The sequence below is a fragment of the uncultured Cetobacterium sp. genome (assembly GCF_947072685.1).
Lineage (GTDB): Bacteria > Fusobacteriota > Fusobacteriia > Fusobacteriales > Fusobacteriaceae > Cetobacterium_A.
Genome location: NZ_CAMTIK010000011.1, coordinates 1 through 57671, shown reverse-complemented (window position 1 = coordinate 57671; position 57671 = coordinate 1). Strand labels below are relative to the sequence as shown.

Sequence of the window (57671 nt, the reverse complement as noted above, 5' to 3'; positions counted from 1 at the left end):
TTTTCTAATATATGATAACTTTCAATTCTATTCATATTTTTTTTTAAAATAATTGTTCCATAATATATTGGGTTTATTAAAACCAAAATTATCCCAAAAGAAACAAGTGTTTCTATAAACGTTATTCCCTTATTTTTAAACATATAGACTCCCAAACTGTTCAAATATATATGCAAAAATTAAAAATGGCCCTAGAGCAATTTCAGATATTTTTTCTTTTTTCAAAATATAATAACCAATATAAAATAATGAAGCTCCAACAAATGTTAAATTTAAATATATTAAAACTCCATAAAACCCATTATATCCTATCAATGATCCTATAGAAAAGGCTAGTTTAACATCTCCAAACCCAAGACATTCTTTTTCTAACAGATCACTTCCATATCCATAAATAAGCATGAATGGCGATGAATATACACAAGCTCCAAGCAATTGTTTTGTAAGTGTTAAATCTATTTTACCTAACAAACATCCCAAAATTAGCAGCAGTAAATTGTATTTATTTGGAATAATTTTTTCTTTTATATCTTTTTTAATTATCAAGAAAAAGCATAAGTAAATAGCTATATATATTACATTTTTGACCATTCTTCTCCTCTCATATTAAAATTTCCAACCTCACCAAAAGGTTTTAATACGATTTCTTTATTATTGTCTATATACACTTCTACTTTTCCTCCGTAGACTACACTTTCTTCACTTTCTTCCATTTTTTTACTTCCCCCAATTTCTAACAATATCTTATCACTTTCAACTTTCAAACTATCTCTCATATATTTTGATAAATTAGGTAAGGCATCTACCAATGTTTTATTTTCTCCTTCAAATGCATATTCTCCTTTTTCTAAATAATAACTCTCCGAAGCCATTCGTAAACTGTTTAAAGTATTTATAACTTTTGAATCTTTTGCCATAGCTAAATAATCTCTTGTTTTCGGAACAATAAAACTACTTAAAATTCCAATAACTCCCAGTACCAAAACAATTTCAATAACACTAAATCCTTTTTCTTTTCTCATATTTCCTCCTAGATTTGAATTATTTCTGACATATTTAAAATTGGAAGATACAATCCAATTACAAAACAACTAATAATTAATCCTATTATCAATAATAAAATTGGTTCTGCTAAATTAAGATATATTTTTATTCTTATATTCAAATTCTCCTGTCTATATTTGGCAATCTCCTCTAACATAGAAGGAACTTTTCCACTCTCTTCTCCCACTTTTATCATATTTATTTCCAATTGAGAAAACTCTTTAATATTAAGTAATATTGAGGATAGATTTTTTCCATTTTTTATATTTTTTAATGATAAAAATTTTTGATTGATATACTTATTTTCTATAGTATCCAAAACGATATCTATACTTTTGTCAATTCCGATTCCAGATTTTAATAACAATGAAATGTTTTCTAAAATATTTATTATATATTTTTCTATAAAAAAATATTTTAAAATGGGTATTTTTAGTAATGAATTATTTTTTTTGAAATATTTACAAGTTAAAATTGTTGAAAGTGTTAAAAATATTAGTATGAAGTGATAGTATTTTGATGTTATACTATATAAATTTATAATTATTTTTGTTAAAGTTGGGAGTGATTTTTGTGAGGATTCATATACCGATATAAAATTAGGAACAATCAGATAAAATATAAATATTATTATTACTGTCGATACGAATAAAATAAACATTGGATACGATAACGCTGTTTGTATCTCTTTTTTTAATTTTTGTTTTTTTTCTTTTAATTGAGATATTTTTAAAAATCCTTCACTCATTTTTCCTATATTGTTAGCTACATATGCTATTAATAATTCTGCATCATTGACCATCTCCTCCTCTTTTAATATTTTAAAAACATCTTCACCTAAATTCAATCTATCATAAATTTTTTTATATTTTGCTTTTAAGTATATATTTGTTACAGAATCATTTTGAAATTCAATTGCTTTTTTTATCGGTATTCCTGCATTTAAAAGTCGCCCTAAATTTAAATAAAAATTTTTCAAATCATTTTCTTTCAATTTTTTAAATTTTTTTATACTCACTACTTGCATTAATTTTTTATTTTCTACTTTTAAATAATTTTCAAACTCAACTTTATCTTTAGCAAGAATAGATTCTTGAAATATTTGTTTTGTTGAATCAAAGCCTCGATAGGTGTATATATTCATATCGAACACTCTTTAATTATTTCTTTTTCTGTCGTTATTTTTTTTGTTATTTTTTCTTTTCCATTTTCTAAAATGCTTTTAAAATTATTTTTTTTTAAGTATTCTTTTAATTTTTTACTACTGTTTTCTTCGATTAAAATTTTTCTAATCTCTTCATTAAAAAATATAATCTCCTCTACTGCTTCTCGGCCTTTAAAACCATCATTACATTTTTCACAATTAATATCCTTACCAAAACAAATCTTACAGATTTTTCTTACTAATCTCTGACTTTGAACTAAAGAAAGACCTGAGGCAATTGTATATTTATCAATTCCAAATCCTACCAATCTATCTATAGCAGAAATTGAATCTTTCGTATGTAGGGTACTTAAAACTAAATGACCCGTTAAAGAAGCCATTAAAGCTATTTCAGCTGTTTCAAAATCACGAATCTCTCCAATTAAAATTATATCTGGATCCTGTCGCAACACGCTTCTCAAGATTGTAGAAAAATTTAAACCAATTTCTGATTTACACTGAATTTGATTAATTCCTAATAATTGATATTCTATTGGATCCTCTATTGTCACTATATTTACCTCTTCTTTGTTTAAATAATTTATTATGGAGTAAAGAGTTGTTGTCTTTCCACTTCCTGTCGGTCCACAAAATAGTAATAAACCACTTTTTCTTTCAATTGCCTCATAAATAGTTTTTAAATTTTGGTTATTAAATCCTAAAGTATTTAAGTCTAATTTTGAAGCATTGTTAATTAAAATTCTAACTACACATTTTTCTCCAAAAATTGTTGGGATAAAAGAAACTCTAAAATCTATCTCTTCTTCTCCATATTTCCCTTTAAATCTTCCATCCTGTGGTAATCTTTTCTCCCCTATATCTAGTTCAGTTAAAATTTTTATTTTGGATAAAATCTTTATTCCAAACGATTTATTAAAAACTTGAAATTCTTTTAAAGTTCCGTCTATTCTAACTCTTACCCTCAAATCTTTTTCTCGAGATTCAAAATGAATATCTGATCCACCATTTTTTAAAGAATAGAGGACTAAATCATTTATATATTTCAAAATATGCTCTTGATATAAATTCTCTTCCTCTATATCTTTTATTTCTAAAATATCCCTTTTAAAATAAATATTCTCTTCCATCTTCACAACCTTTCTATCTTCAATACTTTAAATTGATTTTTAGAATTTTCAGTCGAAACCCTGATGTGTTTTTGAATTTTTAAATTATTATGACCAACAACTTTAATTAAAATAATACTCAACAATAATAATTTTAAATTTTTCATTTTCATCAATTTAATCCTCCTCAATCCAACCAATTCTATTTTGACCATCTGCTGAGTAGTGATAATTTAAAATGTTTTCGTAATTTATATTTTTTATATTATTATTTAAATAAGTATTTATTTTTAAAATTTTTTCTTTTTGAAAAACATAGAAAGCTATTCTATTTTGCACATCTCCTTTATATCCAAAATTATATAAAGTAAATGCCTTATTTAAATTTCCATTTTTTGTTGTCTCTATATTAAAAATTCTATGTCTCATATTCCCATATATAATTTCATATTTTATTTTTTGAGGCAACTTTATCTCTTCCAAAACATCTTTAGAGAAGGTTTTAATCACAACTTTTTTATCAACTAAATGAATGTCTATTTTAAATATTTTATTCTCATAAAAAGATTTTCTTGAGTATCTAAAAAATAGTTCTTGAAAAATTCTTCTAGATTTTTCCAAATCTTTTTTTTCATTATCCTTTGATATTTTTATAAATAAAAAAAAACTAACTCCAGATATAATTACCAATGTTATAATTGTTTCCAAAAAAGTTAGTCCTTTTGTTTTTTTTATTTTGTTCATAATCACCTTCTTTTAAGAAACTATTTTATTTTTTTAAAACTTGCTTCCATACTATCAAAGGAAGATATGTATCTTACACCTATACTCTGCAAAAAATCGTAAGCTCTTTTAAAATCTTTTCCTATATCCGATGCCTTATGTGAATCTGAACCTATCGTTATAATCTCTCCACCTAATTCAAAGTATCTTTTAATTAATTTATCTGAAGGATAAAATCTATTCTCCATATATCTAATCCCTGATGTATTTATTTCAATCCCTTTATTTTTTACAATTAATTTTTTGAATATTTCATCGATTATATCACTATATTTTATATAGTCTATAAAACCTTTTTTGTCAAGAGCACCATATCTAGTAATAAAATCAAGATGTCCTTGAACACAGAAGTTGTTGTAACTTTCTATACTTTTTAGTATTTCAAAAAAATATTTTTCGTGAGCCTCATCCCTACTCTTGTCTTCCCAAAAAGTATTTTGGTCTAATAACAGTCTATCCACACTATGTACTGAAGAAATTATAAAATCAAATGGATATTTTTCTATTATCTCTTTTGCTTTTTTTCCTAAATGTTTTTGAATACCAAACTCCATTCCTATTTTTATTTCTAACTGTTTTTTATGTCTTTCTTTTAACTCTTGTAATTTAGGAATATAAGTATCTAAATCCAATATAAAGTTTAAACCATTTTTTCCATCAATTATATCTAAATCCATATGATCTGTTATTGCAATCTCTTTTAATTCTAATTCTTTTGCTCTATTGATTATTTTTTCTAATTTTTCAACACTATCTCCCGAAAAATCACTATGTATATGGTAATCACTTATAATCATAATTTTCCTCCATTTTAAAATATAGATATATAATAACAAAAAAACTATAAATATAAATGCTTTAAACATTTTATTTATAGTTTTTATTTCTGTTCGTAGTACTATTGTTTTTTTAAGGTTGCAAGTAGTAATGCAATATCATTTCCTGTCACTCCACTTATTCTAGACGCCTCACCAATAGATAGTGGTCTTACATCATTTAATCCAGCTCTAGCAATATTTGATATTCCTGTGACCTGACAAAAATCAAATTCTTTGGGAATAGATAAAGCCTCTAATTTTTTAAATCTTTCTATTTGTTCCTTTTCTCTCTCTATAAAAATCTCATATTTTATCATAGTTTCAATCTGATTTTTTACAAATTCAGGATACTCGGGTATATGAAGCAGTTCTGCCAAATCATCGTAAGAAACTTCTTTAAATTTTAACAACTCATTTGCTTGAACACCTTTTGTTAATCTTTGAATTGCTCCTTTTTTTTCAAGAATATCATTAGCATCCTTCATAGCTACTTTTGTTTCTTTTATTTTTTCGATTTCATTATATACATTTTCTCTAGATTTTTTTAAAAATTCTATCTTTTCTTTTGAAACGATTCCTATCTCTTCGGCTTTATCTAATAATCTCATAAATCCATTATCAAATCTAAGAGTCAATCTATATTCAGATCTTGATGGTAAAACTCTATAGGGCTCCGGAGTTTTTTTATGAATGATATCATCAACTAAAACTCCAATATATCCTTCACTTCTATCAAATATAACCGGCTCTTTATCAAAAGTTTTTCTAGCAGCATTCACTCCTGCTATGAAACCTTGAGTTGCAGCTTCCTCATATCCTGAAGTTCCATTGATTTGTCCTCCAAAATAAAGCCCTTTTATTTTTTTACTTTCTAAACTTGGATACAATTGAGATGCTGGAGCATAATCATATTCTACTGCATAACCATATCTCATTATTTTTGCATTTTCAAGTCCTTTTATTGTTTTTAACATAGCTTCTTGGGCAAATGGTGGCATTGCAGTTGTCAATCCATTCACGTACAGCTCATTTGATTCACTTGACTCTAATTCTAAAAATATTTGATGATCATATTTGTCAGGAAAATTTAAAACTTTTCTATCTAATGACGGACAATGTCTTGGGCCATGTGTTTCAATAATTCCTGAAACTATAGGTGAAAATTTCAACAGCTCCTTTGTCACTTCCAATGTTTTTTCAGATGTATGTGTTAGCCACGTTGGAACAATACTATTTTTCTCTTTCTCTGTATAGATTGAAAAATATCTCGGATGTTCTTCTCCATACAATGCCTTCATAACCGAAAAATCAACGGTTCTTTTGTCTATTCTTGGAGGAGTTGCTGTTTGATATCTCTCCATTATAATTCCATGAATTTTTAAGCTTTCAGAAAGTTTTTCTGAAGAATTTTCTCCCATTCTTCCAGCAGGATATTTTACATCTCCTATAACAATTCTTCCTTGTAAAAATGTTCCTGTTGCTAAAACAACTGCTTTTGATAGATATTCAATTCCCAGTGCTGTTTTTACTCCTTTAATCTCTCCATTTTCAACTAATATTTCATCAACACTATCTTGCATTATTTCTAAATTTTCAGTTTTTTCTAATAAAGACTTCATTTTGGTTCTATACAAAAATTTATCTGCTTGTCCTCTTGTTATTCTTGCTGCAGGACCTTTACTAGTATTTAAATGTTTTAACTGAAGATTGTACTGATCTGTGTGTCTTCCCATTTCTCCACCCAATACATCTATTTCTGCTACTAGATTACTTTTTCCTGGTCCACCTATTGAAGGATTACAAGACATCATTCCAATATTATCTAAACACAAAGTAAAAAGTAAAGTTTTTCTATTTAATCTAGCACTAGCTAATGCTGCTTCCACTCCAGCATGTCCTCCACCAACTACAATTACATCATACTTAAAACTCATTTGTTCTCTCCTTTATTTTTGTCCATATACATAAAAATAAATGTCAAAAAAATATTAGCCACAGACAATAATCCGTGGCTAACATATCTTTATTTCCCTACACAGAAATTACTAAAGATGTGGTCTAGCAAATCTTCATTACTAATTTCTCCTGTTACTTCTGACAATGAATCTAACGCTTCTTTTAAATCCACAGCAATCAAGTCCATAGGTAACCCCATGTCTATTGTTTCAAATATATTTTCAACAGCCTGTTTTGTCTTTTCTAATGCTGATTTATGTCTCACATTTGTTATCACTAACTTTTCTGAACTATCTTCAACATGTCCAGATACAATATATTTGTAAATTTCATCTTCCATTGCATCTATTCCAATTTTCTCTAATGCTGATATTTTAATCCATTTTTTTATTTTTGTTAATGGTGTCGTATCAAGCTTAGATTCAACATCTGTTTTATTTATAAGACCAATAACTTTATCAGAATTAATTCTTTCATGAATTTTCATGTCTTCATCGTCTAACTCTCTAGAGTTATCTACAACAAATAAAATCAAATCAGCTTTATCTATTAACTCTTTAGATTTTTCAACTCCAATGTTTTCAACTAAGTCATCTGTATTTCTTATTCCTGCTGTATCAACTAAAACTAATGGAATTCCGTTTAAATTGATAACCTCTTCAATAATATCTCTAGTTGTTCCTGCTACATGTGTTACAATAGCTCTCTCTTCTCTAAGAACAGAGTTTAATAAACTAGATTTTCCTACATTTGGTTTTCCTACTATAGCTGTTTTTACACCCTCTTTAATCATTTTTCCTTTATTATAAGATTTGATTAAAGTATCTGTTGTGTTTATTACACTATGCAAGTTATCAACTAAATCATCTGGTAATGGGTCATCAATTCCCTCTTCAGGGTAATCTAGCACTACATTTACATGTGCTGAAACATCCAAAAGTTGTTTTTTTAAGATCTCTATTTGTTCTTTCAAATCACCTCTCAGTTGATTTAAAGATAAAGAGATACTTTTATCTGTCTTGCCGTGAATTAGGTCTATAACAGCTTCCGCTTGAGTTAGGTCCAATCTACCGTTCATGAATGCTCTTCTTGTAAATTCACCTATCTCAGCAATTCTAGCACCACTTTTTAATACCAGTTCTAATACTTTTTCTGTTATTAAAAACCCACCATGACAATTTATTTCAACTATATCCTCTTTTGTATAAGTGTTAGGCCCTTTCATTATAGATACTAAAACTTCATCAATTAAAGTTTCACCATCATATAGATGACCATAGTTTATAGTAAAGTTTTTTAATTCTTTTACTTCTTTTTTTGATATAGGTTTAAATATTTTTGTTAGTATACATAAGGCATCACTTCCTGACATTCTAACAATTCCTATTCCACCTTCTCCTCTAGGAGTTGATATGGCAGCAATAGTATCAAACATATAACTCACCCCTATTTCTTTTTTCTAATAACAATATATCTTTTAGGGTCTTTTCCTTCGCTATAAGTATCTAATTCTGAATATTTGTTAACAACTTCATGAATTATTTTTCTTTCTCTTGGTGGCATTGGATTCAATCTAATTGGCTTTGGTGTTTTCATTGCTTTTTCAGCCATTTTTCTAGCTAAATCTCTTAAAGTGACATTTCTTTTCTCTTTAAATCCTTCAACGTCAACATCTATTCTTACATCTTTGATCAATGTATTCAATAAATATTCATAACTATTTAGCGTTTTCCCTTTTTTTCCAATAATAATTCCATTATCTTCTCCAAATAGATTGATAACACAATTTTTTCCATCTAATCTTAAAACTTCAACTTGTAAGTCTAATCCCATTTTAAGTAAAAGTTCTTGAGCTAAAGAGATAATCTCTTTTTCTCTTGTTTCTTTTTTTTCTTCTATTGGTTTTGTTACAACTTGGATTGTCTCTTCTTTTTCGTTTGGAATTTCAACCTCATCTTTTTTTATATCTCTGCTAACTTCTATTTTGTATAATCCATCTTTAGCAAAGAACCCAAAAAACGATTTAGGTTTTTCTAACTCAATAATTTGAACAATCTGATCAGCAGCAACTTCCAATATTTTAATAGCTCTAGTTTTAGCTACTTCTCTACTACTTGCCTTGATTTCGATTATATTTTCCATAACTTTAATTTAATCTCCTTTTTTCATTATGAAATATTGTTGTAATACTCCTGCTAAACTTGATGTTAACCAGTATATTTGTAATCCAGCTGGCATTTTATAAGAAATAAAAATCATCATTACAGGGAAGATATACATCATTTGTTTCATTTGAGGATTACTGTCTGTTCCAGTTAACTTTTGTTGAACAAATGCTATTATACCATTTAAAACAGGTAAAATATAGTATGGATCTGGTTGTAATAAATTCATCCATAAAAATCCTTCAGCTGGAACAATTCCTCTTTCCACTCTTAAAACTCCAAATAGAGCCCACAAAATAGGCAATTGGAAAACTAGAGGTAAACATCCTCCTGCAGGATTAACATTTTTTTCTTTATATAATTCCATTGTTTTTTGATTTAGTAAATTTTTATCATGCCCATATTTTTCCTTATATTGTTCTAATATAGGTTGAAGTTGCTTCATTTTCTTCATTGATTTATCTTGTTTTAATGTCAGTGGTAATAAAATTAATTTAATTAAAATCGTTAAACCAATTATAGCTAATCCAAAATTTCCTGTTATTCCATTTAAAAAAATCAATATTTGTTCGAATATTTTGTATAAAAATTCCATCTTATTTTTTTCCTCCGCATTTTTTAGCTGGTGGCACTGGATCATATCCTCCTTGAGAATAAGGGTGACACCTCAAAATTCTTTTTATTCCTAGATAACTTCCCTTCAAAATTCCATGAATTTCAATTGCATCGTATGTATACTTTGAGCAAGTTGGTTGGAATATACAATTTTTCCCCAAAAATATTGAAATATATTTTTGATAAAATCTTATTATGACTAAGATAATTTTTTTCAAGATATGCATTAAACTATTTTTTAAATAGTTTAGAATTTTTAAGAACACGATCAAGATCTTTTTTCATCTCCTCGAAACTTAAAGTTTTAAACTTTTCTCCGGCTGTTCTTTTAGCTACAAAAATTATATCATAGCCTTCTTTTAAATTTTTTTCATTCAAACGATAATATTCTCTAAATAATCTTTTCAATCTGTTTCTACAAACAGCGTTTCCGGTTTTTTTACTAACGACAAAACCACATCTGTTAATTGGCTCATTATTTTCTTTAAAAAAAATAAGAGAGTAATAACCAAATGATTTTTGTCCTGAATTATAAATTATTTGAAACTCCCTATTTTTTTTTAAATTTATCATAATGTTTAACTCCCTAAAATAGTCCTTAAATCTTTAAAAACCCGGTGTAATAGATCACCGGGTTTTATGCTGATAATTCTTTTCTTCCTCTTGCTCTTCTTCTCTTCAATACTTTTCTTCCGTTTTTAGTTGCCATTCTAGCTCTAAACCCATGATCCTTCTTGTATTTTCTGTTATTTGGCTGGTAAGTTCTTTTCATTTTTTCACCTCCTAAAAATATCTATATTTCAGATAAATATTTTAGAAGAAAAATTGAGTTTTGTCAAGTAAATTCTATTAATAAAAAATTTCTATGTGAAATTAAAATCAAAAATATTGTTATATTAGTTGTTTTTTGTTTTTTGTATAATGTTATATGTACAGACAGAGATAAAAAAAAAACATACTTCGAAGCCTTGATTTTAAAGGATTTATTAATTTAAAAATATTATTGATGATATACAAAAGTAAAAACCTAGTATTTTCAATGCTTTTTGATAAGATGAAAGTAAATATTGTCAATAAAATCAAGGGTCTTTATACATAAAAATATATTATTGATAATATACATTAAAAAAAACCTAGTATTTTCAATGGTATTACAAACAAATAAAAATAAAAAAGCAATGAAATATATTGAAAAATAAGGGGATTATAAAAATAAAAAATATTAATGATAGTGTACATAAGAACAAAGCTTTATTTTAATGGAAAAAACAATTGTAAGAAAATTAAAAGCTCAATAAAATCAATAGGTTTATTTAAATAAAAAATATTATTGATAATGTACACATTGAAAACCTTTTATATTTCAATGGCATTATAAAAAAATAAAAGTTATATAGTCAATAAAATCAACGATGTAAAAAAAAATAAAATATTATTGTCTATATACAGAAAAAATGCTATATTATATAAGCTATAAAAAAATATTATTGTCTATATACATAAAAAAATATAAAGGAGTTTTCATGGAAAAGAAGGTGAAAAAGGAAGAAATAGAAAATTTTAACATATCTTCAACAGGTTCATTATTAACAGATATAACAAAAATAGATATTAAATTAAATCAATTGCCAGAAATTGAAGTAAGGGAAGTGATTATAAAAGAAACAGGGAATTTTTTAAATTTAAAAGATAATGTTATTAATATTCCAGTTGAAATGATTGTCTTTCCATTCTTTACTCCTCAAAAACAAAATAAAAGAGTTAATTTTCAATATTCATTTGAAGATCTTGGAGTGACTATGTTTTGTACATTAGTTGCAAAAGATTCAAAAGATAAAGTTTTTCAACCATCAATTTTTGAAGAAAAAATCTATACTTATTTGATTTCAACATATGAAGCAAAAAAAGATTTAAATGATGAGGATGAATACATAGAGTTTGAAATTTCAGATTTTATAGTAAGTTTTTTAGGAAATAAAATGAATAGAACTTATTATACAAAAGTTGAACAGGCTTTAAAAAATTTAAAAAATACAGAGTATCAATTCATAGTTTCAAATCATACAAAATTGGGGAAATATAAATTTGAAGATGAAGAATTTAAACTTCTGACTTATCAAAAATTAAAAAAAGGTAAAAAAATATATTATAGAGTAACTTTAAATAAAAACATTCGAAAAAAAATAAGTGATAAAAGATACATAAAATATAACTCAAAAGCTTTGATGGAAATTTTAGCGAAAGATCCAATAGCGGGTAGGATATATAAATATATAAGTAAAATTAGATATGAAAAAAGAGAAGATAGAATTAATTTAAGAACAATAGCAGCAATAGTTCCTTTAAAAACAGAACAAACAACAGAAAGAATAAATAAAAACGGTGATACTAAAACATATGTTTTATGTAGGATGAAACAGGTTTTAAAAAGAGTCGAAAAAGCTTATGATGTTTTAGTAGAGCTTGGATATGTGGAGTTTTATGAATCATATCAAGATAAAGCTGAAGATACGTACTATATAGTATACAAATTTAATAGAGAAAAAGATGGGGAGTGTCATGTATCATCTTTTATAGAATCTAATAAGACAAACAAAACAAAAGAAATAACATATTCGAGAGACAAAGAAAAATTTGTAGAAAAAATAGATTTTACTGATACTGAAATTGAAGATGCAGAAATTATAGAAATTACAGAGGTTCAAAAAACTGAAAAAAAGAAAACAAAAAGTGGAACAGACATTGTGAAAAAAGAAACAAAAAAAGATTCTATATATGATTATCCTGAAGAAATAATAAAAAACATTCAAAAAGCTAAAAAAAATATGTATGTTTTAAAAGCTTGGGATAAGAGAACCGATACTAAAATTAAGAAAATTTTTATAGAAGAGGGAGAAATAGTTCTTATAGAGGTTTTAAAAATTCTTTATAAAAATTTAAACTCAAACATAAAAACAACACTTGTGCAGTATATAAATGGTGTTCTGAAAAATCTACTTGCTCAAGACGATAATGTATCAAAACAAAACTTAACACTTTTTAATAATATCGTTAAAGAAAAGGGATTAATTAGTAAAAAGAAAATAAATCAAGCAAGAAAAACAGTAAAAAAACCTGTTATAAATAGTATAAAAGAATTGATTGATGACAGTGAGATTTCAACAGATATATTGAAAATATTTGATGAATATGATGAATATGAAAAATTAAAAATAGAAGAACAAGCTATAAAAATATGTTCTTTAGAGGAAAATATAGATGTCAATTTTTTATTGACAATGAAAAGGAAATCGAAAAAGATCTATTTTAATACAATAAAAAAATATATTGAAAGAGTAATAAATGAGTAAATTTAACAAAAGGATCAATATGTTAAATCAGAGTGCATAAAAAATTAGTTTTAATATAAAAAACAAAATTAAAGACTCAAAAATGAACATTTTTTGATACAAAAACAATTCAAAATAAAAATTGACAAAATTTTGAAAATTAAGTATTCTATATTAGAATTAGGAAATTGTTTATTGATTTTTTATTAATAGATTAAATCAAACTAAAGTATAGAAAGGTGAGTTGGAATATGGTAAGTAAAATAGTTCAAATTAAAAATGAAACAGGATTACACACAAGACCAGGAAATGAGTTTGTAAGCTTAGCAAAAACATTTACATCTCAAATTGAATTGGAAAATGAAGAAGGAAAAAAAGTAAAGGGAACATCTTTATTGAAGTTACTTTCTTTAGGAATTAAAAAAGGTGCAAAAATAACAGTTCATGCTGCTGGAGAAGACGAAAATGAAGCGGTAGAAAAGTTAGCTCACCTGCTTGAGAATCTAAAGGACTAATGCTTTTATATTAATAATTTAGAATGTGAGAAGGATGGGGGTAACTCTATCCTTTTTTTTGTTAAAAAATAAAATTTTAGGAGAGATAAATTATGAGAAAATTTATAAAAGGGATTGATGCATCTCCAGGAGTAGCAGTAGGAAAAGTATTTTTATACAAAGAAACAGAACTTTTTATTGATAAAGGAGAATGTTCAAATACAGAAGTTCAAAAAGAAAAATTAATTGAAGGAAGAGAAAAAACAAAAGAACAATTAATAATAATAAGAGAAAAAACAGCAAAAAAGCTGGGAGAAGATAAAGCTGCAATATTTGATGGTCACATAACACTATTAGAAGATGAGGATCTTTTTGATGAAGTGGTAGAACTTATAGAGGACGAACATATAACAGCAGAAAATGCATTGGAACAAGGAATCGGTGGATATTGTGATATGTTAGCTAATTTAGAGGATGAATACCTAAGAGAAAGGGCAGCAGATTTGAAAGATATAGCAAAAAGATGGCTATATAATATTGTTGGAATTGATATAGTAGATCTTTCATCTCTTCCAGCGAACTCTGTTGTTGTAGCAAGAGATTTAACACCATCTGATACAGCACAATTAGATTTAAAAAATGTTGTGGCTTTTATAACTGATATAGGTGGGAAAACAGCCCATTCATCAATAATGGCTAGATCTTTAGAGATACCAGCAGTTGTTGGAACAGGAAATATCACAGAGTTAGTTGAAAATGAATCGAGCATAATAGTTGATGCCTTGACAGGTGATATTATTTTAAATCCAACAGAAGAAGATTTGGAAAAATATTCAAAAAAAAGAGAATTATTTATTGCTGATAAAGAGCTTTTAAAGCAATTAAAAGATAAAACAGCCACTTCAAAAGATGGTGTTACTGTAGGTGCTTGGTCAAATATTGGTTCTCCAAAAGATGTTGCTGGAGTTTTAAGAAATGGTGGGAATGGAATAGGTCTTTACAGAACAGAGTTTCTATTTATGGCAAACGATAGATTTCCAACAGAAGACGAACAGTTTGAGGCGTATAAAACAGTTGCGGAATCAATGAAAGATGAGAATGGAAAATCATATCCAGTTACGATTAGAACAATGGATATAGGTGGAGATAAATCTTTACCATATATGGAGCTGCCACATGAGGAAAATCCCTTCTTAGGTTGGAGAGCCTTAAGAATATGTCTGGATAGACCAGAAATACTAAAAACACAATTTAGAGCCCTTTTAAGAGCATCTGCTTTTGGATATATAAAAATAATGTTACCGATGGTAATTTCTATAGAGGAATGTAGAAAATCAAAAGAGTTATTAGAAGAGTGTAAATCTGAGTTGAGAGCTGAGGGAATTAAATTTGATGAAGCTATTCAATTAGGAATTATGATTGAAACTCCAGCGACAGCATTCAGAGCTAAATGGTTTGCACAAGAGGTTGACTTTTTCTCTATTGGGACAAATGATTTAACTCAATATACATTAGCAGTGGATAGAGGAAATGAGAGAATTTCTCATCTATATGATACATATAATCCAGGAGTTTTAGCGGCAATAAAAGCGGCAATAGATGGAGCCCATGAAGGTGGAATTTCAATATCAATGTGCGGAGAGTTCGCAGGTGAGGCTAGAGCGACAGCATTATTATTTGGAATGGGATTGGATGCATTTTCGATGTCAGCTATATCGGTAGCAAGAGTTAAGAAAAACATAATGGCAATAGATAAAGTATCGGCAGAAAAACTTGTTGAAAAAGTAATGTCAATGAGTACTACAGAAGAAATTTTAGCAGAAATAGACAGATACAATCAGGAACATTTTGGATTATAAAACAAGAGGAAAGGTGAAACATTGTTTCACCTTTTTATATTTTTACAGTATACTATAAAAAAAAGGGAGGGGTGTTATGGGAGTAAATGATTTTAAAATAATTGTGAAAAAAGAAAATATTTTGCATAACTATCACTATCTACAGAAATTAAAAAACAAAAGGATAATAGCTGTTGTTAAAGCAAATGCTTATGGACACGGAATAGAGAATGTTGTAAAGCTTTTGAAAAGAGAGGGGTGTGAATACTTCGCTGTAGCAAGAGAATATGAAGCTAAAAAAATTTTAAATTTAAAATTAAAGAACATTAGAATTCTTATTTTGGAAACAATAGAAAATTTAGAGTTATTAAAAGAGAATCCAAATCTAGAGATGGTTGTTAATAGTTTGGATGATTTAAAAAATATTTTGTCTAAAGATGTTTTGTCAGAACAATTACATTTAAAAATAGATTTTGGTTTTGGAAGAAATGGAATTTTTGAAAAAGATATAGATGACTTAGAAAAAATACTAAAAGAAAAAAATTTAAAATTTAAAGGAATATTGACCCATTTGTTTGCGGCTGACTATGAAGATATGATAGAAATTGAAAAAAAATTTGAATTGATAGTAAAAAGATTAGGGAAAGAAAGGTTTGAAATAATTCATACACAGAATAGCGCAGGAATAATTTCAATAGAAGGAAAAGATACAACACATATAAGGTGTGGTACACTTCTTTTTGGACTTCAAGAAATTGGGTATTATGATCCTAAAATAAAAAGAGCATTTAAATTAAGTGGAAAAATTTTAGGAATTAAAGATTTGAAAGATTTAAAATATATAGGTTATGAAAAAAAAGAATTGATTAATTTAGAAAAAAATACCAAAATAGCTAAAATAAGAATAGGTTATGGTGATGGATTTTCAAAAAGAAGTGAAAATATTATGTCTATAATCAATAATAAAAAATTTAAAGTAGTTCATATAAGTATGGATAGTTCATTTGTAGCAGTAGATGATTCAGTAAAAATAGGAGATGAAATAGAAATTTTTCATGATCTTCAAGAGTCCATAAATCATTTAGGTGTTCCTCATTATGAATTTTTATCTGTTTTAAACGAGAGAATCGAGAGGGAATATATATAGTTCAGTATTTAATTAAATATGAAATAGGTTGGTGACCAACCTATTTCATATTTAGTTTACATACCTTTTTACATTTAATTTTTGTTTTTGTACAAAATATATCTTCAGAACTACAGTTAGGGCAGTGTTCTAAATCTTTTTTTAATGTTGGAATAAAACTTTGTCCACATGATTGACACACAAATTGGCAGTGCGGAGTTTTGAAATCTCCTCCACCTAACGAAATTCCGTGACCATTTATTAAAGCATCAGTGACTTTAGTTCTTGCTAAATTTAAAATATTTTGAAATGTTTGTCTAGAAACGTTCATTTTATCAGCACATTCCTCTTGAGAAAAATTTTCCAAATCTTTAAGTCTTAGAGCTTCAAGTTCTTCTATTTTTAAGTTATTAAAGGTTATATCGCATTCCCTTTTATTCAATGGAATAAATTTAGTTTCAACAGGAATAAATTCAACATTTCTAATTTTAATTGGTCTTGCCATTTTATTTTCCGCACTTACAATTGCAAGAATGAGTAGTATGCTCATGAGAATGTTGAGAATCGGTGCATCCACTATTTCCAGTAATTAGAATTTGTTTAAAAAACCCATCGGCAATGTCATCACAAAATCCTTCTAATCCTGTGAAGGCTTTTATATTCATATCTTTTAAATTGTTCATAGCCCCCTCACCAATTCCACCACAAGCTACAAAATGAATACCGAGTTCTTTCAATTGCTTTGGAATGGCTCCGTGGCCGTTACTATCATAGTAAGTTTTATTTGTCCCATCATAAACAAAAAATCCTTCAGCTTTACCAAAATGTTGACTAACTTTATTATTCTCTGTAACAATTGCAATTTTCATAAAAACGCCCCTTTATATTTTTGGCATACGCCATTAATAAGATAATATAATTTTTTTGTTATGAGGTCAAGATAATTTATTAAAAATTGACGAAATAAGTTATTTTTGTTAATATACATATAAAAATAGTATATTTTATATGGGAGATAATAATGACAAGTTTGTTGGTTATAAAAGATGAATTAACAAAATATGCCAAAACAATATCAAAACTATTTTCAATGGATGTTGGGATATGTGATAAGCATTTAATTAGGATTACAGGAAGTGGACCGCAAAAAATTGGAGAAAAAATAAAAGGAAGGGCCAATAAAAAAACGTTAGAAACAAAAGAGACAACAGTCATTTTAAATCCTAGAGAAGATGAGATATGTATTGGATGTTCTGAAAAAAATTCTTGCTTAGAATGTTTAGAAATATCTACACCAATTAAATATGAAGGGAAAATAATAGGTCTTATAAGTTTGATATCTTTTGATCAAAAGCAAAAAGAAAGGGTTTTAGAAAATTTAAAAAATTATTTAGATTTTGTAGAACAGATGGCAGAACTTATAAGTGTAAGATATATTGAATATAATGAAAATCTAGAAAAAACAGAGAGAGAAAATATATTGTCTACAATTTTAAATATTATTCAAAGAGGCGTATTGAGGTTCAATGAAAATAATATAATAACAAGTTCAAATAATTTTGCTTTAAAAAAAATAGACTTAGAAAAAGGAGTCATTGGAAAAAAAATAGAGATAATCTCACAAAATGATTATTTAATGGAGCAAGAAATTTTTAAGTTAAAAATAGAAAATAAAGAGTTAGATGTTTTGGGAAAAATATTACCTTTTGAATCTTTTGGAAAGAATGAAAAAATTTTTATTTTTGATGATATGAATAAAATAAACAATGGAATTAGAGAGTTGATTGAAACTTCAAATACTGTTTCTTTAAAAGATATAATAGGAGAGTCTGAATTTACAGAAAAATTAAAAGAAAGAATAAAACATGTAGCACCATCAAAATCTACAGCTTTAATAACCGGTGAAAGTGGAACAGGAAAAGAGTTGGTGGCAAGATCGTTGCACTATCATAGTGATAGAAGAACAGCACCTTTTGTTGTAATCAATTGTGCAGCAATTCCAGAATCACTTTTGGAAAGTGAACTATTTGGTTATGTAAAAGGGGCTTTTACTGGTGCTGACAAAAATGGACGTATGGGAAAATTTGAATTGGCTAACGGAGGAGTTATATTCTTAGATGAAATAGGTGATATGCCTCTTTATCTTCAAGCTAAAATTTTAAGGGTTATACAGGAGCGAAAAGTAACTAGAATAGGTTCTAATAGAGTTATTGATTTGGATATAAGAATTGTTGCTGCAACCAATGTAAATTTAGAAAGAAAAATAGAAGAAAAAGAATTTAGAGAAGATTTATATTATAGATTAAAAGTTATACCATTTGAGATGATATCTTTAAGAGATAGAAAGGATGATATTTTACCTATAGCTAAAACTTTGATAAAAAAATACAATAAAATAACTTCAAAATATATTAATTTTATAGACATTGATGTGGAGAAAATATTTTTAAATTATAATTGGCCAGGAAATATAAGAGAGCTAGAAAATGTTGTGGAATTAATGTTTAATCTATCGGATGATACAGATATTTTAAGTATTACAACAATACCGGAAAAACTATTTGAAAATAAAATACAAGAAACTAAAAAAAATATAATTAGTAAAGATATATATTTAGATGAAATTAATACTTTAAATGATTTTGAAGAAATAGAAAAAGATTACATAAAAAAGGGTTTGAAAATATTTGGAAAAAATACAGAAGGAAAGAAAAAAATTGCTGAAAAAATGAATATAGGGCTAACAACATTGTATAGAAAGTTAAAAATATATAACCTTTAATTTCCAAAATGAAAAATAAATTTTCCGTTTTGGAAAACTTTTTCAAAATGAAAATACAGTATAATCATAATGTTAAGAACTATCAAATAAATAGATAAAAACAAACAATATAACTTAAAAAAGAGCAAACAAAAATATTTTTAATATTGGAATAGAAATTGCTTATATTATATAGTGAATAGTTTATATAATTTAAGGGAGGTTTTTTTATGATGATAACAGATATTTTGAATATTTTAAATGAGGAGATTGTACCAGCAGAGGGATGTACAGAACCTATTGCTTTAGCATATATCGGGAGTAAGGTAACAGCATTATTAGGAGGAATACCAGATAAAATAGAGGTATCTCTTTCTGGAAATTTAATAAAAAATGTAAAAAGTGTTAAAATTCCTAATTCTGAAGGAATGGTAGGGATTGAAGCTGCAGTTGCTATGGGAACAGTTTTAGGAGATTCAACAAAAGAATTGATGGTAATTTCAACTATTGATAAAACAAAATTAGAAGATGTTAGAAAATATTTAGAGGATGGAAGAGTTACAACTAGAAAAATAGAAGGAGATACAAAGCTCCACATAAAAGCTACGGGAACTTTAAAAAATGATGTTGTAACAATTGAAATAAAAGATTACCATACAAACATTGTTAAAATTGAAAAAAATGGTGAGGTTATAAAAGGTGTTTCTTGTGATGAAATTACAACAGAGAATGCAATGACGGACAAGGATTTTTTAACTGTTGAATTAATTCATGATTTAGCAAAAACGATAGATTTTACTTTGATTGAACCTATTTTTAAAAAAGTTATAGAATATAACAGTGCAATTGCTGAAGAAGGATTAAAAAATGAATATGGAGTTGCTATGGGGAAAACACTTCTTGAAGGAATGCAAGAGGGCGTTTATGGAAAAGATCTGAAAAATAAAATAATAAGTTTTACAAGTGCAGGTAGTGACGCTAGAATGAATGGTTGCTCAATGCCCGTAATGACAACAAGTGGAAGTGGAAATCAAGGAATGACAGCATCTTTGCCAGTTATAAAATATTGTGAAGAAAAAAATATACCGTATGAACAAATGATAAGAGGTCTGTTTTTCTCACATTTAACAACAATTCATATAAAATCAAATGTAGGAAGATTATCTGCATATTGTGGGGTCGTTTGTGCTGGAGGAGGAGTTGCAGGAGCGCTATCGTTTTTAGATGGGATGCCTTTAGATAGAATAGAATCAGCTATTGAAACAACATTAGCAACATTATCTGGAATGCTTTGTGATGGAGCAAAAAGTTCTTGTGCTACAAAAATAGCAAGTTCAATAGGAATGGCTTTCGATTCTTATTATCTATCAAAGAAAAAGAAAAATTTTGAATATGGTGAAGGTATTGTTGGTAAGAACGTGGAGTCAACATTAGCAAATATAAAAGTTTTAGCACATGAAGGATTAGTAAAAACAGACGAAGTTGTATTAAAAATAATGTTAAATAATTAAAAAATGGAAAAGGATTAGGGTGAGAAAATGAAAATAATAATTATAGGTGGAGTTGCTGCTGGAATGTCAGCGGCAGCTAAAGCAAGTAGATTGGATAAAAAAGCTGAAATAGTAATATATGAAAAGACAGAAATTGTATCGTGGGGAGCATGTGGGCTTCCATATTATGTTGGTAACTTTTTTGAAAATCCATGCAATATGATAGCAAGACCTGTTGAAAAATTTATAGAGGCAGGAATGAATATAAAAATAAAGCATGAGGTTATAGAGATTGATATAACTAAAAAAGAAGTGACTATAAAAAATCTTGAAAACGGAGAGATTTTTACAGATTCTTATGATAAATTAATGGTAGCGACAGGAGCTCATGCGATAATGCCTCCTATAAAAAACATTAAATCAAATGGAGTTTACACATTAAAAGATTATACTGATGGGATAGTTCTAAAAGAGGAGATTTTGAAAGAGGAAAATCAAGATATTGTTATTGTTGGAGCTGGATATATAGGGTTAGAGGTTGCTGAAGCTGCTAAACACTTAGGAAAAAGAAGTGTTAGAATAATTCAATTAGGTGATAGAGTTTTATTAGAAAGTTTTGATAAAGAGATTACAGATGTAATGGAAGAAGAGATTAGAAGTCATGAAGGTGTAGACTTGCACTTAGAAGAGATAGTTGAAGAGATTATCGAAGAGAATGGGAAAGTAGTGGGAGTAAAAACAAACAAAGGGCAATATAGTGCAGATATAGTTGTTGTTTCAACAGGCGTTAGACCAAACACTGCCTTTTTAAAAGAAACAGGAATTGAGATGTTAGGAAATGGTGCTTTGATTATAGATAATCAAGGAAGAACAAGTATAGATTCTATTTATTCGGCAGGGGATTGTGCAACTGTACCACATCTTGTTAGAAATGAAAATGTATATATTCCGTTGGCAACAACAGCTAATAAAATAGGTAGAGTTGTTGGAGAAAATTTGGCAGGTATGGAAACAACGTTCCAAGGGACTTTAGGATCAGCAGCGGTAAAAGTAATGGAAGTTGAGGCTGGAAGAACTGGAATCACAGAAGCAGAAGCAATAAAAATGGAAATTGATTATAAGACAGTATTCATAAAAGATAAAAATCAAACAAATTATTATCCAGGAAGAGAGGACATTTTTGTAAAGCTTATATATGATGCCAAGACAAGAATACTTTTAGGTGGACAGATTGCAGGTAAAAAAGGAGCTGTTTTAAGAGTGGATTCTTTAGCAACAGCAATCTATGCAAAAATGACCGTAGATGAATTGGGAATGATGGATTTCTGTTATGCACCACCTTTTGCAAGAACGTGGGACGTAATGAATGTAGCAGGAAATGTAGCTAAATAATAAATTTTTTAAAAATATAAAAATAGGAGAACAAAAATGAACAATGTATTTTTTGAACAATTTTTAATGATTAGTGAATGGAAAACAGTGGCTTTTTTAGGAGCGTTATTAGTTATTTTATATCTAATAAATATGTTGCCAAAAAAGAGATTTAATTTTTCCGCAAAGGTAATGATAGCAACAATTATTGGTTTGATTTTAGGATTAGGAATACAATTTGTAGCGGGATTCCCTACAAATCCAATGGATTTAAAATTTGTAAGAGAGACAACTCTATGGTATAGCTTACTTGGTGGCGGATTTATATCATTAATTAGAATGTTAGTAATTCCATTGGTGATGGTATCTATAATTCATGTAATTATAAATATGAATGAAGATGCTAAGCTTGGAGATTTAGTTAAAAGAAGTTTAGTTATAACTTTAATAATGGTAGCAATCTCAGTAGGAGTAGGATTAGTTTTAGGAAATGTATTTGAAGTTGGAAAAATTGCGGCATCAGGAGTTCATCTTGTGACAGATCATGGAACAGGAAAGATGAGAGAAGTAAGCAATATAGTTGATACTTTAAAAGCTTTAATCCCTTCAAATCCAGTTGAGGCAATGGTTAAGCTTAATATAGTAGGACTTGTTATTTTCTCTGCAATAGTTGGAGTTGCAGCTAAAAGAATGTCTAAAAAATATATGGCTGTTGTAAAACCATTCTTTGATTTAATCAATGCTGGACAAAAGATAATCGTATCTATGGCAATGAGTATAATCAGATGGATGCCATTGGCGGTAGTACCTCTTTTGGCGAATACAATAGCTCAAAAAGGTATTGGTGCTATAGCTGAAGTAGGTAAATTTATAGCTGTTCTATATTTAGCAACTGCTATAATGTTTGTAATTCAAATGTTAGCGGTATCGTTATTTGGACTAAATCCATTAACATATGTAAAAAAATGTATATCATTAATGATTTTAGCATTTACATCTAGATCAAGTGTTGGTTGTTTACCAGTAACAATATCGACGCTTACAAACAAATTAGGTGTTAGTGAATCAACAGCAAGTTTTGTAGCAAGTTTTGGAACAACAGCAGGAATGCAAGGGTGTGCAGGAATATTCCCAGCACTAACAATAATATTTGTAACAAATATGAGTGGTCATACAGTGGATGCAACGCTTGTAGTTATGTCAATAATAGTTGTTGCAATAAGTTCTTTAGGAATAGCAGGAATTCCAGGAACAGCAACTATGGCTGCTTCAGTGGCACTATCTGGAACAGGATTAGCAGCAATGTTCCCATTAATAAATCCAATATTAGCAATAGACCCAATTATAGATATGCCAAGAACAATGTTAAATGTAATTGGATCAGTAACAAATGCATTAATGGTGGATAAGAGTTTAGGTGGACTAAATCACGATGTATATCAAGATATGAATGCAGGAAATGATGCAAACTCTTCAGACGAAGAATAATTATAGAAAAAGCGAACTCAAATAGAGTTCGCTTTTTTATTCTCTGATACCATTGTAAAGTTTATAAAATTTACCTTTAAGGTTTATAAGTTCTTCAAAAGAACCTGATTCAACAATATTGTCTTCGCCTAATACATAAATTTTATCAAAATCTTCAAGAATACTTAATCTATGAGTTATAGCAATAATTATTCTGTCGTTGTATTGCTCTTTTATATTTTTAAGAATGGATTTTTCATTGATTATGTCAAGTGCATTAGTAGCCTCATCCAAAAGAATTAAGTCTGGATTCTTTAAAAATAGTCGTGCCATAGCAATCTTCTGTTTTTGACCAGAGCTTAAATGAATACCGCCTTCACCGATCAAGGAGTTTTCTTCTTCTGGAAATTTATCAAAAATTTCATTGACATAAGATTTTGAAACGGCAAATGTCAATTGTTCTTCTGTATAGTCTTTTTTTACTATTGTTATGTTTTCAAGTAATGATGTATTTAGGATGTAGTCACTTTGATCTACAATTCCTAACTTATTTGAATAACTTTTAAATGTAATATCTTGCAGTGGGATTTCATTTATGAAAATTTGTCCAGAAGTAGGAATGAGAGCTTTTTTTAGAAGAGCTGCAGTAGTACTTTTCCCTATTCCGCTTTCACCAACCATTGCAATTTTTTCTCCACTTGTAATTTTTAAATTAAAATTATTTAAAATTATTTTATCGTCATAAGCAAATGACACATTTTTAAACTCAATATTCTCTATTTTTTTATTAAGCTCAAAAGCACCATCTTTCGGGTCATCTAAGTTTATAATTTCTGAAAATCGGTTGACACCAGAAATACCTTTTTGATAGATATCAACCAGCCCAACCATTCTCATAATTCTCAATCTAAATCTATCAACTAAAAGTAAAAATGATAGGATAATTCCCATAGTAATACCATCTTTTATATAAAGATACCCTCCAGCTAAAATAATAATGAGCTGGGTTATATTGGAGTAGAAAGTGACACCGGAAACAATTAAGCTAGAAGGAATCATATTCCTTTTTTCACTTTCAAGAAGTTTATGATTTTTTTCTATAAATTTAGTTTCAGCAAATATTTCTAAACAATTATCTTTTAGAAAAGATATTGTTCTCAAAATATCATGTAAATTAGCAGACAATATACCTGAGTTTTTACGAACACTTCTGTGCCCAGCTTTCATCTTTTTATTTTCTCTATATACAAAAAAAAGTGTTATAGGCAGAGGAAATAAAGTTATAAGAGAAAGTTTCAAATCAAAATTGACCATTATAAAGATTGAGGCAATTATTGTAATAACAGAAAATATAAAATCTTCTAATCCTCTATGACAAAGAGTTGAAACACTATCTAAATCATTGATAACTCTAGAAATTATATCTCCACTTTTATTTTTTTTAAAAAATTCTAAAGGCTGATTAGTTAATTTTTTCATTAAATCATTTCGCATACTTTCCTTAATTGTACTTCCCATTAACTTTCCATTAGATTGAGAGTTTACAGCCATTCCCAATCTAAAAATATATAAAAATATTAAAATGATAGAGTATTTTAATAGTAGATTTATATTTTTAGATGGTAAGGCATTATCAATTAAATTTTTAATTAGGAGTGGAGAATATATATCAATAGCAGTCATAAGTAATCGAATGCTTAAAAAAAGAAAAAGTAATTTTTTCTCCTTTTTTAAATAAAACATGAGAGTATGACAAGTTGTTTTTTTCATGAATGAACTCCTTATATAATTTTTACTTAATAATAACTGTTTTTATATAAAAAAGTCAATAACTTGTATTATATATAATATAAAAAATAGATGATTATGTTATATTATTTGCATAATTTGATTGAAATTTGCACGATAAAATGATAATATTAACTATATTTAAAGTGTTATGGTTCAATTCGATTAAAAGGGAATTGAGTGAAAATCTCAAACGGTCCCGCCACTGTAAGGATGACGAAAGTAGATAAACCACTGAAGTGTAATAAACTTTGGGAAGGGCTACAAGTAGGACGAAGCCGAGTCAGGAGACCTGCCATTAACAAAATTCTGCGAGGACAGAGAAGAGAATCTATATATTTTTTGCTCTTCTCTCGAATTTTTAATTTTTTTATTAAAAGTAGGGAGGTTTTTTTATGAAGAAAATATTTTTGTCATTATTTTGTTTAAGTTCAATTTTAAGCTTTTCATCTGAAAATGAAAGCTATGTGAAATCAAATTTTTATAACGGTGGGAAAAGTGCTGTAATAATGACACACTTTGGAACAACCCATGGGGATACAAGAGAAAAAACAATTAATTCAATAAATCAAAAAGCTATTAAAGCTTTTGAAGGAAAAGCGGATGTTTTCGAAGCCTACACTTCAAGAATTATTAATAAAAGATTATTTGAAAATCAAGGAATAAGTAAATATAATACAACACAGGTATTAAATTCTTTAAAAAAACAAGGTTACGAAAATATAATTATTCAGCCAACAAATATAATTGATGGTATTGAAATGGAATCGATAAAAAAAGAAGTACAAAAATTTGATAAAGATTTTAAAGAAATAAGAGTTGGTTCAGCATTATTAACAAATCCAGAACAATATAAAAATACAATACTGGCAGTGACAAAAGCTGCAGGAAAACTTAAAAAAAATGAAGCGATTGTCATGGTAGGGCATGGAACCCATGATTCAGCAACTTCAGCTTATGCAATGTTTGATTATATGGCTAAAGATATGGATAAATCATTATATGTTGGAACTGTTGAAGGATATCCAACATTTGAAACAGTAAATAAACAATTGAAAAAAGATGAGAAAAAAGAAGTGATATTAATGCCACTGATGTTTGTAGCAGGAGATCATGCTAAAAATGATATAGCTGAAGATTGGAAAGAAAATTTAGAAAAAGCAGGATATAAAGTACGTGTAAAACTGATTCCTTTAGGAGAAATAAAAGAAGTTCAAGATATATTTATAGAAAATGCGAAAATATTAGAAAAATATAAACCTGTAGATATAGTAGAAAAAAAAGAAGCATATTCAAAGGGGTAAAAATAAAAATAAAAAGAGGTAATGATGGATTTTTATAAAAATATGAAAAAAGGTGCAATTATAGTTGCACATTTTGGAACAACTCATGAAGATACGAAAGAAAAAACGATTGATATTATAAATGAAAAAATATCTAAAGAGTTCACAAAATTAGATTTTTTTCAAATTTATACATCAAGAATAATAAATAGAATATTATCAAGAAAAGGTATAGAGAATTTAAATACTTCTCAAATGCTAGAGAAGCTTAAAAAAGATAACTATAGCCATATAATAATTCAACCTACTTATATAATAAATGGGACTGAAATGGAAGCACTAAAAAGAGAAGTGGAACAGGTAGCAGAAAGTTTTGATGATATAAGGATAGGGACACCACTATTAACTTCACCTGAAGACTATTTTGAAGTTGTAAAAGTTCTTTCTCAAGAGTCAGGAAACCTATTAGATGATGAAGCTGTTGTTTTGGTGGGACATGGTACTGAGCATTCAGCAACTTCAGCTTATCCTATGTTAGATTATGTTGCAAGAGATTTAAATTTACCTCTATACGTAGGAACAGTTGAAGGGTACCCAACAGCTGAAAATGTAATAAAACAATTAAAAAGAGATGGTAAAAATAAAATTATTTTAAAACCTCTCATGTTTGTTGCAGGAGATCATGCGAAGAATGACATTGCAGAAGATTGGAAAAATACTCTAGAAAATGAGGGATATGAAGTTACTTTAGATTTAAGAGGTTTGGGAGAAATGAAAAAAATTCAGGATATATTTATAGAAAAAGCTAAAAACTTAGAAAATAATTTACCTAAAGATATTCTGAAAAAAAAAGCGGATTATGCAAAAGGGGAGAGAAGTAGTCATTAAAAAGGGGAGAATTTGTTCTCCCACTTTTTTATTGAAAGGAGAATTATGAAAAAAATAATATGTATATATATTCTAATATTTAGTACAATAATAGCCAAGGAAAGGCTAAGAGCAGTTTCGACATCTCAGTTTGCTACTGAGATACTTCTTTCTATTGGTGCTGAAGATCAAATGATAGGAACAGCTTTTTTAGATGATGAAATTTTACCAGAGTTAAAAGAAAAGTATGAAAAAATTCCAATATTATCAAATAAAGCTCCTACAAAAGAGTTGTTTTATTCTTTAAATCCCAATTTTTTAATAGGCTGGAAATCTATAGCTACTAAAAAATATTTGGGAACTTTAGAAGAATTAAATGAAAATGGAATAGAAGTTTATTTTACAAAATCCCAAGATAGTAAAAATATAGATGATATTTATAGCGATATAATGTATTTGGGTGAAAAATTTTCAGTAGAAATTAATGCAAAAAATTTGGTTGAAAGATTGAAAATGGAGATTAAAAAAATTGAAAATAAAAATATTAATAGGGCTGTAAAAGTATTTGCATATGATAGCCAAGAAAATATTCCATATACTATTGGTGGAAGTGGAATAGCAAATCAGATGATTGAGATAGCCGGTGGAAAAAATATATTTGCAGATTCAAATTTTAGTTTTGGAGCTGGAAATTGGGAAAATATTTTAGAAAAAAATCCAGATATAATAATAATCGTTGATTATGGAGATAATTCATATCAAGATAAAATAAAATTTTTAAAAGAAAGATCACCAATAAGTGAACTTAAGGCTGTAAAAGAAAATAAATTTGTTAGAGTACCATTGAGTTATCTTTCAGCAGGAGTGAGAGTAGCTGAAGGAATAAAACTTATGTCACAAAAATTTTATGAATAGAAAGGGAAAAAAGCATGAAGAACAATTATAAAAATATAATAATAATATCTATTTTTTTTATATTTCTAATTTCAACAATCGGAATAACAGTAGGAAATGTTTCGTTATCCCCCTTTCATGTTTGGAAAATATTATTAAATAATTTATTTAAAAAAGAGATATTTGAAGTGGAATGGAAAAAAACAACAGAGATGATTGTTTGGAATTTGAGATTACCAAGAGTATTACTAGCTATTTTATCTGGTGCAGGGCTTTCATTGGTAGGGATATTGATGCAGGCACTGACAAAGAACTCTTTAGCGAGTCCTTATATATTGGGTATATCCTCTGGAGCTAGTACTGGGGCAGTTATATCTATAGTTATAGGTGGATTAATGGGGTTAAAATTTTCTCCAGGAATAGGGGCTTTTATATTTGGAACGTTAACTGCATTTTTAGTATTTTATCTTTCAGGAAAGGGAAGCTATTCAAGTTCAAAATTAGTTTTGACCGGTGTTGCAGTATCTTCATTTTTTTCAGGAATAACAACATTTTTGGTTACTACAGCAAAAAATGAATCGCAATTAAGAGGGGCAATGTTTTGGATATCAGGGAGTCTGGCCGGAGCTAGATGGAGTCAAATAACCCCTTTATTTTTAACGCTTTTAATTTCAACTATTTTGGCATATATAAAATATAGAGAGTTAAATATTTTGGTTGCAGGGGATGAGCTAGCAGAGACATTGGGAGTTAATGTAAGCAGATTGAGGCTATTTATAGTTATAATATCTACATTGCTAACTGGTTTTATTGTAGCTTCAACTGGGGTAATTGGGTTTGTGGGTCTGGTTATTCCACATATTTCTAGAGGACTAATAGGAAGTAATCATAAACGATTGATTCCGTGTTCAATACTTTTAGGAGCTATATTTTTAACAGGAACAGATATAGTGACAAGAGTTTTATTTAAAACTCAAGAAATTCCTATCGGAGTAATAACCTCTATGATGGGAGCTCCATTTTTTATGAATATGTTGAGAAAAAATAGCTATAAATTTGGAGGATAAAATGATAAAAATAAAAAACTTAAATTTTGACATAGATAAAAGACAGATATTAAAAAATATTGAATTAGAGATAGAAAAATATAAATTTATAGGGATTATAGGAGAAAATGGTTGTGGGAAAAGTACACTTTTAAAAAATATATATAGAAATTTTAAACCTAAAAATGGAACAATATTATTGGATGATATAGATTTAAATAGCTATTCAGTAAAAGGGTTAGCGGAAAAATTATCTGTATTGAGTCAAAATCAAAAGATAACTTTTGATTTTACTGTAAAAGAGATTGTAGAGATGGGAAGATATACAAAAACCTCAATTTTTTCAAAAGATACTTCAGAAAATGAAATTGATGAAGCTCTAAACAAGGTTGGAATGAAAGCGTTTAAAAATCAAAATTTTTTAACATTATCTGGTGGGGAGATGCAAAGAGTTTTGATAGCTAGGTCTATAGCTCAAGAAAGTGAAGTGCTTCTTTTGGATGAACCAACAAACCACTTAGATATAAGATATCAATACCAAATAATGGATTTAGTTAAAAATTTAAATAAAACAGTGATAGCTGTAATACATGATATAAATATAGCTAGTAAATATTGTGACTATATATTTGCAATAAAAAATGGTGAAATTTTATATAAAGGGGAACCTGATAAAATTATTTGTGCTGATAATATAAAAACAATATTTGAGATAGATGTAGAGATAATAAATCATCCTAAAACAAACAAACCAGTTGTAATCTTTTTATAATAGTTAAAAATCGTATTCAAAATAAAACTAGACTTGAAAGACGGGTGTATGGTAAAATTTAAACAAATTAACAAAAAATTGAGAAGAAAGGTAAATTATGAAGAAAGAAAAAAAAATAATAATATTACTTTTGGTCTTTTTAGTAATTTCAGTCTTTTATAGAGAGATTAAGCTAAATAATGAAAAGTTAATAAAAGAGCAGGTAATACAAGAGGTTAAAACTGAGGAACAGGAAGTTGTTCAAGCAAATATAGAGAAGAAAGAGGACTCTAAAGAATCAGAATCGAATTTAGAAAATGAAGATAAAGACTTAGAGACACAAATTTCTAAAGAATGGGAAACACAAGAAGAACAAGAAAATTTAAAAACAGAAGATGAGATAAGTTTAGAAGAGAAAATAGCCTTAGAAAATATGGAATATATTATAAAAAAAGGGGATACAATTTCAGATTTATCTAAAGAATATAAAATAAAGACAGATTATATATATGCAAATAATGTGGATCAAAATTTAAGAGTTTTACAAATTGGAAAAAAAATAAAAATTCCAACAGAGGATGGTATTTTTTATTCGGTAAAAAAAGGGGATACCTTTGAGAGTCTTTCAAAAAGATTTGATGTAGAGACTAAAATCATTAAAGAGGACAACGAGGTAGATAGGCTTTTAATAGGAGCTAAAATCTTTTTAAGAGAACCAAAAGTTTCGAAATATTTAAATAATTTTAAGACTGAATATGCCAAAACAAATACATTGGGTAAATTTTCTAATCCCTTAATGGCCATGCAAATAACAAGCGGGTATGGAACAAGACAACATCCAGTTTTAAAAAAGGTTTTGAGTCACGGAGCACTGGATCTAAGAGCTAAAGTTGGAACAAAAGTTATGTCAGCAAAAGATGGGGTTGTAAGCTATGCTGGGAGAGCAAGTGGATACGGGAAATTAATTATAATAAAACATAGTGATGGCTATGAAACTAGGTACGCTCATCTAAGTCAAATAGATGTTAAAAAGGGACAGAAAATATCTCAAGATGAGTTAATAGGTCTCAGTGGTGCAACAGGTAGAGTAAGTGGACCACATTTACATTTTGAAATAAGAAAAAATGGAAAAGTAAAAAATCCATTGAGTTATTTAAAAATAAAATAGTAAAAATCCCCCAAAAATTAGGGGGATTTTATTTTTATAAAACGGGGAGAAAAAAGTGAAGCTAAATAAAAAAAATATTTTAATAATATCTTTAGTATTTCTGATATGTTTATTTATTTTTTCTTTATTCGTAGGAAATTATAAAATAAATTTTTTTAAGGGAATCAATATTCTTCTAAGAAGAGAGGATTTAAATTCAGTTGAATTCAAAATATTTTGGCAATTAAGATTACCCAGAATTTTAATGGCATTAATAATAGGGATGTTATTAGGAAGTAGTGGGGCAGTAACACAGACTCTTTTTAGAAATCCAATGGCAGACCCATATATTATAGGTATTTCAGCCAGTGGAACATTTGGAGCTGTAATAGCTTATATATTGGGTTTATCAGAAAGTTATTATGGTATTTTTGCTTCAACTTTTTCATTTATAACCTCATTTATAATATTTAAATTATCTAATGGGAAAAAAAGTACTTTAAACTTATCGACTCTTCTTATTGTAGGAATAGCAATATCAGCTTTTTTAAGAGCTTTAATATCCCTAGCCATGTATTTAATTGGAGAGGATAGTTTTAGAGTTGTTGTATGGACAATGGGGTATTTAGGAGGAGGAGACTGGAATAAAATTTTAATTTTATCAATCCCTTTAGTACTTGCTCTAATATATTTTTATTTAAATAGATATAGGTTAGACATTATTTTATTATCGGATGAAGAAGCACACAGCTTAGGGGTAGATATTAAAAAATTTAAATATAGAATTCTTATTGTATCCACTTTTATGATTGGGTTTTCAGTAGCTTTTAGTGGTATGATTGGATTTGTAGGATTAATTATTCCACATATTGTCAGAATGATTTTTGGAAGTAGTAATATTAAATTGATTCCATTTTCAATGTTTTACGGTGGGATATTTCTTTTACTTTGCGATACAATATCTAGAGGGATATCAACAACAATGGAAATTCCGATAGGGATTATAACAGCTATATTTGGAGCCCCATTTTTTATATATTTAGCATTTAAAAGCAAAAAGGCGGACTTATGAAAAGGATAGAACTGAAAAATTTGAAATATTCATATGGGAAAAACCAAATATTAAAATCTATAAATTATCAATTCTATTCAGGTGAGTTGATTGGAATATTAGGAGCCAATGGTTGTGGGAAGTCAACACTTTTAAAAATTATGATGGGATTTTTAAAAATGGAGGATGGGCAAATTTATCTGGATGAAAAAAAACAGGAAGAATTTTCTATTTTAGATTTTTCAAAAAAAGTGTCTTTTATAACTCAAAAATCGAATCAAAATATAAATTTTAATGTATTAGAACTTTTAAAATTAGGAAGAGTTCCACATATAAAAAATAACTTCAAAGGGTTAGACGAATCAGATTATAAAGTTGTGAAAGAGGTTATAGATGAACTGCAGCTTCAAAGCTATTTGGATAGAGAGGTGACTAGTTTAAGTGGTGGAGAATTTCAAAAGATTCTTTTAGGAAGAGCTTTTATTCAAAAAGGGGAGGTAATTTTTTTAGATGAACCAACCTCTGCTTTAGATATGAACCACTCTTTAGAATTGTTGGCTATTTTATCGAAAAAAATAAAAGAAGATAAATTAATTGGTGTGATTGTAATTCATGACATAAATTTAGCATCATTATTTTGTGATAAAATACTTTTTATAAAAGATGGGATTATTAAGTATTCGGGATCACCAGAAAAAGTTATAAAAGAGGATATTTTAAAAGATGTCTATGGTTTTGATCCTAAAATCTTGGAAACAAAGGACGGTATATTTGTTTTACCTAAAAAGGAGAGATTATGAAGCGATTAATTATATTTTTAGTATTAACGGTAAATATGCTTGCTTTAGATATAAAAGATAATATGATTTTGGGTGAAAAAACTGAAAAAATTCCATTAAAAGAGTACAAGAGAATAGTTGTTTATAATTTTGGTGCAGTTGAATTACTATATAAAATAGGAGCTGAAGAAAAAATTGTGGCTATTGCTAACCATAATAAAAAAATATGGCCGGAAGAAAAAACAAATAAACTTCCATTAGCAGGCGGTGTATCAAAACCTTCTTTAGAAAAAATACTTTCTTTTAATCCAGATTTAGTAATATTCAATGTTATGGGAAATCAGAATGAAGAGTTAAAAAAATTTGGTATTCCTTCTATAACTTTTGTGAATAGAAGTTTGAATGATATTTTAAAAAATATAGTAATTCTTGGAAAAATTACCAATAGAGAAAAAGAGAGTTTAGATTTAGTAAAAGAGTTAACAAATAAGTTAGATTTGATTAAAAAAAAATCTAGTATTGATGGAAAAGCTTTAATTTTATATTCAGATTCTCCGCCCACCTCTTTCTCGAAAGATTCATTACCTGTTGAAATATTAGAGATCTTAGGCTTAGAGGTAATTTTGCCTAAAAATGGGAAAAAAACAATAGTATCTTCAGAATATATTTTAAAAGAAAATCCAAAATATATAATAGGAACTAGAGGGATAGATAAAAAAGAAGAGTTAATTAAGAGCATTCCATTGATAGAGGAAACAGATGCATTTAAAAATAAAAAAATTTATTTAATAGATTCAACAGAGATAATGAGAGCTTCTCATAGAGTTTTTGATGAGATAGAAAATATTTATAAAATATTAAAAGGAGAAGTGGATGAAAGATCCTAAAAAAGGATATGATCGATGGGCAAAATTGTATAATAAAATAGAAGAAAATATGCCTATGGGGAAATTTAAAAAAGAAGCAATAGATTTGGCAGAGGGAAAAATTTTAGAAGTAGGAATAGGAAGTGGTGCAAATCTAAAGTACTACAAGAATAATCTAGATATTATAGGGATAGATTTTTCAAAAGAGATGTTAAATTTAGCAAACAAAAAAATAACAGATTTACATTTAACAAATATAAAATTAAAAGAGATGAATATTGAAGAGATGAATTTTTTAGATAATACATTCGATACAGTTGTTTCAACTTGTGTATTTTGCACAGTTCCCAATCCTAAAAAGGGCTTAAAAGAGATTTTTCGTGTATTAAAACCTGGAGGAAAAGCTATTTTTTTAGAACATATGAAAAGTAGATATTTAATAATAAATATTTTTTTATGGATATTGAATCAAATTACTACAAGAGTTATAGGTACATCTCTTCTAAGAGATACTGAAAATAATATAAAAGAAGTTGGGTTTTCTAAAGTTACATCTAAAAATTTAATGATGAAAGATGTATTAAAATTAATTGTCGCAGAAAAATAAATTATGACATAATTTAGCCACAAAACTTTGTTATTATTAGTTTATAAAGAAAAAACATAACAAGTGGAGGTATAAAAATGAAAAAATTTATTTTAGTATCGATGATGGCTATAGGACTAGGAACAACAGCAATGGCTAGAGGAAACGGAAATCATCAAAATAACGGAAGTATGATGCACAACGGGAATAAAATGATGATGAATTGTCAAACAAGTGAAGATAAAATGATGATGATGGAACAAATGAAAAATAATCCTAAATTAAAAGCAGGAAGAATTAAACTTCAAGAAAATAAATTGTCAATGTTAAAAGAAACATCTAAGGATAAACCTGATTTTTCTACAATAGAGAAATTGAACAAAGAAAAAGGAAATATTCAGGCTGAAATGAAAACAGAAAAAATGAAAATGAGATATGAAATGTTAAAAACAAATGAAAAAACGAATTAGTAAGAAAAAAAGCAAGATTTAGAAAAGATTCTAAATCTTGCTTTTTTTAATTACTGATTATTTAGTATGTACAATGTGAATAAGATAAGATATACTTTATATAGAAAAATCAATATTTTTGGAGGGAAAATGATAAGTTATATAAACGCTGGTGGACCGATATTATATGTATTAATTGGATTATCTATAGTTTCGTTAGGGATTATTTTAGAAAGGACATATTGTTTTGTCAATAATCGAAGTTATGTTAATGCAGAATTTAAGAAAAAAATAAAAATTTTATTAATAGATGGAAAATATAAAGAGGCAATAGAGTTTTCTAAAACTGAAAAAGGCGTAATAGGAAAAACTATTACTAAATTTTTAACTCGTTATTGTGAAACAAAAGATTTCAAAAATAGTGATGAGCTATTGAGGGAGATAGAACTAGAAGAAATGGATATATTGGAGAAAAATACATATCTTCTTGGAATCATTGCATACACAGCACCAATGATTGGGTTGCTTGGAACAGTGACAGGAATGATTCAAGCCTTTGGAAAAATAGCTATTTCAGGAACAGGAGATCCAAATGCAATTGCGGGTGGAATATCCCAAGCTCTATTGACAACAGCAGGCGGATTAATAATTGCGATTCCTTCAATAATAACTTATAATATTTTTAATAAAAAAATAGAAAAAATGGGGCTAGAGGTAGAAAAAATAGCAACATTTATAGTAAATATAGTGAAGAGGTAGCTAAATGAAAAGAAGAACAAAAAGAAGAAGTTTAGCAACACCAGATTTAACCCCTTTAATAGATGTAGTTTTTTTACTTCTAATATTTTTTATGCTAGTAACGACCTTTGATAGATATAGTGGTTTTAATCTAGAACTTCCTAATGGAAATATTTCGTCTGAAACTAAAGAGAATAACTATGAGTTGGTAATAGATCAAAATAAACGTTACTATATTTTAAAAGATAAAGAAAAAATAGAAGTGACTTTAGAGGAGTTACCTATAAGAGTAAAAACAGTGAAGGAGATCACGATAAGTGCAGATAAAAATTTAAAATATGAAGTTATAGTAAAAACTATAGGGATTTTAAAAAATTCAGGTGTCAATAAAGTGGAGTTGAATTTTTATGACTAAATTTTATCTGTTTTCAATTGTAATTCATTTTATTATAATTGGAATTGGAATAAAGAACTTAACTCCTCAAGAGTTAAAGTTTGTAGAAAAAAAAAATATCATAGTTTCTGTGCAAAATCAAAGAGCAATTAGTTCTTCTCAGAAGGTAAATACAAATAAAAAATTAAATGAAGAAGTAGAAAAAAAAGAGGTAGAAAAAAAAGAAACAAAAAAAGAAAAAGTATTTAAAAAAGTTAAAACTGAAGAATTGAAAACAAAAAAAAATATAAAGAAACAGGAGATAATTAAAGAAGTTAAAAAAGAGAGTAAAGTCTATAATGAATTTGAAGATAAAAATCGTTTTATTCGAGGGAGAGATGGAGTATTCACAGCTGTTTCATCTGAAGGAGTAGAGTTTGAAATAATTAAAGAGATAGATCCAAATTATCCAATTAGAGCTAAAAAAATAGGCTATAAAGGATCTGGAAATATAAAAGTGAAATTTTTAGTAGATTTAAACGGAGAAGTATCAGAAATAGTTTTTTTAGCCGGAGAAATGGGGTATGGATTTAAAGAAGAGGTTGAAAAGGCTCTTAAATATTGGAAGTTTAAGCCTATAAAATATAAAGGAAAAGGAATAAAAGTTTATTTTGAGAAAGAATTTAAATTTAGAGTTAGATAAAAAATATTAGCGGAGGATTTAAAGATTGTAACTCTGCTATTTTTTTATTATAGAAGTGGGGGATATATTTATGGATTTTAGATTAGATTTAAGTCAAAATTTAAAACTTGCGATGACTACAGAAATGAAGTTATCGATAAAGATATTAAAAATGAGTTCAATAGAGTTGAAAGAATTTGTAGAAAAAGAAGCGATAAAAAATCCAGCGATTGAAATTGTTTATTCCAATAAAAATTATTCAAAAAATAAAGAAAGTGAAAATTTTTTAGAAAATATAACAAGTGAAGAAGAAAGTTTAATAGATTATTTAGAAGAGCAGATCGGATATTTAAAAATAGAAAAAGATATTAGAGAAGCTATGGTCTATTTAATAAATAATTTAGATGAAAGAGGTTATATTTTAGGAGATTTAAATAGTTTAAGAAAATCAAGCAAAATAAAGGTGGATGTTTTCAATATTGCTTTTAAAAATTTAAGAAAACTAGATCCTCTTGGTGTTGGAGCAGTTGATTTAAAAGATTGTTTAAAGATCCAAATTTTGGAAAAAAAAATTGAAAAATCAAATATTTTTTCAATAATAGATGAGGATTTAGAAGATGTCGCATCTGGAAATTTAAATAAAATATCTTTAAAATATTCGATTTCGTTAGAGGATGTAAAAAAAGAGATCTCAATAATAAGAGGATTAAATCCTAAACCAGCAAGAGGATATTATGTAAATGATAATACAAAATATGTTGTTCCAGATTTTCTAGTCGAAATAATTGAAAAAAATATAGTAATAAAGCCAAATGAAGATTATTTACCAAAAATAAAATTAAATGAAAAATTTAAGGGAACTCCAAATTTTTCATTTGCAATAGCGATAGAAAAAAGTGTGGTGAAAAGACAGCAGACACTTTTGAATATAGTTAGCTATATAATGGAGTATCAAAAAGAGAGTGTCGTTGAAAATAAAGAGTTGAAAACATTAAAAATAAAAGATATCGCTTTTGAATTAAATCTGCATGAGTCAACAGTTTCAAGAGCAATAAAAGATAAATATATAAAAATAGATACAAAAATAATATCTTTAAAAAAATATATTATTTTGAACTCAGGAACAGAGATAATCAAAAAAAAAATAATAGAAATAGTAGAAAAAGAGAATATAAAATCTCCCTTTTCAGATGAAAAAATTGCAAAAATTTTAGAGGGAGAAAATTTTTATATACAGAGAAGAACAATTGCTAAATATCGAGAAGAATTGGGTATTTTATCAAGCAGAAAAAGAAAAAGTAGGTAAGGCAAAAAAAATCATGCTATAATAGGCATCAAAGATTATTTTTATTTAATATAATTTTTAAGAAAGGAGTAATCTAAATGGAAAAATTGAGCGATTTACAAAAAAAAGATTTAGAACATATATTTCATCCTTGTTCTCAAATGAAGGATTATGAAAATCTTCCACCAATAATAATAACTAAGGGAGATGGGCTTTATGTAGAGGACGAATTTGGAAACAGATATATGGATTGTGTTTCAAGTTGGTGGGTAAATTTATTTGGGCACTGTAATCCAAGAATAAATAAAGTTATAAAAGAACAAGTGGACAAACTTGAACATATAATTTTTGCGAATTTTTCGCATGAAGCTGCAGTTGAATTAGGAGAAAGGTTAACTAAAGTAGCTCCCGAAGGATTGAATAAACTTATATTTACAGACAACGGATCTTCAAGTACAGAGGTTTCGATAAAGTTAAGTTTTCAATATCATGCACAAACAGGCAATCCTCAAAAGAAAAAATTCGTTTCAATAGATGGCGCATACCATGGAGAAACAATAGGAGCATTAGGGGTTGGAAATATGGATAGATTTACTGATATCTATAAGCCGTTAATAAGAGAAGGAATTAAAGTTAAGGGACCTGATTGCTTTGAATGTGAATATGGAAAAAAAAGAGAGAGTTGTGAAGCAGAGTGCTTTGAACATATGGAAAAACAATTAAGAGAAAATAGCAATGAAATAGCTGGAGTTATAGTTGAATCTATGGTTCAAGGTGTTGCAGGTATGAGGATATATTCACCTGAATATTTAAAAAAACTTAGAGTGCTAACTTTAGAATTGAATATTCATTTAATAGCTGACGAAATAGCGATGGGATTTGGAAGGACAGGAAAAATGTTTGCTATTGAGCATGCTGGAGTTAGTCCAGATATAATGTGCGTAGGAAAAGGGTTAACAGCTGGTTATTTTCCGATGTCTATAGTATTGATAACAGATAAGTTATATAATGCTTTTTATGCCGATTATTCAGAGGGGAAATCATTTTTACACTCTCACAGTTACTCTGGAAATCCAATAGGATGTAGAATAGCGGTTGAAACATTAAAAATATTTGAAGAGGAAAATATATTAGAGGTTATTAAAAAGAAAGGTGAGTATTTAAGAAAATCATCGAACGAAAAATTAAAAGATATACCAAATATAGGAGAATATAGACAGATAGGACTTATTGGAGCTATAGAGTTGATTGGAATTCCAGGAGAAAGAGCGGGATACGAGATATATAAAATAGCTTTAAAAAAAGGGGCAATTTTAAGACCTTTAGGAAATATAGTTTATTTTATGCCACCATACATAATAAAAGAAGAAGAGATTGATAAAATGCTAGATATTTTTAAAGAAGCATTAGAGGAGTATCTAAGTAGATTTAAATAAAGGGGAAAAAAATGGTGATAAAAAAGAAAAAATCAATACGTGAACAGGTATATGATTACTTAAAAGGTGAAATTGTAACTGGAAATATTAAAGAGGAAACAAGAATAGTGGAAGAGGAGTATGCCGAAAAATTGAATATAAGCAGAACGCCTCTGAGAGAAGCATTGAGAATGTTGGAGTTAGAAGGACTTGTTGAAGCTAGAGAAAAGGGTGGGGTAACAGTACCAAAAACTACAAAAAAAGATGTAGAAGAGGTTGTTAAAATTAGAATGGCTCTAGAAACAGTTATTTTTGAAGAGCTATTTATAAAAGTTACAAAAAATGATATAAAAAAATTAGAAGAAAATATAAAATTGGTAGATGAAATTGTTAACGATGAAAAAAAATCACAAGAAGTGTTTAAATATTTTTCAGAATTTAACAAGATTCTTTATAAAATTTCAGATTTGCCAAGAGTAATAGCATTGATAAATAATTTGAATTTATATTTGAAAAAATTTAGAAAAATTTCAGCAGAGAGCAAAGATAGAAGGTTAAATGCTCATAGAGATCATTTGGAGATTGTTTCTCTAATAAAAGAAGGTAAAAAAGAGGAAGCGATAATAGTTAATAGAAGACATTTGCTGGAAGCAAAGGAGTTTCTTATTAAACAAGTGCATGGTTAAAAAGTGGAAAACTAGAGTTAAAAAACTCTAGTTTTTTTATTCCGAACAGAACAGTATCAAAATGTACTAAAACAGAATTTTTTATACGATAAAATAAACAAAAAGTATTTGACATTTATAAAAAATGTTGTATACTTTATTGTAGATAAAAAATTGTATACAGAATACGGAACACTGAATACCGAGGAGGATATATTGAAAAATAAAGTTAAAATAACAGAAACTTGTCTAAGAGATGGACATCAGTCTCTTATAGCAACAAGATTAACAACTGAAGAGATCCTTCCAATTGTAGAAAAAATGGATAGCGTTGGATATCACGCGTTAGAAGTTTGGGGTGGAGCTACTTTTGATGCTTGTATTAGATTCTTAAACGAGGATCCTTGGGAGAGATTAAGAGAGATTAAAAAAAGAGCAAAAAAAACAAAACTACAAATGCTTTTAAGAGGACAAAATCTTTTAGGATACAGACATTATGCGGATGATATTGTAGAAGAGTTTGTAAAAAAATCCATTGAAAACGGAATAGATATAATCAGAATATTTGATGCTCTTAATGACACAAGAAATTTAAAGGTTGCTGCGGAAGCGACTAAGAAATATGGTGGGCATTGCCAATTATCAATAGCTTATACAATAAGTCCAGTTCACACAACTGAATATTATAAGGAATTAGCTAAAGAGATGGAAGAAATGGGTGCTGACTCAATCGTTATAAAAGATATGGCGGGAATTTTATTGCCAGAAACGGGTTACACGTTAATAAAAGAATTAAAATCTGTAATTAATGTACCGTTAGAACTACATACTCATGCAACAAGTGGAATAGCAAGTATGTTATATCTAAGAGCGATAGATGCAGGGATTGATATTATAGATACGGCAATATCAACATTTGCGGGTGGAACTGCACAACCAGCTACCGAATCTATGGTAAGAACGTTAGAGGGTGGAGAAAGAGATCCAGAGTTAGATTTGACTCTTTTAAAAGAGATTGCTGAATATTTTAAACCGATTAGAAAAAAATATGTAGATGAAAAGGTTTTGAATATGCAAGCATATTTTGTAGAGCCAAGTATACTTGAATATCAACTTCCGGGAGGAATGTTATCAAACTTAGTTTCTCAATTGACGGCACAAAAAGCTGCTGATAAATATGAAGATGTTTTAAAAGAGATTCCAAGAGTGAGAGAAGATTTAGGATATCCACCACTAGTGACTCCTTTGAGTCAAATGGTTGGAACACAAGCAGTATTTAATGTTTTAACAGGTGAAAGATATAAGATGGTACCTAAAGAGATAAAAGATTATGTAAAAGGACTTTATGGAAAATCACCTGCACCAGTTTTAGAAAGTGTAAAAACTAAAATAATAGGTGATGAAAAAGTATTTACTGGAAGACCTGCAGACTTATTAAAACCTGAATATGATGAGTTAAAAAAAGAGATTGGAGATTTAGCGAAATGTCCAGAGGATGTTTTAATGTATGCAATGTTCCCACAAATAGCAAAACCATATTTAGAAAATAGAAATAAACCAAAAGTAGAAAAAGAGATAAGACACATAAATATAATTTTTTAGTTGAAAGGAGAATGATTTATAAGAATGTTTAAAGGACAAATATCACTTATAACTTCTCTTGAAATAACTTTAATAAGTATGTTAGTTGTTTTTGTGATTTTAGCAATATTAGCCTTTGTACTTTCACTGTTTAAATATGTACCAGCAGAGAAAGTAGTAGCAGATATTAAAAAAGCACAAAAATCAGCAGATATACCTAAAGAAGTTCAAAGAGAGAGATTTGATCCATCGAAAATAACAAGTGAAGATATGAAAATAGCTATGATGGTAGCATGTATAGAAGCGGCAGGAGAAGAAGAGAATGCCAACGTTAGAGTAATAGGAATAAAAGAGCTAAATTAAAGGAGTGTTAGAAAAATGATAAAAGTATATAAAGTTAAAATCGGAGAAAAAGTATATGAGGTTGAAGTAGAATCTGTAACGGAAATAAATGGAACAATATCAACACCAGCACCAACACAATCTTCAGCGCCAGCACCAGCAGTTTCAGGAACTGGAACAAATGTTGAAGCTCCTATGCAAGGTATGGTTGTTTCAATAGAGGTAACACCAGGGACAAGAGTAAAAGCAGGAGATACATTACTAGTGTTAGAAGCTATGAAAATGGAAAATCCAATAGTAGCGCCTGTTGATGGAGTAGTAGAATCAATAAAAGTAAACAAAGGTGACACAGTAGACGGTGGAACAATAATAGCAGTAATCGCTTAATAATAAAGAGTTAGAAAGGAGTTAAGATGGAGTTTTTGAGCAATATGTATGCTACAACAGGGATAGCGATGATGACTTTAAGTCAAGCAACAATGATTTTAGTATCATTATTTCTACTGTTTTTAGCAATAAAAAAACAATATGAACCTTACTTATTACTTCCAATTGCTTTTGGAATGTTACTGGTAAATTTACCAGCACCTATAAGTGAAGGTATTATGGATAAAAATGGATTATTAAATATATTATATCAGGGAGTTAAATATGGAGTTTATCCTCCATTAATCTTCTTAGCAATAGGAGCAAGTACAGACTTTGGTCCATTGATTGCTAACCCAAAGAGTTTAATGTTAGGAGCAGCAGCTCAGCTGGGGATATTTGGGGCATTTATAGGAGCTACACTTTTAGGATTAAGTGGAAGTGAAGCCGCATCAGTTGGTATTATAGGTGGAGCAGATGGACCAACAGCTATATATTTAACATCAAAGCTAGCACCACATATGTTAGGACCAATAGCAGTAGCTGCATATTCATACATGGCTTTAGTGCCAGTTATACAGCCGCCAATTATTAGACTTTTAACAACTAAAGAAGAAAGACAGATAAAGATGACTCAACTTAGAACTGTAAGTAAGAGAGAAAAAATCTTATTCCCAATAGTTGTAACAATAGTAGTAACATTAATAATACCATCGGCAATTCCTTTGGTTGGAATGTTAATGTTTGGAAATTTAGCTAAAGAGAGTGGATTAGTTCCTAATTTAGTAGAACATATTAAAGGGTCGTTGATGTATGTTGTAACAATTTTTATTGGATTAACTGTTGGAGCAACAACAAATGCAGAAGCATTTTTAAACTTAGCAACAATAAAGATAATAGTTTTAGGACTTTTTGCTTTTTCTTTTGGAACAGCAGGAGGAGTTATGTTTGGTAAAGTTATGTGCAAGCTTAGCAAAGGAACTATTAACCCTATGATTGGAGCAGCAGGAGTGAGTGCAGTACCTATGGCAGCAAGAGTTGTTCAAAAGGTTGGACAAGAAGAAAATCCAAGTAACTTCCTATTGATGCATGCAATGGGACCTAATGTAGCAGGAGTTATAGGTTCGGCAGTAGCAGCAGGAGTGTTACTAGCAATGTTTAAATAATAATAAAATTGGAGGCCAGAAAATGGAAATCAAAGTAAAAGCAGTGGCAGGAACTCTTGAGTCAAGTGATGTTTACATAATACTTGAGCCAAATACAAACGGAATAGAATTAGAAATGGAAAGTGTTGTAATGGGTCAATATGGAGAAGATGTAAAGAGAGTAATCTTAGAAAGCTTAGAAGAGCTAGGAGTTACATCAGCAAAGTTATTTGTAAATGATAAAGGGGCTATTGAGCCTGTAATCAAAAGTAGAATCCAAACAGTTGTAACAAGAGCAGCTCAACAAAAATTCACTTGGAAGTAGGAGGATAAAATGAAATTAAGACGTTCGATGCTTTTTATTCCTGGAAATAATCCTGGAGTAATAAAAGATGTACATATATATAGACCAGATTCAATTATGTTTGACTTAGAGGATGCGATAGCAGTAACAGAAAAAGATTCAGCTAGATTCTTAGTATTCAATATGATCAATAAAATGAGACCAATATACAAAAGTTTAAATATTGAGACGGTTGTAAGAATAAATGCTTTAGATACAGAGTATGGAGTAGAGGATTTAGAGTTTATTGTAAGAGCTCAGCCAGATATAATAAGAATTCCTAAAACAGATACACCTAAAGATGTTTTGGACGTGGAAGCTCATGTAGAAAGAATTGAAAAAGAAGCTGGAATTCCTGTTGGAACAACAAAATTAATGGTAGCAATAGAAAGTCCATTAGGAGCTTTAAATGCATACCAAATAGCAACTTCATCAAAGAGATTAGTAGGAATGGCAATAGGTGGAGAAGATTATGTAACTAACTTAAAAACAAATAGATCTCCAGAAGGTGTAGAGCTATTTACAGGAAGAGGATTAATTGTTATGGCAGCAAGAGCAGCTGGAATCGATCCATTAGACTCTGTATACTCTGATGTAAATAATGATGAAGGATTTATAAAAGAAGCTACAATGATAAAACAAATGGGATTCTCAGGAAAATCACTTATTCATCCAAGACAAATAGAGTTACTTCATAAAGTATATACTCCATCTGATTTAGATATTAAAAAGGCTAAAAAAATAGTAGATGCAACAAGAGAAGCTTTAGAGCAAAATAAAGGTGTATTTACAGTTGACGGTAAAATGGTAGATAAACCAATTATTGAAAGAGCTGAGCACGTATTGAGACTAGCCAAGGCAGCAGGGGTAAAATTAGGAGGAGATGAGTAGTATGATGAATAAAAGAGTTGATGAAAGTCTTTTAAAAACTATAAAAGGATATGAAGAAAGAAAAGCATATAACTCTCCATTTGCTTACCAACCAGAAGGAACAACAAATGAGAATACAACAGAGTTAAAGGGTGCAATCAGAAGAACTAAGGTTCTTAATTCTTTAGAAGAAGCTATAAAAAAATCAGGATTAAAAGATGGAATGACAATATCTTTCCACCACCATTTCCGTAATGGTGATAAAGTATTACCTATGGTAATGGATAAATTAGCAGAGATGGGATTTAAAAATCTTAGAGTTGCAGCTAGTTCTTTCACTAAAGCTCACGAAGGCATTGTAAAACATGTAAAATCAGGTGTAGTTAACAGACTTGAATCAAGTGGATTAAGAGGAGATCTTGCTACTGAAATTTCAAATGGTCTTTTAGGAGAATATCCTGCTGTTATTCGTTCACACGGAGGAAGAGCAAGAGCTATAGTTGAGGGAGATCTAAAAATAGATGTAGCATTTTTAGGAGCTTCATCGTCAGATTGTATGGGTAATGCCAACGGAGTTAGAGGGAAATCTCTTTGTGGATCTTTAGGATATGCAAAGGTTGACGCTGAACATGCAGAAAAAGTTATAATAATAACGGATAGCTTAGTAGATTATCCAAATAACCCTATGAGTATTCCACAAACTCAAGTTGATTACGTTGTTGTTGTTGATGAAATTGGGGATCCAAATGGAATTATGTCGGGAGCAACAAGATTTACTTCAAATCCTAAGGAACTTTTGATGGCAAAAAAGGTTTTGGATGTAATGTTATCTTCTGGATATTTTAATGATGGGTTTTCTATGCAAACTGGTTCTGGAGGAGCATCTCTTGCAGTAACAAGATTTATAAGAGAAGAGTTAATCAAAAAAAATATAAAGTGTAGCTATGGTTTAGGTGGAATAACAAAAGCTTTCGTAGATCTTTTAGAAGAAGGATTAATCGGTCAATTATACGATACGCAGTGTTTTGATTTAGCGGCAGTTGAATCAATCGCAAAAAATGAAAAACATATAGAAGTAAGTGCAGATTTCTATGCTAATCCATTTAACTGTTCACCAGCAGTAAATAAATTAGATTTTGTTATATTGAGTGCTTTAGAAGTAGATAAAGATTTTAATGTAAATGTTATATCTGGATCGGATGGAGTAATAAGAGAAGCATCTGGAGGGCATTCAGATACATCTGCGGCAGCAAATGTATCAATAATAGTGGCGCCTTTAACAAGAGGAAGAATTCCTACAATAATAGATAAAGTAACAACTGTTGTAACGCCTGGAAGTACAGTGGATGTAGTTGTAACGGATTATGGAGTAGTTGTAAATCCAACAAGAGTAGATTTATTAGAAAGATTCCAACAAGCAGGTATAGAATTAGTAACTATGGAAAAATTAAGAGAGCTTGCAAACTTTATCGTAGGAGAACCTAAAGAGATTGAGTTTGAAAACGAAGTAGTTGCAGTTGTAGAGTACAGAGATGGCAGCATAGTTGATGTTGTAAGAAAAATAAAAAAGTAAGTAAAATAAAATTTTACGATATAAATTTACAATAAGGGGAGAAAAATGGCAAAGAAAAATTTTAAAGAACTTTTTGATCCAAAAGAAACGAAATGGAGTGGACTATCTATCCAGATGTTCGCTGTAATACTGGCAGTAGTTGCAATAGTAGTTTACGTTCCTTTTGGTGGTAAGGAAGCAGGATTTATGATATCAAATTTCCTTACATTATTTACAATACTAGCAGTATTTGGTATTTTATTTGGAGAGATTGGAGATAGAATCCCTCTATGGAATGATTATATTGGTGGAGGAACAGTTTTAGTATTCTTCGCATCAGCAGTTATGGGAACTTATAACTTAGTTCCGGCGAAAGTTTTAAAATCGATAGATGTTTTTTATGGATCACAACCAGTTAACTTTTTAGAGTTATTTATACCAGCATTAATAGTTGGTTCTGTTTTGACTGTGGATAGAAAAACTTTAATCCAATCTATCGCTGGATACATTCCATTGATTCTAATAGGAGTATTAGGAGCAACAATTGGTGGAGTTTCAATTGGATTCTTATTTGGTAAAGCACCATTAGATGTTATTATGAACTATGTATTACCTATAATGGGTGGAGGAACAGGAGCTGGAGCAATTCCAATGTCAGAGATGTGGGCTCAAAAAACTGGTGGAAACCCTAAAGATTGGTTTGCATTTGCAATCTCAATACTGACAATAGCTAACGTTATAGCTATATTTACAGGAGCATTATTAAAAGAGATTGGAAAGAAGTATCCGACTTTAACAGGAAACGGAAAATTGATTCTAGATGATTCAAAAGAAGCTGTAAAAGAAGAAGAGGGACCACAACTAAAAGTAGGACAAAAAGAGTTTGCATCAGCATTAATCTTTACAGGATTTATGTTCATGCTTGCAAATATGTCTGCAAAAATTTGGAGTTCTTTAGATTTACCGTTCGAGATGCATAGATTGGCATTTCTAGTTGTTTATTCAATAATATTAAACATGTTAGGTGTAGTTCCTGCTTCTTTAAAAGCTGGAGCAAAGAATGTTCAAACATTCTTCTCTAAATATACAATTTGGATATTGATGGGAGCAGTAGGATTCGGTACAGATGTACAAGAGATAATAAACTCTTTATCATTTGGAAACTTAATGATTGCTCTAGCGGTTGTATTAGGAGCAACTTCATTTATAATGTTAGCATCAAAAAAAATGAAGTTTTATCCAGTGGAAGCAGCTATAACAGCTGGACTATGTATGGCTAATAGAGGTGGATCTGGAGATATTGCAGTTCTTGGGGCAGCAGATAGAATGGAGTTAATCTCTTTTGCTCAAATCTCTTCAAGAGTTGGAGGAGCTATGATGCTGATTATTGGATCTATGATATTTGGATTCTTTGCATAATTTAGCTTTTAGTTAATTTAAATCTGAGGTGCTAGTTAATATGACTAGCACCTTTTTTATTTATTAAAATTTTAAAAGAGAGAATAAAAAAACTGGTATATTCTATTAAATAAATTTTTAATGGAGGGAATATGAGGTTGTATGAAAAACAGCAAATAATTCATTTTTTAAAGAATGCTTTTTATTCTATGGGAATAGCATTTTTAATTTCAATATTTGCTCATCTTATAGTATCAAAGAAAATAGAGTTTATTGATACAATGTTAAGTTCTATAAAAATATTTTTTAGTATATTGCCACTAGTTTTTTTATCTCAAAAAAACTTTTTATTTCGTGATGGACCATTAAAAGCAATTTTTTTAGTTTTTTATTATCTTGTGTTGGTTCCAATTATTAATTTATCATTAAAAATAGAGAATAATGAAGCTTTGAACTATTTCTTTATTTTACTAGCGTTTATAAATATTTTTTTATTAATAGTATCTCATATAATAATATTAAAGTATGTTTTCTCTGATTTTTTAAGACGAAAAAGAAAAGTTGTGCCATCGGATGTAATTGTTGTAATAACAACATATATAACCATCACTATTAGTTTTGGATTGTTGTACACTGTACTTAGTTTGTTTAATAAGGTGCCTGTTTTTCATGGAATAAGTCGTGAATTGCCTGAAATTGAGTTTTATTTTAAACACATCTATTTTAGTTTTATAACAATAACAACGGTAGGCTATGGGGATATATATCCATTGACAACACTTTCACAGTTTATAGTAGTGGTTGAAATAATAACGGGATTACTTTTAACAAACGTAATCTTAGGACTTGTAATAGGTTCAGGAATTTTAGTTTCAAAGGATTAAAGATATTTAATATAAAAGCGAATTTTATAATATAATATTCGTTTTTTTTATTTAAAATAATGTATAATTAAATGAAAGAATTTTATTTAAGAGGAGTTAACCTATGTTAAGAAAAGATGTTTCTAAAATGTTGACTGAAAATAAAAATAATGTTGTTTATATAGCTTCTTCTAATAAAAATTTAGAAATTTATTTTAATGAAATATGGGAAAAAAAATCCATAAAACTGATAAAAATAAATGATCTCCAAGAAGAGGAAGAATATTTTAAAATAAATTATGAACTAATAGATGCGTTGAAAACTGATTTAAAAGTGATTATATTAGTTTCAGTTGAAGGAATATTATCACAATACTCTTTAAATGAAGATATGGTAACTTTAAAATTAGATTCTAGTATGACAAGAAAAAATTTAATTGATATTTTAGAACAAAATGGATTTGAAAAAAAATATTTAGTAGAAGAAAGAATGGAATATTCTGTTCGTGGCGATATTATTGATATTTTTCCACCTAATGGAGAGTTTCCTATAAGAGTAGAATACTTTGGAGATGAAATAGATAGAATAACATATTTTTCACATAATGATCAGAAAAGTTTTGAAAGATTAAGTATAGTAAAAATGTATATAAACAAAAATAAAACAAATGTTATAAATTTTTTAGATTTAATAGAGCGATTTAAAAAAAATAAAAATATTGATATATATTTGGAAAATATTGAAATAGTGAGCTATAAAATTGAAGAAGCCATTATAAGGGATAGAGAAAACGAAAAAAAATACAAACAAATTTATGAGTTACTAGAAAAAGAAGCAAAAAAAATAGATGTAATAAAAAGTGAAGGAAATAATCAAAAACAAAGAGTTGCTTTTTCAAAAGGTGGAATAAAATATGAAAACACATCTCAAATTAGAGAAGGTGATTATATAATTCATGAAAATTATGGGGTTGGAATATATCTTGGAATAGAAGAAATAAATGGAAAAGATTACTTAGCTATTAGGTATGCTGATGAAGACCGCCTATTTGTTCCAATAGAAGGACTAAATAAAATAGAAAGGTTTTTAGTTGACCCTGAAAATATACCTGAACTTTATAATCTTGGTAGAAGAGGATTTAAGAAAAGAAGAGAAAAGTTAGAAAAAGATATGCTTAAGTTTGCAAAAGAGATAGTGAAAATTCAAGCTAAGAGAGCTTTGAATTTAGGATTTAAATTTTCACTAGATACAGTTTGGCAAGAAGAGTTTGAAGAAAAATTTCCATATATAGAAACAAGAGATCAAAAAATTGCGATTGAAGATGTAAAAAGAGATATGGAATCGTCAAAGGTTATGGATAGAATTGTATGTGGAGATGTTGGTTATGGAAAAACAGAGGTTGCTATAAGAGCAGCATTTAAAGCTATTATGGATGGAAAACAAGTTTTATTTATAGCTCCAACAACAGTTTTAGCTCAACAACACTATGAAAGATTTATAGAAAGATATGAAAGCTATCCTATAGTGGTAGAGCTTTTGAGTAGACTAAATAGTGATAAAGAACAAAGAGAAATTTTAAAAAAAATATTGAGTGGAAGTGTAGATATTATAATTGGAACTCATCGACTTCTTTCAGAAGATGTAAAAGTAAAAGATTTAGGATTAGTAATAGTTGATGAAGAGCAAAAGTTTGGAGTAAAAGCTAAAGAAAAATTAAAGAAAATGAGAACAAATGTCGACATGTTGACATTAACTGCAACTCCAATCCCGAGAACTTTAAATTATGCATTATTGGGTATAAGAGATATTTCTGTAATAGAGACAGCTCCGGAAGGAAGAGTTCCAGTAGAAACAACATTTATTAATGAGGATAAAAAAGAAATTCGAGAAGTAATTATGAAAGAAATTTCTAGAGAAGGACAAGTTTTCTATATTTTTAATAAAGTTAAACGGATGGAAGAGAAATTAAATGAATTGAAAAATATTTTACCTAAATTTGTATCAATAGAATATATCCACGGGAAAATGTCGGCTAAACACATAAAAGAAAAATTGAAATCTTTTGATTCTGGAGATATAGACGTACTTCTAAGCACAACAATTATAGAAAATGGAATAGATATTGCAAATGCCAATACCATATTAATAGAAGGATTTGATAAACTAGGGTTATCTCAAATATATCAATTGAGAGGAAGAGTGGGTAGAGGGAAAAGAAAGGGATACTGTTATCTGGTTATAGATAAAGATAAAAAGCTAGGGAAAAAGGCAGATCAAAGAAAAAGTAGTCTTAAAGAAATTGGGAATTTAGGAGGAGGATTCAAATTATCTTTAGAAGATATGAGAATTAGAGGAGCGGGTGAAATTCTGGGTGAAAAACAACACGGAGCTCTTGAGACCTTTGGTTATAATTTATATACAAAACTTTTAAAAGAGGAGATTTCCAAAGTAAGAGGAGAAAAAGAGGAAACAAAAGAAATAAAAATATTTTTAGAAGATGAATCCTATCTTCCTAAAAATTATATTGAAGGAGATGAACGCCTACTTATATATAGAAGATTGGTAGATGTGAAAAATGTAGATACTTTAAAAGAGCTTGAAATTGAATTAATAGATAGATTTGGGGAGTTACCAAAAGAAGCCAAAAATTTATTAAATTATTTAAAAATAAAAATATTGGCTAAAAAATTAGGAATAGTTGAAATTTCAAAGCTAGATTCAGAAATATTTATTAAATTTGACAATGAGCACATTCAGTTTGAAAAGATTGTAAGTTTAATAGAGTTAAAAAAAGCGAAATATTCACCTAAAGATGATGGAATATATTATAGAGGAGAAATATTAGAATTTTTAAAATGGTATGAAGGAGAGGAAGAATAAATGGATAAATTTCAAAATTTTGTAAATCTTATAAAACAATTAAGAAGTCCTGACGGGTGTCCTTGGGATAGAGAACAAACATTAGAAACGTTGAAACCTCATCTTTTAGAGGAAACATATGAAGTTTTAGAAGCAATGGATGAAGGAGGGGATAATTTAAAAAGTGAATTAGGAGATTTATTATTACAGATAGTATTTCAATCTAATATTTCAGAAGAAAAAAATAAATTTTCAATAAATGATGTAATAGATGGAATTTCAGAAAAGATGATTAGGAGACATCCTCATGTTTTTATGAGTAAAAATATGGCTTCGAATTCAAGTGAAGTATTAATCAATTGGGAGAGAATAAAAAGTGAAGAAAAGGAACATGAAAATAGAAAATCAGTTTTAGATGGTGTACCAAAAAATTTTCCTGCTCTTTTAAGAGCTGAAAAACTTCAAAAAAAAGCATCTAAAGTAGGGTTTGATTGGTTAGAAATTCATGGTGTTATAGATAAAGTCGAAGAAGAAATTCAAGAGTTAAGGGATGAGATTATTTTAAATGATACAAAAAAGGCACAGGAAGAATTAGGAGATCTGTTTTTTGCATTAGTTAATTTAGCAAGACATCTAAATATCAATCCAGAAATTTGCTTAAATCAAGCTTCGGACAAATTTGACAAAAGATTTAGATATGTGGAATCTCACTGTGATTTAAAAATGTCATCTTTAGATGTTATGGATAAATTGTGGGAAGAGGCAAAAAAATAAAAATATTTTTTTAAACTATTGACATCTGAAAAAAATAAGGTATATATAATAGTACCAATCAAGAGGAGAGATATGAGATTAGATAAATTTTTAAAAGTGAGTAGAATAATAAAAAGAAGACCAATTGCTAAAGTTGTGGTTGATGGCGGAAAAGCTAAACTCAATGGAAAAATTGTCAAAGCAAGTTCAGAAGTAAAAGTTGGTATGGAATTAGAGTTAGAATATTATAATAAATATTTTAAATTTAAAATTTTAGAAGTTCCTGAAGGGAATGTTTCAAAAAATAGAACTTCAGAACTAGTGGAGCTTTTGGACAGTAGAGGAATCATCGTTGATTTGGATAGTGAGGAGGACCTATTTTAATGGAGTTTAAAGTATTTCCAAACGCTAAAATAAATATAGGACTAAACATAGAAGGAGTTTTAGAAAATGGTTATCATCTTTTAGATATGACTATGCTTCCAGTCGATTTGAGCGATATTTTAGAAGGGAAAATTTTTAATGAAACTGGATCTTTAACAATAAAAACAAATAAAAAGGATATTCCAACAGATGAAAGTAATATCTTGTATAAAGTATATAAGGAGTTTTATAATAAACTAGGGATTACGCCATTAAAAATAGACATCTTTTTAGAAAAGAGAATACCACATCAAGCAGGCTTAGGTGGTGGGAGTTCAGATGGCGCATTTTTTCTAAATATATTGAATGATTACCATAAAAAACCGTTCAGCATAAATGAATTAATAGAGATTGGAAAAAATATAGGTGCAGATGTTCCATTTTTTATTATAAATGAGCCATCTAGAGTTAAAGGGATTGGTGAAGAAATAGAGGTTATCAAAAATAATGTGAAAATACCAATTGTTATAATAAAACCTAATTTTGGAATTTCAACAGCGTTAGCTTATAAAGAGATAAAAAAAATAAAAGTTCCCAAAATGGCAGATATAAGTGAGATAATTAGAGGACTAGAGAGTGGAGATTTAAGTTTATTTCAAGATAAAATTGAAAATAATTTAGAAGAAGCCCTTCTATTGGGGGATGAAAGAACACAAGAATTTAAAAAACAATTGGAAGATATAGAGGGCATAAGATTTTATATGTCAGGAAGTGGAAGTGCATACTATGGATTTTTATTAAAGGATATTGATAAGATATTTTGTAATGTAAAACAAAGATTTAAAAGTTGCGAGATATTTCTTTGCAATTTTAAATAAAAAACTACTAAATCATAAGGAAGGTGCATTTAGAATGAAAATTACAGATGTTAGATTGAGAACAGTGAAAAATGAAAACGAACTTAAGTTAAAAGCTTATGCAGATGTTACTTTTGAAGAATGTTTTGTAATACATGGATTAAAAGTAATTGATGGTCAAAAAGGAATGTTTGTTGCTATGCCTTCAAGAAAAATGCCAGACGGTGAATATAAGGATATAGCTCATCCAATAACACCTGAGTTAAGAAAAGAAATAACAGATAGTGTTATAGCTAAGTATCAAGAAGTTATGTCGCAAGAAATAACACCGGTAGAAGTAGTAGAAATTGTAGAAGAATAAAAAACCATTGACAAAATGATAAAAAAATGATATTATCTAAACGATGTTGGGGTGTCGCCAAGCGGTAAGGCAACGGACTTTGACTCCGTCATGCGTTGGTTCGAATCCAGCCACCCCAGCCATTTAAACAGTATCATTCAAGGAACTTTTAAGTTCCTTTTTTTTATGTGTTTTTTTAGTGAAATTTACAAAAAATAAAAAAAGTGTCAGTGACACTTTTTTTATTTTTTTATAAATTACTAAAGTGAGATGCTATTTGTGAAGCAAGTCTAGCATTATTAAAAACAAGTTCAATATTAGCTTCTAAACTCTTTCCCTTCGTTATATCTTTAACTTTAGCCAAAAGGAATGGAGTACTCTCTTTTCCTTTTATTCCTTTTTCTTCAGCTTCGGCAACAGCATTATTGATAGCAGTGGTGATTGTATCAAAATCCATAGCAAACTCTTTTGGGATAGGATTTGCAATAACAACTCCTCCTTTTAGATTTACATCCCATTTAGCTTTGAGTGTCTTTGCAATTTGCTCCGGAGTGTCCATTTTATAATCTACACTGAAACCACTTTTTCTAGTATAAAATGCAGGTAACTCTTTAGTTTGATAACCTAAAACAGGAACACCTTTTGTTTCTAAAAACTCTAAAGTGAGTCCGATATCCAGAATAGATTTAGCTCCTGCACAAACAACAGCAACATCGGTCATTGCCAATTCTTCTAAATCTGCTGAAATATCCATAGTAGTTTCAGCTCCTCTATGAACCCCACCTATTCCACCGGTAGCAAAAACTTTTATTCCAGCTAGAGCTGCAATAATCATAGTTGAAGCAACAGTTGTAGCTCCATCAGCTTCTGAAGCTAAAATAGCAGGAATATCTCTTCGACTAGCTTTTGTGACATCTAATCCTTTTTTTCCTAGATAATCCACTTCTTCTTTGCTTAATCCTACTTTTAATTTTCCATTTAAGATAGCTATTGTTGCTGGTATAGCTCCATTTTCTCTAACGATATCTTCAACTTTAAGAGCAGTTTCAACATTTTGTGGATAAGGCATTCCGTGAGATATAATAGTTGATTCAAGAGCAACTATTGGTTTATTATTATTTAAAGCCTCTTTTACCTCATCTGATATAATCAAATATTTTTCTAAATTCATAAATTTTCCTCCTTGATAGTATTGATATTTTTTAAATTCATATTATCACTAATTGTTTTATCACTAGATATAGCGATGCTAGCACAAGCTATTCCGTTGATACAACTTTCTAAAATATTAAGATTTTGCATATAACTATATGCTATACCAGCCATAAAAGCATCTCCTGCTCCAGTAGTATTTATAACGTCAGTTTTAAATGAAGAATGATGTGAATAGATTTCACCATTAGAGAAAAATACCCCTTCTTCTCCTAAAGAGATAAAAACTTGCTTAACACCCTTATTTATAAAAAATTCAGCACATTTTTTCAAAGAAGCAGAATCTGTAATTTTTATACCTGAAATGGCTTCGGCTTCTAATTTGTTTGGTTTGATTGTATGGATTTTTCCGACTAAATCAATTATTTTTAAAGCTTTTGTTGTAGAAACACAATCTAGAAAAATAGGAGTCTTAATATTGTTTAATATAAATTCAATTGTTTCTTTGGGAATGTTTGTATCTATAATACAAAGTTGTGACTCCTCAATAAGTTCTTTTTTTGATTTTATATATTCAATTGTAAGGTTTTCATAGAGATCCATTGCGGATATAGCAATTTTCATATCTTTATTCTCGTTTAAGATAGAGAGATATGTAGATGTTGGCGAGTTCTTAATAGTAAGAGAGTTAGAAATAGCTATTCCTAAAACTTTACAATTCTTTTTGATTTCATCACTGTTAAAATCATCCCCCAAAACAGTTATTAATTCAACATCTTGATTAAGTCTTGAAAGATTATCAGCTATATTTCTTCCAACCCCACCAAAAGATGTATTAACTTTTCCGGGATTTGAATCGTAGTCTTTTAAAGGTGAGTAGGAAGTAGCCGAAATATCGATATTTGTTCCTCCTATAACACTGATAAATGGTGTTTTTTGTATAATATATCCTTTACCAATGATTTTACCTTTTTTTATTAAATTAGAAATATGTACAGCTACAGATGAACGTGCAATATTAGCTTTTTCAGCAAGTTCAGCTTGAGATATGAAAGGATTTTCTTGAATCCAGTTAAGAATCTCTTGTTCCCTATTTGTCATAGTCTCTCCTTATTAAACATTTGTTTATATTGTTAAACATTTGTTTAATGATATCATTAGAGTGTATAAAAGTCAATGAAATTCAGATAAAAAAATTGATTTTTACTGGAAAAAAGATTAAAATTTTAATAAAAAGACTTGAGGGGTGGTAATTTGGATAATTTTAAAGGGGATAGGAGTAAAAAAGCTTGGATATTAACAGAAGTTTTAGCTGTGTTTATGTTTTGCTTATTTGTTTATTTTGTTTTTACAGGGCAAGAAAATGTGTTGGAAGGATTTGTCAAAATTCTAACATCACCAACAGTTTTAATAACAGACTTTTTAGTTATAGGAGGAATAGGAGCTACATTCTTGAATGCGTTTCTAATATTTATTTTTAACTATACACTTATGAGGTTGTTAGGTACACCTTTGAACGGAATAGCAATAGCTTCATTTTTTACAGTTTTCGGGTTTTCATTTTTTGGAAAAAATATTTTAAATATATTACCTTTTTATGTTGGTGGAATCTTATATTCAAAATATGAGCATATAGAGTTTAAAGATTTAATTGTAACAATATCTTTTACAAGTGCTTTGGCACCGTTTATAAGTGAAGTGGCTTTTAACATACATGTTTTGAGTGAATACGCATATATAAATGCAATTGTTTTAGGAATTTTAATAGGTTTTATAGTAACTCCATTAGCTAAAAAAATGGCTGGGTTTCATGAAGGGTTTAATTTATATAATTTAGGTTTTACTGGTGGAATTTTAGGTGCGGTGATAGCTTCAGTATTAAAACTTTATCAATTTGTCGTGGTTCCTCAAAGAATAATATCTATAGAGTACGATTTGAAATTGAAAATTATTTCAAGTTTAGTATTCATTTCTTTAATAGTGATAGGATTTTATATAAACAATAAAAGTTTTTCAGGTTATCGGAATTTACTTAAAGATAACGGATTAAAAAGTGATTTTGTAGTGAAGTATGGATATGGATTAACTTTTATAAATATGGGAATAATGGGATTTGTGGCGATGTTATATCCTATCCTTTTAGGACAGACATTAAATGGACCTCTATTAGCTGGAATTTTAACGATAGTTGGATTTTCCGCATATGGAAAAACAATATATAATATAGTTCCCATATTACTAGGTGTATATCTTGGTCAATTTGGAAGTAAAACCGATGGTTTTACAATAGCTTTGTCAGGATTGTTTGGAACTTCATTAGCGCCAGTGGCTGGAGTATATGGAGTGTTTTGGGGAATAGTAGCTGGAATATTTCATATAGCCGTAGTTCAAAGTATAGGTGTTATTCATGGAGGGCTTAATCTATATAACAATGGATTTTCTGCAGGAATAGTAGCAGGTTTCTTATTACCTATAATAAATACAGCTAAAGAAAGTGCAAGTAAAAGAAAAGCAAAGTATCTTCAAAGACAAAAAAGTTTACATGATTTGATAAGAAAAACAGAGGAACAACTCTACGAAAAAGAAGAATAAACCATTTTATAAAAAGGAATGTTTTTAGATAAACATTCCTTTTTTTATAAAAATAAAAAAACTTTGTTGACAAACTTTAAATGCTGTGGTATGATTATATA

The 57671-nt window shown here is 28.6% G+C and carries 60 protein-coding genes, 1 tRNA gene and 1 riboswitch (1 of these 62 running past the window's edge); of the genes, 41 read left to right on the top strand and 20 right to left on the bottom strand.

All coding sequences use genetic code 11. From position 1 onward, the window contains the following. The 15 genes from Q0V67_RS05630 to rpmH all read right to left on the bottom strand — a co-directional run. Nucleotides 1-143, bottom strand: partial view of a hypothetical protein gene (locus tag Q0V67_RS05630; protein WP_297597845.1) — the 5' end (the start) only. 190 nt of this gene lie to the left of the window's left edge; only the first 143 of its 333 coding nucleotides appear in the window; the start codon lies at nucleotides 141-143; its stop codon lies off the left edge, out of view. Then, entirely contained in the window at nucleotides 136-591 is a 456-nt protein-coding gene (locus Q0V67_RS05625) for a prepilin peptidase (protein WP_297597843.1), read from the bottom strand. The genes Q0V67_RS05630 and Q0V67_RS05625 overlap by 8 nt, the downstream gene beginning before the upstream one ends. Then, entirely contained in the window at nucleotides 576-1022 is a 447-nt protein-coding gene (locus Q0V67_RS05620; protein ID WP_297597841.1) for a type II secretion system protein, read from the bottom strand. Before Q0V67_RS05620 ends, Q0V67_RS05625 begins: the two co-directional genes overlap by 16 nt. Nucleotides 1023-1030: 8 nt before the next feature. After that, nucleotides 1031-2188: a type II secretion system F family protein gene (locus tag Q0V67_RS05615; protein WP_297597840.1), complete on the bottom strand. Its 1158-nt coding sequence runs from the start codon at nucleotides 2186-2188 to the stop codon at nucleotides 1031-1033. Then, nucleotides 2185-3336 carry a GspE/PulE family protein gene (locus Q0V67_RS05610; RefSeq protein ID WP_297597838.1) on the bottom strand — a complete coding sequence of 384 codons (1152 nt, stop codon included), beginning with the start codon at nucleotides 3334-3336 and terminating at the stop codon, nucleotides 2185-2187. Before Q0V67_RS05610 ends, Q0V67_RS05615 begins: the two co-directional genes overlap by 4 nt. A gap of 2 nt (nucleotides 3337-3338) precedes the next feature. After that, the gene (locus Q0V67_RS05605; RefSeq protein ID WP_297597837.1) at nucleotides 3339-3491 is read right to left on the bottom strand and encodes a hypothetical protein; all 153 of its coding nucleotides are present in this window, start codon (nucleotides 3489-3491) and stop codon (nucleotides 3339-3341) included. A 1-nt stretch (nucleotide 3492) separates the two neighbouring features. Continuing rightward, nucleotides 3493-4059 (bottom strand): hypothetical protein, encoded by a 567-nt coding sequence (locus tag Q0V67_RS05600; protein WP_297597835.1) that lies wholly within the window; start codon nucleotides 4057-4059, stop codon nucleotides 3493-3495. Nucleotides 4060-4079: 20 nt separating this feature from the next. Further along, on the bottom strand, nucleotides 4080-4895 hold the full coding sequence (locus tag Q0V67_RS05595) for a histidinol-phosphatase HisJ family protein (protein ID WP_297597833.1): 816 nt from the start codon (nucleotides 4893-4895) through the stop codon (nucleotides 4080-4082). Nucleotides 4896-4996: 101 nt separating this feature from the next. Then, a complete protein-coding gene (gene mnmG, locus Q0V67_RS05590; RefSeq protein WP_297597831.1) occupies nucleotides 4997-6850 on the bottom strand; it encodes a tRNA uridine-5-carboxymethylaminomethyl(34) synthesis enzyme MnmG in 1854 nt (617 codons plus the stop codon). Nucleotides 6851-6939: 89 nt separating this feature from the next. Then, nucleotides 6940-8307 carry a tRNA uridine-5-carboxymethylaminomethyl(34) synthesis GTPase MnmE gene (mnmE, locus tag Q0V67_RS05585; protein WP_297597830.1) on the bottom strand — a complete coding sequence of 456 codons (1368 nt, stop codon included), beginning with the start codon at nucleotides 8305-8307 and terminating at the stop codon, nucleotides 6940-6942. Nucleotides 8308-8318: 11 nt separating this feature from the next. After that, entirely contained in the window at nucleotides 8319-9014 is a 696-nt protein-coding gene (gene jag / locus Q0V67_RS05580) for an RNA-binding cell elongation regulator Jag/EloR (RefSeq protein ID WP_297597829.1), read from the bottom strand. A 9-nt stretch (nucleotides 9015-9023) separates the two neighbouring features. Further along, nucleotides 9024-9632 (bottom strand): YidC/Oxa1 family membrane protein insertase, encoded by a 609-nt coding sequence (locus Q0V67_RS05575; RefSeq protein ID WP_297597828.1) that lies wholly within the window; start codon nucleotides 9630-9632, stop codon nucleotides 9024-9026. 1 nt (nucleotide 9633) lies between these two features. Continuing rightward, nucleotides 9634-9870, bottom strand: a complete 237-nt coding sequence (gene yidD, locus Q0V67_RS05570) for a membrane protein insertion efficiency factor YidD (protein WP_221892222.1) — start codon at nucleotides 9868-9870, stop codon at nucleotides 9634-9636. Nucleotides 9871-9883: 13 nt separating this feature from the next. Next, a complete protein-coding gene (gene rnpA / locus Q0V67_RS05565; protein ID WP_297597825.1) occupies nucleotides 9884-10225 on the bottom strand; it encodes a ribonuclease P protein component in 342 nt (113 codons plus the stop codon). Nucleotides 10226-10289: 64 nt separating this feature from the next. Then, nucleotides 10290-10424: a 50S ribosomal protein L34 gene (rpmH, locus tag Q0V67_RS05560; protein ID WP_297597823.1), complete on the bottom strand. Its 135-nt coding sequence runs from the start codon at nucleotides 10422-10424 to the stop codon at nucleotides 10290-10292. 751 nt (nucleotides 10425-11175) lie between these two features. Between rpmH and Q0V67_RS05555 the strand changes: the two genes are divergently transcribed. The 4 genes from Q0V67_RS05555 to alr all read left to right on the top strand — a co-directional run bounded on the left by Q0V67_RS05555 (nucleotide 11176) and on the right by alr (nucleotide 16460). Then, on the top strand, nucleotides 11176-13002 hold the full coding sequence (locus tag Q0V67_RS05555; protein WP_297597821.1) for a replication initiator protein A: 1827 nt from the start codon (nucleotides 11176-11178) through the stop codon (nucleotides 13000-13002). Between the two features lie 230 nt (nucleotides 13003-13232). Further along, nucleotides 13233-13496, top strand: coding sequence for an HPr family phosphocarrier protein (locus Q0V67_RS05550; RefSeq protein WP_297597818.1), 264 nt, complete (start codon nucleotides 13233-13235; stop codon nucleotides 13494-13496). A 92-nt stretch (nucleotides 13497-13588) separates the two neighbouring features. Beyond that, nucleotides 13589-15334: a phosphoenolpyruvate--protein phosphotransferase gene (ptsP, locus tag Q0V67_RS05545; protein ID WP_297597817.1), complete on the top strand. Its 1746-nt coding sequence runs from the start codon at nucleotides 13589-13591 to the stop codon at nucleotides 15332-15334. Nucleotides 15335-15410: 76 nt separating this feature from the next. Then, nucleotides 15411-16460, top strand: a complete 1050-nt coding sequence (alr, locus tag Q0V67_RS05540; RefSeq protein ID WP_297597816.1) for an alanine racemase — start codon at nucleotides 15411-15413, stop codon at nucleotides 16458-16460. Between the two features lie 40 nt (nucleotides 16461-16500). Here alr and Q0V67_RS05535 read toward each other — a convergent pair whose 3' ends face one another. Together Q0V67_RS05535 and Q0V67_RS05530 are read right to left on the bottom strand one after the other, a co-directional pair. Beyond that, the gene (locus Q0V67_RS05535) at nucleotides 16501-16944 is read right to left on the bottom strand and encodes a DUF134 domain-containing protein (RefSeq protein ID WP_297597815.1); all 444 of its coding nucleotides are present in this window, start codon (nucleotides 16942-16944) and stop codon (nucleotides 16501-16503) included. Nucleotide 16945: 1 nt separating this feature from the next. Beyond that, the gene (locus Q0V67_RS05530; RefSeq protein ID WP_297597814.1) at nucleotides 16946-17308 is read right to left on the bottom strand and encodes a NifB/NifX family molybdenum-iron cluster-binding protein; all 363 of its coding nucleotides are present in this window, start codon (nucleotides 17306-17308) and stop codon (nucleotides 16946-16948) included. Nucleotides 17309-17460: 152 nt separating this feature from the next. On the opposite strand from Q0V67_RS05530, the gene Q0V67_RS05525 reads away from it, so the two are divergent. The 4 genes from Q0V67_RS05525 to Q0V67_RS05510 all read left to right on the top strand — a co-directional run bounded on the left by Q0V67_RS05525 (nucleotide 17461) and on the right by Q0V67_RS05510 (nucleotide 23549). Beyond that, nucleotides 17461-19221 carry a sigma 54-interacting transcriptional regulator gene (locus Q0V67_RS05525; protein ID WP_297597813.1) on the top strand — a complete coding sequence of 587 codons (1761 nt, stop codon included), beginning with the start codon at nucleotides 17461-17463 and terminating at the stop codon, nucleotides 19219-19221. A gap of 209 nt (nucleotides 19222-19430) precedes the next feature. Continuing rightward, nucleotides 19431-20711, top strand: a complete 1281-nt coding sequence (locus Q0V67_RS05520; RefSeq protein WP_297597812.1) for a serine dehydratase subunit alpha family protein — start codon at nucleotides 19431-19433, stop codon at nucleotides 20709-20711. Nucleotides 20712-20738: 27 nt separating this feature from the next. After that, nucleotides 20739-22082, top strand: coding sequence for a CoA-disulfide reductase (locus Q0V67_RS05515; RefSeq protein ID WP_297597810.1), 1344 nt, complete (start codon nucleotides 20739-20741; stop codon nucleotides 22080-22082). Nucleotides 22083-22118: 36 nt separating this feature from the next. Beyond that, complete coding sequence (locus Q0V67_RS05510) at nucleotides 22119-23549, top strand: cation:dicarboxylase symporter family transporter (RefSeq protein WP_297597809.1); 1431 nt, start codon at nucleotides 22119-22121, stop codon at nucleotides 23547-23549. Between the two features lie 36 nt (nucleotides 23550-23585). On the opposite strand, the gene Q0V67_RS05505 is transcribed toward Q0V67_RS05510, so the two are convergent. Beyond that, nucleotides 23586-25298, bottom strand: coding sequence for an ABC transporter ATP-binding protein (locus Q0V67_RS05505; protein ID WP_297597808.1), 1713 nt, complete (start codon nucleotides 25296-25298; stop codon nucleotides 23586-23588). 153 nt (nucleotides 25299-25451) lie between these two features. Beyond that, nucleotides 25452-25631, top strand: a riboswitch (cobalamin riboswitch). An 80-nt stretch (nucleotides 25632-25711) separates the two neighbouring features. Here Q0V67_RS05505 and Q0V67_RS05500 point away from each other — a divergent pair. The 32 genes from Q0V67_RS05500 to Q0V67_RS05345 all read left to right on the top strand — a co-directional run bounded on the left by Q0V67_RS05500 (nucleotide 25712) and on the right by Q0V67_RS05345 (nucleotide 53969). After that, on the top strand, nucleotides 25712-26620 hold the full coding sequence (locus Q0V67_RS05500; RefSeq protein WP_297597807.1) for a sirohydrochlorin cobaltochelatase: 909 nt from the start codon (nucleotides 25712-25714) through the stop codon (nucleotides 26618-26620). A 24-nt stretch (nucleotides 26621-26644) separates the two neighbouring features. Continuing rightward, nucleotides 26645-27487, top strand: coding sequence for a sirohydrochlorin cobaltochelatase (locus Q0V67_RS05495; RefSeq protein WP_297597806.1), 843 nt, complete (start codon nucleotides 26645-26647; stop codon nucleotides 27485-27487). Between the two features lie 45 nt (nucleotides 27488-27532). Next, nucleotides 27533-28381, top strand: coding sequence for an ABC transporter substrate-binding protein (locus Q0V67_RS05490; RefSeq protein WP_297597805.1), 849 nt, complete (start codon nucleotides 27533-27535; stop codon nucleotides 28379-28381). A gap of 14 nt (nucleotides 28382-28395) precedes the next feature. Beyond that, nucleotides 28396-29427, top strand: coding sequence for an iron ABC transporter permease (locus tag Q0V67_RS05485; protein WP_297597804.1), 1032 nt, complete (start codon nucleotides 28396-28398; stop codon nucleotides 29425-29427). 1 nt (nucleotide 29428) lies between these two features. After that, nucleotides 29429-30178, top strand: coding sequence for an ABC transporter ATP-binding protein (locus Q0V67_RS05480; RefSeq protein ID WP_297597803.1), 750 nt, complete (start codon nucleotides 29429-29431; stop codon nucleotides 30176-30178). Nucleotides 30179-30275: 97 nt separating this feature from the next. Then, a complete protein-coding gene (locus Q0V67_RS05475; RefSeq protein ID WP_297597802.1) occupies nucleotides 30276-31325 on the top strand; it encodes a M23 family metallopeptidase in 1050 nt (349 codons plus the stop codon). Between the two features lie 55 nt (nucleotides 31326-31380). Then, a complete protein-coding gene (locus tag Q0V67_RS05470) occupies nucleotides 31381-32376 on the top strand; it encodes an iron ABC transporter permease (protein WP_297597801.1) in 996 nt (331 codons plus the stop codon). Beyond that, nucleotides 32373-33155, top strand: coding sequence for an ABC transporter ATP-binding protein (locus Q0V67_RS05465; RefSeq protein WP_297597800.1), 783 nt, complete (start codon nucleotides 32373-32375; stop codon nucleotides 33153-33155). Before Q0V67_RS05470 ends, Q0V67_RS05465 begins: the two co-directional genes overlap by 4 nt. Continuing rightward, nucleotides 33152-34021, top strand: coding sequence for an ABC transporter substrate-binding protein (locus Q0V67_RS05460; RefSeq protein ID WP_297597799.1), 870 nt, complete (start codon nucleotides 33152-33154; stop codon nucleotides 34019-34021). The genes Q0V67_RS05465 and Q0V67_RS05460 overlap by 4 nt, the downstream gene beginning before the upstream one ends. Continuing rightward, nucleotides 34008-34607 (top strand): class I SAM-dependent methyltransferase, encoded by a 600-nt coding sequence (locus Q0V67_RS05455; protein ID WP_297597798.1) that lies wholly within the window; start codon nucleotides 34008-34010, stop codon nucleotides 34605-34607. The genes Q0V67_RS05460 and Q0V67_RS05455 overlap by 14 nt, the downstream gene beginning before the upstream one ends. 77 nt (nucleotides 34608-34684) lie before the next feature. Continuing rightward, nucleotides 34685-35056 (top strand): hypothetical protein, encoded by a 372-nt coding sequence (locus tag Q0V67_RS05450; RefSeq protein WP_297597797.1) that lies wholly within the window; start codon nucleotides 34685-34687, stop codon nucleotides 35054-35056. A gap of 129 nt (nucleotides 35057-35185) precedes the next feature. Next, entirely contained in the window at nucleotides 35186-35794 is a 609-nt protein-coding gene (locus Q0V67_RS05445; RefSeq protein WP_297597796.1) for a MotA/TolQ/ExbB proton channel family protein, read from the top strand. Nucleotides 35795-35798: 4 nt separating this feature from the next. Beyond that, nucleotides 35799-36188 (top strand): biopolymer transporter ExbD, encoded by a 390-nt coding sequence (locus Q0V67_RS05440; RefSeq protein WP_297597795.1) that lies wholly within the window; start codon nucleotides 35799-35801, stop codon nucleotides 36186-36188. Beyond that, nucleotides 36181-36849 (top strand): TonB family protein, encoded by a 669-nt coding sequence (locus Q0V67_RS05435; protein WP_297597794.1) that lies wholly within the window; start codon nucleotides 36181-36183, stop codon nucleotides 36847-36849. Before Q0V67_RS05440 ends, Q0V67_RS05435 begins: the two co-directional genes overlap by 8 nt. A gap of 70 nt (nucleotides 36850-36919) precedes the next feature. Further along, on the top strand, nucleotides 36920-38134 hold the full coding sequence (gene rpoN / locus Q0V67_RS05430; RefSeq protein WP_297597793.1) for an RNA polymerase factor sigma-54: 1215 nt from the start codon (nucleotides 36920-36922) through the stop codon (nucleotides 38132-38134). A 77-nt stretch (nucleotides 38135-38211) separates the two neighbouring features. Continuing rightward, complete coding sequence (bioA, locus tag Q0V67_RS05425; RefSeq protein ID WP_297597791.1) at nucleotides 38212-39549, top strand: adenosylmethionine--8-amino-7-oxononanoate transaminase; 1338 nt, start codon at nucleotides 38212-38214, stop codon at nucleotides 39547-39549. An 11-nt stretch (nucleotides 39550-39560) separates the two neighbouring features. Then, nucleotides 39561-40214, top strand: a complete 654-nt coding sequence (locus tag Q0V67_RS05420; RefSeq protein WP_297597789.1) for a GntR family transcriptional regulator — start codon at nucleotides 39561-39563, stop codon at nucleotides 40212-40214. Between the two features lie 195 nt (nucleotides 40215-40409). Continuing rightward, entirely contained in the window at nucleotides 40410-41795 is a 1386-nt protein-coding gene (locus Q0V67_RS05415; RefSeq protein WP_297597787.1) for an oxaloacetate decarboxylase subunit alpha, read from the top strand. A 24-nt stretch (nucleotides 41796-41819) separates the two neighbouring features. Further along, on the top strand, nucleotides 41820-42137 hold the full coding sequence (locus tag Q0V67_RS05410; RefSeq protein ID WP_297597785.1) for an OadG family protein: 318 nt from the start codon (nucleotides 41820-41822) through the stop codon (nucleotides 42135-42137). Nucleotides 42138-42152: 15 nt separating this feature from the next. Further along, a complete protein-coding gene (locus tag Q0V67_RS05405) occupies nucleotides 42153-42503 on the top strand; it encodes a biotin/lipoyl-containing protein (protein ID WP_297597783.1) in 351 nt (116 codons plus the stop codon). A gap of 44 nt (nucleotides 42504-42547) precedes the next feature. After that, on the top strand, nucleotides 42548-43648 hold the full coding sequence (locus Q0V67_RS05400) for a sodium ion-translocating decarboxylase subunit beta (protein ID WP_366938439.1): 1101 nt from the start codon (nucleotides 42548-42550) through the stop codon (nucleotides 43646-43648). A 22-nt stretch (nucleotides 43649-43670) separates the two neighbouring features. Continuing rightward, the gene (gene citD, locus Q0V67_RS05395) at nucleotides 43671-43952 is read left to right on the top strand and encodes a citrate lyase acyl carrier protein (protein ID WP_297597778.1); all 282 of its coding nucleotides are present in this window, start codon (nucleotides 43671-43673) and stop codon (nucleotides 43950-43952) included. Nucleotides 43953-43961: 9 nt separating this feature from the next. Beyond that, complete coding sequence (locus tag Q0V67_RS05390; RefSeq protein ID WP_297597776.1) at nucleotides 43962-44861, top strand: aldolase/citrate lyase family protein; 900 nt, start codon at nucleotides 43962-43964, stop codon at nucleotides 44859-44861. Between the two features lies 1 nt (nucleotide 44862). Beyond that, nucleotides 44863-46413, top strand: a complete 1551-nt coding sequence (citF, locus tag Q0V67_RS05385; RefSeq protein WP_297597774.1) for a citrate lyase subunit alpha — start codon at nucleotides 44863-44865, stop codon at nucleotides 46411-46413. A 45-nt stretch (nucleotides 46414-46458) separates the two neighbouring features. Then, nucleotides 46459-47811, top strand: coding sequence for a 2-hydroxycarboxylate transporter family protein (locus Q0V67_RS05380; protein ID WP_297597772.1), 1353 nt, complete (start codon nucleotides 46459-46461; stop codon nucleotides 47809-47811). A gap of 131 nt (nucleotides 47812-47942) precedes the next feature. After that, a complete protein-coding gene (locus Q0V67_RS05375; protein WP_297597770.1) occupies nucleotides 47943-48674 on the top strand; it encodes a potassium channel family protein in 732 nt (243 codons plus the stop codon). A gap of 103 nt (nucleotides 48675-48777) precedes the next feature. Next, complete coding sequence (locus tag Q0V67_RS05370) at nucleotides 48778-51534, top strand: DEAD/DEAH box helicase (protein WP_297597768.1); 2757 nt, start codon at nucleotides 48778-48780, stop codon at nucleotides 51532-51534. Next, a complete protein-coding gene (mazG, locus tag Q0V67_RS05365; RefSeq protein WP_297597766.1) occupies nucleotides 51535-52287 on the top strand; it encodes a nucleoside triphosphate pyrophosphohydrolase in 753 nt (250 codons plus the stop codon). 72 nt (nucleotides 52288-52359) lie between these two features. After that, on the top strand, nucleotides 52360-52650 hold the full coding sequence (locus Q0V67_RS05360) for an RNA-binding S4 domain-containing protein (RefSeq protein ID WP_297597764.1): 291 nt from the start codon (nucleotides 52360-52362) through the stop codon (nucleotides 52648-52650). Then, on the top strand, nucleotides 52650-53507 hold the full coding sequence (gene ispE, locus Q0V67_RS05355) for a 4-(cytidine 5'-diphospho)-2-C-methyl-D-erythritol kinase (RefSeq protein WP_297597762.1): 858 nt from the start codon (nucleotides 52650-52652) through the stop codon (nucleotides 53505-53507). The genes Q0V67_RS05360 and ispE overlap by 1 nt, the downstream gene beginning before the upstream one ends. Nucleotides 53508-53541: 34 nt before the next feature. Further along, nucleotides 53542-53847, top strand: a complete 306-nt coding sequence (spoVG, locus tag Q0V67_RS05350) for a septation regulator SpoVG (protein WP_297597760.1) — start codon at nucleotides 53542-53544, stop codon at nucleotides 53845-53847. Between the two features lie 47 nt (nucleotides 53848-53894). Then, nucleotides 53895-53969: transfer RNA gene (locus Q0V67_RS05345), tRNA-Gln, on the top strand. A 107-nt stretch (nucleotides 53970-54076) separates the two neighbouring features. Here Q0V67_RS05345 and Q0V67_RS05340 read toward each other — a convergent pair. After that, a complete protein-coding gene (locus tag Q0V67_RS05340; protein ID WP_297597759.1) occupies nucleotides 54077-54997 on the bottom strand; it encodes a pseudouridine-5'-phosphate glycosidase in 921 nt (306 codons plus the stop codon). Then, entirely contained in the window at nucleotides 54994-56079 is a 1086-nt protein-coding gene (locus Q0V67_RS05335) for a carbohydrate kinase (protein ID WP_297597757.1), read from the bottom strand. The genes Q0V67_RS05340 and Q0V67_RS05335 overlap by 4 nt, the downstream gene beginning before the upstream one ends. A gap of 153 nt (nucleotides 56080-56232) precedes the next feature. On the opposite strand from Q0V67_RS05335, the gene Q0V67_RS05330 reads away from it, so the two are divergent. Further along, complete coding sequence (locus Q0V67_RS05330; RefSeq protein WP_297597755.1) at nucleotides 56233-57570, top strand: DUF1576 domain-containing protein; 1338 nt, start codon at nucleotides 56233-56235, stop codon at nucleotides 57568-57570. Nucleotides 57571-57671: the final 101 nt, after the last annotated feature.

What these genes read in the sequence shown, in the direction of transcription:
- Q0V67_RS05390 (WP_297597776.1), top strand. Translation starts at nt 43,962, where the DNA reads ATGAAATTAAGACGTTCGATGCTTTTTATTCCTGGAAATAATCCTGGA.
- spoVG (WP_297597760.1), top strand. Translation starts at nt 53,542, where the DNA reads ATGAAAATTACAGATGTTAGATTGAGAACAGTGAAAAATGAAAACGAA.
- citF (WP_297597774.1), top strand. Translation starts at nt 44,863, where the DNA reads ATGATGAATAAAAGAGTTGATGAAAGTCTTTTAAAAACTATAAAAGGA.
- Q0V67_RS05465 (WP_297597800.1), top strand. Translation starts at nt 32,373, where the DNA reads ATGAAAAGGATAGAACTGAAAAATTTGAAATATTCATATGGGAAAAAC.
- jag (WP_297597829.1), bottom strand. Translation starts at nt 9,014, where the DNA reads ATGGAAAATATAATCGAAATCAAGGCAAGTAGTAGAGAAGTAGCTAAA.
- Q0V67_RS05500 (WP_297597807.1), top strand. Translation starts at nt 25,712, where the DNA reads ATGAAGAAAATATTTTTGTCATTATTTTGTTTAAGTTCAATTTTAAGC.
- Q0V67_RS05490 (WP_297597805.1), top strand. Translation starts at nt 27,533, where the DNA reads ATGAAAAAAATAATATGTATATATATTCTAATATTTAGTACAATAATA.
- Q0V67_RS05555 (WP_297597821.1), top strand. Translation starts at nt 11,176, where the DNA reads ATGGAAAAGAAGGTGAAAAAGGAAGAAATAGAAAATTTTAACATATCT.
- ispE (WP_297597762.1), top strand. Translation starts at nt 52,650, where the DNA reads ATGGAGTTTAAAGTATTTCCAAACGCTAAAATAAATATAGGACTAAAC.
- Q0V67_RS05335 (WP_297597757.1), bottom strand. Translation starts at nt 56,079, where the DNA reads ATGACAAATAGGGAACAAGAGATTCTTAACTGGATTCAAGAAAATCCT.
- Q0V67_RS05405 (WP_297597783.1), top strand. Translation starts at nt 42,153, where the DNA reads ATGATAAAAGTATATAAAGTTAAAATCGGAGAAAAAGTATATGAGGTT.
- rpoN (WP_297597793.1), top strand. Translation starts at nt 36,920, where the DNA reads ATGGATTTTAGATTAGATTTAAGTCAAAATTTAAAACTTGCGATGACT.
- Q0V67_RS05510 (WP_297597809.1), top strand. Translation starts at nt 22,119, where the DNA reads ATGAACAATGTATTTTTTGAACAATTTTTAATGATTAGTGAATGGAAA.
- alr (WP_297597816.1), top strand. Translation starts at nt 15,411, where the DNA reads ATGGGAGTAAATGATTTTAAAATAATTGTGAAAAAAGAAAATATTTTG.
- Q0V67_RS05535 (WP_297597815.1), bottom strand. Translation starts at nt 16,944, where the DNA reads ATGGCAAGACCAATTAAAATTAGAAATGTTGAATTTATTCCTGTTGAA.
- Q0V67_RS05435 (WP_297597794.1), top strand. Translation starts at nt 36,181, where the DNA reads ATGACTAAATTTTATCTGTTTTCAATTGTAATTCATTTTATTATAATT.
- Q0V67_RS05445 (WP_297597796.1), top strand. Translation starts at nt 35,186, where the DNA reads ATGATAAGTTATATAAACGCTGGTGGACCGATATTATATGTATTAATT.
- Q0V67_RS05400 (WP_366938439.1), top strand. Translation starts at nt 42,548, where the DNA reads ATGTATGCTACAACAGGGATAGCGATGATGACTTTAAGTCAAGCAACA.
- Q0V67_RS05610 (WP_297597838.1), bottom strand. Translation starts at nt 3,336, where the DNA reads ATGGAAGAGAATATTTATTTTAAAAGGGATATTTTAGAAATAAAAGAT.
- Q0V67_RS05495 (WP_297597806.1), top strand. Translation starts at nt 26,645, where the DNA reads ATGGATTTTTATAAAAATATGAAAAAAGGTGCAATTATAGTTGCACAT.
- Q0V67_RS05575 (WP_297597828.1), bottom strand. Translation starts at nt 9,632, where the DNA reads ATGGAATTTTTATACAAAATATTCGAACAAATATTGATTTTTTTAAAT.
- Q0V67_RS05505 (WP_297597808.1), bottom strand. Translation starts at nt 25,298, where the DNA reads ATGAAAAAAACAACTTGTCATACTCTCATGTTTTATTTAAAAAAGGAG.
- Q0V67_RS05455 (WP_297597798.1), top strand. Translation starts at nt 34,008, where the DNA reads ATGAAAGATCCTAAAAAAGGATATGATCGATGGGCAAAATTGTATAAT.
- Q0V67_RS05460 (WP_297597799.1), top strand. Translation starts at nt 33,152, where the DNA reads ATGAAGCGATTAATTATATTTTTAGTATTAACGGTAAATATGCTTGCT.
- Q0V67_RS05515 (WP_297597810.1), top strand. Translation starts at nt 20,739, where the DNA reads ATGAAAATAATAATTATAGGTGGAGTTGCTGCTGGAATGTCAGCGGCA.
- Q0V67_RS05340 (WP_297597759.1), bottom strand. Translation starts at nt 54,997, where the DNA reads ATGAATTTAGAAAAATATTTGATTATATCAGATGAGGTAAAAGAGGCT.
- mnmE (WP_297597830.1), bottom strand. Translation starts at nt 8,307, where the DNA reads ATGTTTGATACTATTGCTGCCATATCAACTCCTAGAGGAGAAGGTGGA.
- Q0V67_RS05475 (WP_297597802.1), top strand. Translation starts at nt 30,276, where the DNA reads ATGAAGAAAGAAAAAAAAATAATAATATTACTTTTGGTCTTTTTAGTA.
- Q0V67_RS05380 (WP_297597772.1), top strand. Translation starts at nt 46,459, where the DNA reads ATGGCAAAGAAAAATTTTAAAGAACTTTTTGATCCAAAAGAAACGAAA.
- Q0V67_RS05530 (WP_297597814.1), bottom strand. Translation starts at nt 17,308, where the DNA reads ATGAAAATTGCAATTGTTACAGAGAATAATAAAGTTAGTCAACATTTT.
- ptsP (WP_297597817.1), top strand. Translation starts at nt 13,589, where the DNA reads ATGAGAAAATTTATAAAAGGGATTGATGCATCTCCAGGAGTAGCAGTA.
- Q0V67_RS05615 (WP_297597840.1), bottom strand. Translation starts at nt 2,188, where the DNA reads ATGAATATATACACCTATCGAGGCTTTGATTCAACAAAACAAATATTT.
- Q0V67_RS05550 (WP_297597818.1), top strand. Translation starts at nt 13,233, where the DNA reads ATGGTAAGTAAAATAGTTCAAATTAAAAATGAAACAGGATTACACACA.
- rnpA (WP_297597825.1), bottom strand. Translation starts at nt 10,225, where the DNA reads ATGATAAATTTAAAAAAAAATAGGGAGTTTCAAATAATTTATAATTCA.
- Q0V67_RS05620 (WP_297597841.1), bottom strand. Translation starts at nt 1,022, where the DNA reads ATGAGAAAAGAAAAAGGATTTAGTGTTATTGAAATTGTTTTGGTACTG.
- Q0V67_RS05625 (WP_297597843.1), bottom strand. Translation starts at nt 591, where the DNA reads ATGGTCAAAAATGTAATATATATAGCTATTTACTTATGCTTTTTCTTG.
- mazG (WP_297597766.1), top strand. Translation starts at nt 51,535, where the DNA reads ATGGATAAATTTCAAAATTTTGTAAATCTTATAAAACAATTAAGAAGT.
- Q0V67_RS05420 (WP_297597789.1), top strand. Translation starts at nt 39,561, where the DNA reads ATGGTGATAAAAAAGAAAAAATCAATACGTGAACAGGTATATGATTAC.
- Q0V67_RS05440 (WP_297597795.1), top strand. Translation starts at nt 35,799, where the DNA reads ATGAAAAGAAGAACAAAAAGAAGAAGTTTAGCAACACCAGATTTAACC.
- Q0V67_RS05375 (WP_297597770.1), top strand. Translation starts at nt 47,943, where the DNA reads ATGAGGTTGTATGAAAAACAGCAAATAATTCATTTTTTAAAGAATGCT.
- Q0V67_RS05485 (WP_297597804.1), top strand. Translation starts at nt 28,396, where the DNA reads ATGAAGAACAATTATAAAAATATAATAATAATATCTATTTTTTTTATA.
- Q0V67_RS05360 (WP_297597764.1), top strand. Translation starts at nt 52,360, where the DNA reads ATGAGATTAGATAAATTTTTAAAAGTGAGTAGAATAATAAAAAGAAGA.
- Q0V67_RS05370 (WP_297597768.1), top strand. Translation starts at nt 48,778, where the DNA reads ATGTTAAGAAAAGATGTTTCTAAAATGTTGACTGAAAATAAAAATAAT.
- Q0V67_RS05480 (WP_297597803.1), top strand. Translation starts at nt 29,429, where the DNA reads ATGATAAAAATAAAAAACTTAAATTTTGACATAGATAAAAGACAGATA.
- Q0V67_RS05450 (WP_297597797.1), top strand. Translation starts at nt 34,685, where the DNA reads ATGAAAAAATTTATTTTAGTATCGATGATGGCTATAGGACTAGGAACA.
- mnmG (WP_297597831.1), bottom strand. Translation starts at nt 6,850, where the DNA reads ATGAGTTTTAAGTATGATGTAATTGTAGTTGGTGGAGGACATGCTGGA.
- Q0V67_RS05525 (WP_297597813.1), top strand. Translation starts at nt 17,461, where the DNA reads ATGACAAGTTTGTTGGTTATAAAAGATGAATTAACAAAATATGCCAAA.
- Q0V67_RS05410 (WP_297597785.1), top strand. Translation starts at nt 41,820, where the DNA reads ATGTTTAAAGGACAAATATCACTTATAACTTCTCTTGAAATAACTTTA.
- Q0V67_RS05595 (WP_297597833.1), bottom strand. Translation starts at nt 4,895, where the DNA reads ATGATTATAAGTGATTACCATATACATAGTGATTTTTCGGGAGATAGT.
- citD (WP_297597778.1), top strand. Translation starts at nt 43,671, where the DNA reads ATGGAAATCAAAGTAAAAGCAGTGGCAGGAACTCTTGAGTCAAGTGAT.
- bioA (WP_297597791.1), top strand. Translation starts at nt 38,212, where the DNA reads ATGGAAAAATTGAGCGATTTACAAAAAAAAGATTTAGAACATATATTT.
- rpmH (WP_297597823.1), bottom strand. Translation starts at nt 10,424, where the DNA reads ATGAAAAGAACTTACCAGCCAAATAACAGAAAATACAAGAAGGATCAT.
- Q0V67_RS05520 (WP_297597812.1), top strand. Translation starts at nt 19,431, where the DNA reads ATGATGATAACAGATATTTTGAATATTTTAAATGAGGAGATTGTACCA.
- Q0V67_RS05600 (WP_297597835.1), bottom strand. Translation starts at nt 4,059, where the DNA reads ATGAACAAAATAAAAAAAACAAAAGGACTAACTTTTTTGGAAACAATT.